Source organism: Mesorhizobium sp. CNPSo 4688 (assembly GCF_057784295.1).
This window is the reverse complement of sequence record NZ_JBWLUY010000009.1, coordinates 230,687-287,190: the sequence shown is the minus strand read 5'-3', so window position 1 is coordinate 287,190 and position 56,504 is coordinate 230,687. Positions and strand designations below refer to the sequence as shown.

Sequence of the window (56,504 nt, the reverse complement as noted above, 5' to 3'; positions counted from 1 at the left end):
CGCCGATCCGCAGGGTCGGTTGATCGTCTCCGTCGAGGATAAAGCCCGACTGCACCGATACCGGTTCGGATTGCGCACCGCCGACTATCTCATCTGCCGCGATTGCGGCGTCTATGTCGCGGCCGTGACCACCGATGGCGGCGACCCCAAAGCGATCGTCATCGTCAATGCGCTGGACGACCGGCTGCGGTTCAGCCGCGAGCCGGTCCCAATGGATTACGATGCCGAGAACAAAGAGGGCCGCATGGCCCGGCGGCAGGCGCGTTGGATGCCGGTCGAGATCAAGGTCAGCGGATGACCGGTTCGCCGTGGAAGCGGCGGCGCGAGGGCGGCGACACGCCGAAGCCGACCTCCATCATCAGCCGTGGGGTGCGCGACGGCACGGTGCCCATGTGGAAGCCGAATGGGTCCTCGACAAAGCCGAGACCTGCCTCGCCGGTCAGCATGACCGGGCTGTCGTCGCCATAGACCTTGAGCACCTCTTCCGCCGGATGGCCGACCAGCAGCGTCAGCTGGTGCTTGAGGCTGCGCCTGTTGTGGCTGCCTTTGACATAGACGTGTGGGCCGGTGCCGGCGTCACAAGGCTTCAGATAAAAGAAGAATTTCAGCATCCGCCAGTCGTCGAGATCGAAATGGTATTTGCCGAGGGAGGCAAGGTTCTTGTCGGCATCGGAGGCTTCGCCGGTCGGAAAGCTCCACCAGACGCGCGTGGTGATCAGCTTTGCCTGCCCGCCGAGATAGTGCTGGGCGATGTCGAGCAGAAGCGGATCGTTCTGGATAGCGAGCGCCGCCTTGCAGCCGAGGATGCGCTCGAAATAGTGGCCGCTGAGCAAGGAGCGGCCGAAACGCTGCTCCGCCTCGGCATGATCCCCTGGCATGAATTCGAGCCGGCGATCGAAATTGCCGAAGCACGGCGTGCTTTGTGCGAAGCTGGCGATCTCCTCATGGATCGCCTGCGGCAGGACCAGGCCTGAGAACAACCCATCGCTGCGCAGCGTTTCGACGATCGACTTGAGCTCGACGCCCCTGAACATCGTTGCTCCGGCATTTTGCGCCGGGCGCGCGGCTCTGGCGCCCAGCCAGTGCAGCTTGCGCGCCGGCATGGTGCGGGCAAGCATGAACATTGGCAGCCAGGCCGGGTTCTCGCGCATATCCTTGAGATAGGTCGGGATGCGCACGGCGATGCGGCGGAGCAGGCTGCCGTTGCGGGCAATGGCTTCCAGGCTGGCGGCGCCGGATTTGTCAGGGGTCGAAAGGTTCATCGAGGTCCTCAGTATATGAATGGCAGCCGACGACGCGTCGCCTGCTACCGCTCCGGCACTACCCAAACCCAATTGTCCCACATCAATGGAATGCTAACCCCGCGTCTACTTTTGTGCAATGCACAATAACGACGTGCTAAAGTAGAAAGTTCAATCCCTCGCTCCGACCAAGGGCGAGAGCGGGAGTCACTTCTTCGGCGCCACCCAGATTTCGGCGTCCAGCCGCCTGGTGGCGAGACCGCGCGCAAGAGCCTCGGCGCTGTGCGCGTTCTTCGACAGGGAAGCGGCCTGCCGCTTGCTGATGACCAGCCCTTCGGCCAGCGCCCGGTTTCCCTGGAGCACCCGTGCCAGGAACGGCGTGCGGCTGCCGCGGGCGCGGGAAAAGCGCGCCGGCATGGTCTGCCGCGCCGTGTGGGCGACAACGTCGTCGATCCAGCCTTCCGAAAGCCGCGCGCCGGGCTCCAGAAACAGCAGCCAGTCGCCTTTCGCCTGCCGGATCCCGGCGGCAATGCCGCCGGCGACGAAGTGACAGCCGGCGTGATCGGCGACACGATGCGTCTGGTCGGTCGAGCCGGTGTCGCAGACGATGACATCGCGCACCACGCCCTCGACCGCGCCGCCGATCAGCGAGGCGAGCGTGCGGGCAAGGCCCTCTTCGTCATCACGGGTTTCGATGAGAACGCTGAACATATTTAGCCGAATAGCGGAAAGCCTGGCGCAGCGCCAGTTTTGCATTGCACAGCAAAAAAGTTCTTGCTTTGTTCTCATCGGCAAAATAGGATTATTTTCATGAACAGACCGAATCGACAGCCGACCGACAGTCCCTGGGAGAGGGCGAAAGTGGAACATATCGTGCGTGCGGACATTGCAGCCTTCGGGGCAGGAAGAGCCGAGATGGCCAATGCGATGATCGAACAGAGCGGCATGCGCGTCCGTCCGGACCGCAACCGCGGCCGTTCGGCCGGCATCAATCCGTCCGGCCGCTTCGAGCCCGTCAGCCGGCATGTGTTCGACGATGGCTGGAATTCGCTGGAGGAGCTGCCGCCGTTCAAGACCGAGGTGCAGGTCGAGAAGCCGCGCACGATCATCACCCGCAACGAATCGCCCGACATCTCCTTCGACCGTTCGATCAACCCCTATCGCGGCTGCGAGCACGGCTGCGTCTATTGCTTTGCGCGGCCGACCCATTCCTTCATGGGCCTGTCGCCGGGGCTGGATTTCGAATCGAAGCTGTTTGCCAAGCCGGATGCGGCGCGGCTGCTCGACAAGGAACTGTCTAAGGACGGCTACCAGCCGCGCACCATCGCCATCGGCACCAATACCGATCCCTACCAGCCGATCGAAAAGCAGTACCGGATCATGCGCGAGATCCTCGAAGTGCTGGAGGCGCGCGGTCATCCGGTCGGCATCGTCACCAAATCCCATCTGGTGACGCGCGACATCGACATATTGTCACGCATGGCCGAACGCGGGCTGGCCAAGGTGGCACTGTCGGTGACGACGATGGACCGCATGCTGGCGCGCACCATGGAGCCGCGCGCGTCGACGCCGACCAAGCGGCTGGAGGCGATAAGGCAGCTTTCGGATGCAGGCATTCCGGCCTCGGTCATGGTGGCGCCGATCATCCCCGGCCTGACCGACCAGGAGATGGAGCGTATCCTCGATTCGGCCCGTGCCGCCGGCGCCCGTGAAGCCGGCTATGTCATCCTGCGCCTGCCGCTCGAGGTGGCGCCGATCTTCAAGGACTGGTTGCTGCGCCACTATCCGGATCGCTACCGGCACGTGATGTCGCTGATCCGTTCGATGCGCGACGGCAAGGATTACGATTCAGAGTGGGGCAAGCGTATGAAAGGCGCCGGACCCTATGCCTGGCAGATCGGCCGACGCTTCGAGATTACTGCCAAGCGGCTCGGCCTCAATGCCGAGCGGCGGACGCTCAGGACCGACCAGTTCGTCGCCGCCACCAATGCGACCGAGCAGCTGATGCTGCTCTGAAGACCATCCCTGCCCCGCCATCGTTGGCTGGGCAGGCGAAGAAATCCCGTCCGGCCTGTCCCCCGGCCTGCAGACGGTGCCCTCCCGGTCCTGCCCCACTCGACCCTGGAGGGACTTGCGGAGAATCGGAGCCGATGCGAACCTCGCCGCAACATGGCTCGCGCGCGTTCCGATTCTCCGCTTCTTTTCGAAATCGTCGAGAAGCCCGACTTCTCCTTCGAGACGAAGGCGATGGCTGAAGGTCTGTGGCCGGTGGCAGGCATGGACGAGGCCGGCCGTGGGCCGCTGGCCGGACCGGTGGTGGCGGCAGCCGTGATCCTCGATCCCGCCAACATTCCCGACGGCCTCGACGATTCCAAACGGCTCAATCATTTGCAGCGCGAGGCGCTGTTCCTGAAAATCCTCGGCTCCGCGCTCGGCGTGTCGATGGCCTCGGTGAGCGCCGAAGGCATCGACGGCAGCAACATCCTCAAGGCGAGCCTCGAGGCGATGCGCCGCGCCCTTGCCGGCCTGCCGATCCAGGCCAAGCTTGCACTGGCCGACGGCCGAGACGTGCCGCCGGGTCTCCTCTGCGAGGGCCGCGCGCTCATCAAGGGCGATCAGCGCTCGCAGTCGATCGCCGCCGCCTCGATCGTCGCCAAAGTGATGCGCGACCGCATGATGTGCGGCTGCGGCAGCCACCACGAGCGTTACGGGTTCGAAGTCCATATGGGCTACGCCACGGTCCGCCACCGCACCGCAATCGAAGCGCATGGGCCGGTGGCAAGGCTGCACCGCGCGTCGTTCGCGCCGTTCAGGCTGGGTGGTGTCGAGGTGGCTGAGGAAGAGAGTTTTGCCGGGTTGGAGTGAGGGTAATCTCCCCCCTCGAGGGGGAGATGGCCGGCAGGCCAGAGGGGGTCGCCGCGCGTGAAGCGCTGGCCACTTTTTCGCGGCAGAAACGGCGTCGCGCCCGGTCGAACCGACCCCCTCTGTCGCCTTCGGCGACATCTCCCCTCGAGGGGGGAGATTATCTGCCCCAACAAAAAAGCCGCCAGGTCGCCCGGGCGGCTTCATGTCAGCGAGCTAACCCGCTCAGTTCAGCTTGGCCTTCACGTCCTGAAGCGCGGACTTGAACAGGTCGGCGCCGGCCTTGGCATCGACCTTGGCCGCAAGCAGGGCGCGGGCTGCCTCGACGGCGATGTCGACGGCGCTGGCGCGCACCTCGGCGACTGCCTCGCGCTCGGCCTGGCCGATCTTCTGCTCGGCAAGCGCGGTGCGGCGGGTAACGTAATCCTCGGTCTTCTTGTGCGCTTCGGCGGCAAGCATGTCTGCCTCGCGCTTGGCGGCGGCGACGATTGCCGTGGCCTCCTGCTCGGCTTCCTTGCGCTTCTTCTGGTACTGGCCAAGCAACTGCTGGGCCTCCTCGCGCAACTTGCGGGCTTCATCAAGCTCATTGCTGATCTTGGCGGCACGGGCGTCGAGCGCCTTGGCCATCAGCCCCGGCACCTTGATGTAGACGGCGATGCCGAGGAAAATGATAAGGGCGACGGTGGCCCAGAGCGTCGCGAGCGATGTGGCGTCCATGATGTGCTCCTCAGCGGGCCACGGATTTGACGGCCGCCGCGATCTCGGCCTTGCCGGTCTTGCCGCCGACAAGCGCTTCGACGATGGCCGAAGCGGTGTCCTCGGCGATCGTGCCGACTTCCTTCATGGCCTTGGCCTTGATGGAAGCAATGCTGGCCTCGGCCTCGCCGAGCTTCTTGTCGAGCGCGGCCTCGACCTTCTTGCGGGCAGCTTCGGCTTCGGCCTTGGCAGTGTCGTTGGCCTGCTGGCCAATTGCATTGGCCTTGGCCTTGGCTTCCGCCAGTTCCTGCTCGTAAGCAGCAACGGCAGCGTCAGCCTCGCCCTTCAGCCTGGCGGCCTGGTCGAGGTCCTGCGTGATGCGATCACTGCGCACGTCGATAATGCCGCCAAGGCGCGGCATCACCACCTTCTTCAGGAACAGGTAGAACAGCCCGAACGTGATCGCCAGCCACAGAAGCTGCGACGGGAACGTCGCCGGATCAAATGGCGGGAACGTGCCGTGCGCCTCGGCAGGCACGCCGGTGCCGGAATGCGTGTCGCCTTCCGTGCCGGTGTGGGCGCCTTCGGTGGCGGGTGCGGACTCTTGCGCAAAGGCAGATGTCACGAACATGGACTATCCCCTGATATCAGGCATGGCCGCTGGATAACGGCCGGCCTGTCCAATCTTCTCGAGTGCTCAGCCGAACAGGGCGAGGAGCGCGATGAGAAGCGAGAAAATGCCCAGAGCTTCGGTGACGGCGAAGCCGAAAATCAGGCGGCCGAACTGGCCATCGGCGGCCGACGGATTGCGCAGGGCGCCCGCCAGGTAGCTGCCGAAGATGTTTCCGAGGCCAATGCCCGCGCCGCCCATGCCGAGGCAAGCGATACCAGCGCCGATGTACTTTGCTGCTTCTGCGTCCATTTTAAAACTCCTTTGGATCTGTAATTCGTTGCAATTCCATCCGGCGACCGATGCCGGAAACTCTTGGTCAGTGCCCAGGATGCAGGGCGTCGTTCAGATACATGCAGGTCAGCACGGCAAACACGTAGGCCTGCAGGAAGGCGACCAGCAATTCCAGGGCGGTCAGCGCGACTGCCATGGCCAGCGGCAGCACCGAACCGGCGACGCCGACAGCGCCCAGCGCGCTCAGGCTGACGACGAAGCCCGAAAACACCTTCAGCGTGATGTGGCCGGCCAGCATGTTGGCGAACAGACGAACCGAGAGGCTGACCGGGCGCGAGACGAAGGAAATCACTTCGATCAGCACCACCAGCGGCAGCAGGAAGACTGGAACGCCATGCGGCACGAACAGCTTGAGAAAGCCCAGGCCGTGTTTCGTGAAGCCGTAGACAACGACGGTTCCGATCACCAGGGCGGCGAGGCCGAAGGTGACGATGATGTGGCTGGTAACGGTGAAGAAGTAGGGGAAAAGGCCAAGCAGGTTGGCAACAAGGACGAACATGAACAGCGAGAACACGAAGGGGAAGAACTTCATGCCTTGCGTTCCGGCGGCGTCGCGCAGCATGTTGGAAACGAACTCGTAGCCCATTTCCGAGACCGACTGCAGGCGCCCGGGAATAAGGCTGCGGCTCGAGGTCGAAAGGTAAAGGAACGCCGATGCGACGAGCACGGTCGCGACCATGAACAGAGCCGAATTGGTGAAGGACAGGTCATAGCCGCCGATGTTGATCGGAATCAGCTTGACGATATGGAACTGGTGGATCGGATCGACCTTGTCAGCAGCCATTTACATCCCCGTCAAAGCCGCGAACGGCCTCAGTGTCCTTATGCGCCATTGGCGGCGCCAGTTCATTCTTTCGGATCGCGCGACTTCTCGCTTTTTCCGAATTCCGCCACAACACCTGCCGAACGCAGGACATTGAGCACCCCGGCGCCAAAGCCGAGCAACAAGCCGACGACCAGACCCCATGGCGAAGTTCCCGCCACACGATCCAGAAACCAGCCGAGGCCCACACCCACCACTATCCCGGCGATGAACTCGCTGGACAGCTTGAGCGCCTGGCCATATCCGGCCGTCGCTTTCGCGCCGTCATTCCCCTCTAGCCGATCCGGCCGTCTTGTCGCAAGCGATGCTCCAAGCTCGCGCCGGCGGCGCTCAAGGTCTTCATCGCGGATGTCAGGTTCGTGCTTGCCGCCGCGGCCGGTTTCTCCGGTTCCGTGTGGCCCATTCTTGTCGGCCATCGAACCCCCCTGCCCGGTCAGACCGTTACCGTCCGTCCGCTTCTAAAGTCGCCGGCAACATAGTTAGAGGGTCCGCGCCCGTCAAGCCACGGGCGGGACTTCAAAGTCATGTATTTTTTCTAATGAAATCAATCCCTTGCCGAGGTGCGACATCGTGCCCGGCACTATGGGGTCGGCACATGCCCCGAATCCGTCCGGCGACCGGCGTCCGATTTCGGCACCCGGGGGCTTTTGCGGCTCGTAACAGACGGCAGCCCGAAGGGCTCAGCTCCAGCCGCCGCCATAGGTGCGGTAGAAGATATGCAGGCCGATCTTGGTCATCTTCTGCATGGTGCGGGCCCAACCCGGATGGACATAGTTGGCGTAGTAATGGGTCGATGAGCCGACTTCCGGAATGAAGATCTTGCCGGCGGTGACCGCCATGGCGACATCCTGCGCCACCTTGTAGTTGGCGGGGCTCTCGATGCGCTTCTTGCGGCCGTCGCAGGCGAAGGAGAACTGGCAGCGGTTCAGCCAGTTGTCGTTCTGGTAGACGACGCCGCAGATCGAGTTCGGATAGGCCGGATTGCGGACGCGGTTGAGGATGACCTGGGCGACGGCGGCCTGGCCGCGTACGGATTCGCCGCGCGCCTCGAAATAGATGCCATTGGCAAGGCAGGCCTGCTCCTTCTTGGAGAAGACGCTGGCCGGTAGCGGATTCTGTATCCACGAGTGATCGCCCTTGGCCATCGGCGGAATGAAGCGCCCATCGTTCGGGTCCTCGTCCTGCAGCAGCGCCTCGAAGGGCGAGGCCTTGGCGTAGTCGGGTTCGGCCTGGGCATAGGCGGTGGCCAGTACATCCGGCTTGTCGTTGTTGACAAGGGCCGCAAGCATCGCCGGCACGCCGGGATCAGGCTTCTTGTCTTCACGGGTGTGGAACGCCTGGGCGATCTGGATTTCCTTGCCCTTGATGCCGGGCTTGGCGAAGGCAAGCTTCAGGCCGCTGTCCATGCTCGGCCGCAGCAGCGAAGAGGTGCGCTCGAAGATCGAACCGGCATTGAAGTTCTTCGGCGGCGCCACCGGCGAGACCTGGATGATGCGGCCCTTCTTCTCGGCACGCATGATGCGGTCTTCGTCGGGCGTGACGCCAGCGACATTGCCCTTGCCGCGAAACGAGACCTTGCCGACGCCAGGCAGGCGCACGCCCGAGCCCGAAAGCGATCCGGTGGTGACGGAATCGATGAAAGGCATTTCGGCGGCATGGACCGATCCAGCGACGGACCGCTCGACATAAGAGTTCCACCGGGTGCCTGACGCCTCAAGGCCAGAAATCAGGCTGCCCATGTCCTGGTAGGCAACGACGGTCGGAAAGCCGATCCAGATGCCGAGCCCGATGACCAATGGCGATACGAAGGAACGTTTTTTCTCACCGGCGGCGGCAGCCAGCCGCTTCAAGACACGTCGATGCACGGGGAACTCTCCAGAAACGCCACTGAGCCACTGGAGAGTCAAAGTGAAGCATTAACCTTGATGCGGGGTTAACGTTAACGATGGTGTTTTTTCAAACCGGCCCGAAACGGGACGCCGGTTCGGTGTGATAAAAATCGTCAGTTCGGCCGCAGCAGGATCGGCCAGGCGATGAGCGCGCAGAGCGCGCCCACCAGCCAGACGCCAGGCCACGACCAGACGAGCAGCAATGCCGGAATGGCTGTCGGCACCACGAAGAAGGCGATGAAGACAAAGCTGTTGGCAAGGCCGAGCGCGGTTCCGGCGCGGCTGGCGCCGGCCAGCGTGGCGAGCTCGGTGTAGGCGACGCCATGCCAGGCCGAGACCGAGATGCCGGCAACGACCAGCAGCAGCGCGATCGCCGGCATCAGCGCGGCGTGCGCGCCCGGCGTGGCTCCTGCCGCCAGGACCAGCAGGCCGAGAGCCGCAAAGCCAAGGGCGCTCGTCATGCTGCAGAGGCGCAGGAACCAGCGGCGGTTGCCATGGCGGTCGGTGAAGCGGCCGCTCCAGACGCGCATGATCATGGCGCCGGTCTGCACCGCGGCAAGGCTGGCGCTGATCGTCAGCGTGCCCATGCCGGCGAAATCGTGCAGGAAGACCGAGGTGAAGGTGAGCACCGCCACCTGCGGAAAGCAAAGCAGGCCGATGGCGGTGGCGATGCGCCAGACCTCGACATTGCGCAGCGGCGCCGGACCGGCCGGCTTTGCCATAGCCATGCTGCCCGCATTGTCGGCTTCCGCCGGCTGATGCAGCCAGCGCCAGGCAAACAGCGCCGAGACGGCGTTCACGGCCGCCAGCAGGCCGAAGACCGCAGCAAAACCATGGGCTGAGGCCAGCGACGGCAGGACCAGCGCGCCGAGCCCGCCGCCGAGCGGCACCGCCGTCTGCCTGATGCTCATCGCAAAACCACGCTCGCCCTCGTGGAACCAGGCCATGATGGCGCGGCCGCTGGAACCGTTGACGCTGCCGCCGAGCAGGCCGGTGACGAGAAGGCATACGGCGAGCATGGCAACACCGGGCACATAGATCGCCGACGGCACGATGAAGACCGCCATCAGCGCGAGCCAGGCCGCCGTCGCGCCGAGGCCGGTCAACAGCACGCCGCGATCGCCCCAGCGGTCGGTGAGCAGGCCCCAGGGCAGTTCGCTCAAGGCGACACCCAGGCCGAGGAGGCCGAGGACGAGGCCGAGATTGCCGTTGGAGAGCTGATAGCCCGAACGCAGAAACACCGCTGCCGCCGGTATGCCGGCGAAAGTGGCGGAGAAACTGGCATTGGCGGCAACGCCGATGCCAAGCACCTTCCAGCGATGATTGGCGCGAAATCGTTCGGCCTTCGAAATGGCGGTGACGGCGGCGGCTCGACCAACCCGGCGTGGCTCACAATTTGCGTCGGCAATCGACATGGCGGAACTCCTGTAATGGCCCTTCCGGACCTTGACGCCTTGTCTCTACCGCCATAATTTCATCCCGAATATCGGGAAGTTTTTGACTATTATTCCCGGAAACCAGGATTGTTTCCATGCGGCGCGTAACCTTCGATCTCGATGTCCTCAGAAGCTTCGTCACCGGCATGGAACTCGGCAGCTTCGCCAAGGCCGCCGACCGGCTGGGTCGCTCGACCTCGGCAGTCAGCGCGCAATTGAAGAAGCTGGAGGAGCAGGCGGCGACGCCGATCTTCCGCAAATCGGGCCGCGGCCTGGCGTTGACCGAAGCTGGCGAGACCATGCTCGGCTACGCCAGACGGCTGCTCGAATTGAATGACGAGGCGGCTTCCGCCATTCACGACGTCGAACTGGAAGGCTGGGTCAGGCTTGGCCTACAGGAGGATTTTGGCGAGGCGGTGTTGCCGGAGGTGCTTGGGCGCTTCGCCCGCGCGCACCCCAAGGTCAAGATCGAGGCCAGGATCGGACGCAGTTATGAGCTTGCCGAGCGAATCACATCAGGCAATCTCGACATTGCGCTGGCCTGGGACAGTGGCCAGGCACTGCCCTACAGCCGACATGTCGGCGATGCGCAGCTGCGCTGGATCGGCCCGGCAAAGCTGATCGAGACCAGCCTGCGCGAGGGCGAGGCGCTGCCGCTGGTGGCGTTGGAAGCGCCATGCCTGCTGCGTACGGTGACGACGGAAACGCTGGACCGCGCCGGTCTGCCGTGGCGGATGGTGTTCTCCAGTCCCAGCCTTGGCGGCATATGGGCGGCGGTCGCCGCCGGGCTCGGCCTGACGATCCGCACAGATATCGGCCTGCCGGCCAATGTCAGGGCGATGGCGCCGCAGATGCTCGGTTTGCCCGCACTGCCGACCATGGCGCTGGTGCTGCACCAGAAAGACGCCGAACTGGATCCGGTTGCGGCGCGGCTGGCGGACATATTGTTGCAGGCGGCGATAGAGGCACTGCCGGAGGGTGCGCGGGGGAATGAAGGGCTAAGGGCAGTTGCTTAGGGCACCGGAATACCAGCGTAGCGTTCCGTCACACCCCCCTCTGTCCTGCCGGACATCTCCCCCTCAAGGGGGGAGATTAGCTGTCACGTGGGCTTTCGCCAATCATCGAGGGTTGAAAGAGAAGCGCCTTCAGTGGAACTGCTAATCTCCCCCTCGAGGGGGAGATGCCCGGCAGGGCAGAGAGGGGTGCTGTCCCGCCGACGTTGCGAAGAATTCCCTGAGCAAAGGCACACTGCCCGTAGGCCTGAGGCTCACTTGCGCTTGTTCGCCCTGCCGGCAAATGGGTTGTCCGAAGTCCGCAGCGCTATACGGATCGGCACGCCCGGCATGTCGAAGGCTTCGCGCAGGCTGTTGGAGAGGTAGCGGACGTAGGATTGCGGCATCGCATCGGGCCGCGAGCACTGGACGACAAAACCCGGCGGCCGCGTCTTGGCCTGGGTGACATATTTGACCTTGAGCCGGCGGCCGGCGACGGCGGGCGGCGGATGATGCGCAAGAATGCTTTCCAGCCAGCGGTTGAGCTTGCCGGTGGAAACGCGGCTGTTCCACACCTTGTGCGTCTTGATGACGGCATCCATCAGCTTGTCGAGGCCGCGGCCGGTCTCGGCCGAAACCGTCACCGCCTGGATGCCGCGCACCTGCGGCAAGAGCCGCCCGGTCTTTTCGCGCAGTTCGGCCAGCAGCTCCTGCGGATTGTCGATCAGGTCCCATTTGTTGAAGGCGATGACCGGCGCCCTGCCCTCCCTGATGATCAGGTCGGCGATCTGGAGGTCCTGCTTCTCGAAGGGAATGGTGGCGTCGAGCACGATGATGACGATCTCGGCAAAGCGGATGGCGCGCAGGCCGTCCTGCACCGACATCACTTCCAGCTTCTCGTGGATCCTGGCCTTGCGGCGCATGCCGGCGGTGTCGAACAGCTTCAACCGGCGGCCATGCCAGTCCCAGTCGACGGAGATGGAATCGCGGGTGATACCGGCTTCCGGGCCGGTCAACAGCCGCTCCTCGCCAATCAGCGCGTTGATCAGCGTCGACTTGCCGGCATTGGGGCGGCCAACCACGGCGATGCGCATCGGCTTGGTGTCGTCATAGGTTGCTTCAGCGTCCGGATCGGTGATGTCCTCGCCGATCAGCACCTCGCTGGCGGCGACCTCTTCCTCGGCGTCGTTCTCTTCCTCGTCGAATGCGCGCTTCTCACCAAGGGCTTCGATGACAGCGTCGCGCAGGTCGGGCATGCCCTGGCCGTGCTCGGCCGAGACCGGGATCGGCTCGCCGAGACCGAGCTCCCAGGCCTCCAGCATGCCGCCCTGGGCGCCCTTGGCCTCGGCCTTGTTGGCGACCAGCACCACCGGCTTGCCGGACTTGCGGACAATCTCGGCAAAGGTGCGGTCGTCGGGCAAAAGGCCGGACTTGGCGTCGATGGTGAAGAAGATCAGGTCGGCTTCGCGGATGGCGATCTCGGTCTGCGCGCGCATGCGGCCGGGCAGTGTCGAGGCGGCCGCGTCCTCGAAACCGGCGGTGTCGATGACATCGAAATGCAGGTCATAGAGTTTGGCCGCGTGGACACGACGGTCGCGGGTGACGCCCGGCGTGTCGTCGACAAGTGCCAGCTTCCTTCCCACCAGCCGGTTGAAAAGCGTCGATTTGCCAACATTGGGCCGGCCGATAATGGCGACTTTGAAGCTCATCCGGCCCTCGTCATCCATGTCATCGCCCAAACCGCAGCGCACCCTTGGGTCAGGCCCGAGGGCAGGCTTTGGGCGACGCGTATCATGACGCGCCCGAGCCGCGGATCAGTTCCGACATCAGCGTCGCCCGCTGGCGCGCATTGCGCGGGGCGCCGTCATCGGCGGCGATCTGGTCGAACAGTTTCAGCGCATCCTGGGTCTTGCCTTCCTTCCAGGCGGCAAGGCCGAGCGCTTCGCGCGCCGTGTGGCGCAGCGTGTTGTTGTCGGCGGTCAGCGCCTCGACGCGGCTGGAGACGTCGGCGAAAGAGCCGTGGTCGACCAGAAGCAATGCAGCCCGCAGGCGCGCCATGTCGCGAATGCCCTGGGGAATGGCGGTGTCGGCGGCAACGCCATCGAAATCCGCGACGGCGGCGGCAAAGTCGCCCTTGTCGGCCTTGACGGTTGCCGCGCGCATGCGGGCGAGCAGCGGGTAGGCGCCGTAGCCATCCTTTTCCAGCTGCTGAAGCGCGGTCAGCGCATCGTCGCTCTTGCCGTCATTGGCAAGCTTCAGCGCCTGCGAGAAGGCGTCACCCGAGCGGTTGGCGCGGCTCTCGTCCCAATAGCGGTAGCCGACGAAGGCGGCGGTGCCGAGCACCACCAGGATGGCAAGGCCAAGGATCGCCGGGCCGAAACGGTCCCACAGCGCCTGCGCCTGCTCGCGACGGATCTCGTCGTTGACTTCGCGGATAAAACTGTCGTCGGACATCAATCAAAACCATTGCTGCCCCGGACGGGGCGCTTCTTGAGCCCGCGTTTTAGCGAAATTTTGTCGGCATGGAAGGGGCTGGGCAGGAAAATCGGCTAATCGCCGGGCAGGCGGCTGGAGCCTGTTCCATCCCGACGGGGTCGGGATGGGGCTCCATTTCCTTTTTTGAGCATGATCTTTTCCGAAAACCGGTCTCCACTTTTCGGGATCATGCTCCGGGCACCGACCGTACCCACGCCACATTTTGCCGATAGCCGGCTTTGACTGCCCCCGATCAAACGCAGATTGCCGATGCCTCTCCTGTCCCGCGTTGTTGCGTTTTCCACAGCCATGCTTGCCACGGCGGGCGCTGTTTTCGCCGACCCGCCGGCGCCGCCTGCCCCTGCCAAGCCGAAGCAAATCGTCATCATCTCGTTCGACAGCGCCCGCGAGATCTCGCAATGGCAGCGCAGCCGGGCGCTGGCCAAGCGTACCGGCGCGCATTTCACCTACTTTCTGTCCTGCGTCTTCCTTTTGTCGCAGCAGACGCGGGCAGAGTACACGCCGCCGGGCAAGTCTGCCGGCAAATCCAACATCGGCTTCGCCGCCTCGAAACAGGAGGTCGCCGACCGGCTCGACCAGATCGGGCTCGCCGCGTCGGAAGGCCACGACATTGCCAGCCATGGCTGCGGCCATTTCGACGGCAAGGACTGGAGCAAGGCTGACTGGCTGAAGGAATTCGCCTCGTTCGAGCGCATTCTGGAGAACGCCTATTCGATCAACGGCATTACGCCTGAGCCCGCAGGCTGGCGCAATCTTGCCCATGCCGTTACCGGTTTCCGCGCGCCGTATCTTTCGACCAGCAAAGGCCTTTACCAGGCCCTGCCTGCAGCCGGCTATCACTATGATGCCAGCGGCGTTTCAAAAGGCCCGGTCGAGCCGCCGACCAGCGGCGGCCTCACCCGCTTTTCATTGCCGCAGATCCCGGAAGGCCCGAGCGGGAGGCCGGTGATCGCCATGGACTACAATCTCTATGTCCGGCATTCCGGCGGCTTCGAGCGACCGAGCCAGGGGGCCGAGTTCAGCGAGCGGACCTACCAGGCGTTCCGCGCCGCCTTCGACAAGCAATATCAGGGCAAGCGCATTCCGCTGGTGCTCAGCTTCCACTTCACCCTGATGAACAACGGCGCCTACTGGACCGCGTTGGAACGCTTTGCCGACGAGGCCTGCGTCAAATCCGATGTCGAGTGCATCAGTTTTCGCGATTATGTTTCGCGGCAAGGCGGCGCCGAGAGACAGGCATTAGTGGGCGGCTGAGCCGCCACCCGTTTGCATCACAAATTCAGCCTTTCTCAGGCAGGATCTTCGGCGCCCTGCCGCTCCAGGTAGCGCCGATCAATATCCGGCAGCGGCTCGCCTTGCAGTGTCGCTTCGAAGGCGCGCAGGCGTTTGTGAACCGACTGAAGTTCAACGATGGTCGACCAGGAGGTGAGCAGGAACTGCAGAGACCCGGTAACCTTGCCGAAGGCGTTCGAGATCTGGTTCAGCGCGCCAAAGGTGATCTTGTGCGCAACCAGTGACGGCCCCAGGATCAGCAGTGAGAAAATGTTGTCGGCCTGCAGGTAGGTGTAACGGACAACGTTGAAATAGATGTAGTGGAAATAGAGCCTGAAATAGTTGTGACGAACATTCGCGAACAGCTCGGCAGTGGTGGCTGGCTGGGCTCTGTCCGCATGGTCCTCGCCGTAGACCAGTTCCTTGCGGTAAGCAGCTTCAACGCGCTGGTTACGGAATTGTAGTCCCGGAAGCTTCAGACCGGCGACCATGACCGAGATCGTTCCGAACAGACACCAGGCCAGTGCCGCGACCACCAATGGCTGAGGGATCGCACCGACAATCGGCAACTCACTGATGTGGGACTGCAATTGGATCATCACCGGCAGGAATGCAATCAAGGTCATAATTGACTGGACGAAGGTAGCGCCGAGATCCTCCATGATCTGCGAGAAGCGCATTGTATCTTCCTGGATACGTTGCGAGGCGCCCTCGATATGGCGAAGTCTGCCCCAGTTCTCGACGAAATAGTTGTTCATCGCCGTGCGCCAGCGGAAGATCCAGTGGCTGACGATGAAGGCATTGACCACCTGCACATTCATGCCAACCAGCGCGAGCCATGAAAAGTCGGCCAATCCGATGTAGAATTCGCCACTGGTTGACTTTCCCGTCCCGGACATCAGCCCCTGCACATAATCAAAGAAGGGGCCGTACCAGGCGTTGACGGCGACGCTGACCTGCACATTGAAATAGATGAAGAACAGGACGACCGCCGTCATCAGGATGGACCAGCGCTGCCAGGGATGCGGTGAATACCAGCTCCAGAACGCGTAGAACACGAGCACGCAGAACGCGAAATAGAGATAGAACCAAAGGAATGGCTTCGACACGAGGATGGCGATGCCGATGATGGGCGGCGCGTCGGCGGCGGCCGGTGGCATGCCGAACAAGGCCCCCAACTGCTCACCTCCAAAGAACCAGAACAGGATTGCGGCAAGGCTCCAGATGGCGGCCGAAGAGAAGAACAGCTTCGGCTGCGGGAAGAAGGATACGAACACTGTGGCGATTTCCTCGGTCGATGCGCAAATCAGCGGGGTTCAGCGGGCATAAAGTCACACATTAGGTGGAAAGCAAATGCCCGTGCCCGATGCCCGGCATCGAGCAAGACCACAATCATGGCGATTTTGGCGCGGCCGACCAGGTGATCCCAGCAGATACCAGCAATACGGCAGCAGCCACGATCGAGGCGAGGAAGAAGTTGCCAGACGCCTGCGCCAGCAGGCCGGCGACGATCGGGCCGACGATCTGGCCGATGCCGAAGGACGCAGTCATCAGCGCGAAGATGCGGCGCGGCGCCTGTGGCACGAGCAGCCTTGCCGTCTGCAGGCCGAGCGCGGTGATGGCGATGAAGGTGCCGCCGAGCAGGACGCCTGCCAGCAGCGGCCCGACGGTGCCACCCATGGCGACGCTGGCGGTGACCCCGACCACCTCGACCAGGCAGCCCAGCGCATAGGCTGCGTAGAGCCCGATCCGCGCCGCAATCTTCTGCCAGAGCCAAACCGAGGGAAAGCCGGCAAGGCCGGTGACCATCCAGACGGTTGCCTCGAAAACGCGGCCGCCGCCACCCTGGCGGACGATGGCGACAAGGAACGTCGCCGTCACCACATAGCCGAAGCCGAACAGGCCGTACGCGACGATGACCTTCACCAGTGACGTATCCTTGGGCAGCGCCGGTTCGCGGCCGGCCACGCCGTTGGTAGGTGCGGTGGAACCGGCGAGCCAGGCGACCAGCGCCAGGCCGGCAGCCGAAATCGCGCCCGACCACAGCCAGCCCGCCGGCCAGCCGGCATGGTCGGTGACCAGAAGAGCCATCAGCGCCGAGGATGCGGCGATGCCGAGGCCGACGCCGCCGAAATGCAGCGCCTGCAGGTCGCTTCTGTTGGCGGCAGCCAGATGACCAAAGACGATGCTGGCCATGAACACCATGACGAAGGCGCTGGCGAGACCGGCGAGGAAACGGATGACGATGAAGGCGGTCATCGTGTCGGCCAGCCCCATCAGGGCGGCCAGCGCAGCACTGGCGGCAAGGCCACCAAACATCAGCAGGCGTTCGCGCCCATGCGCCCAGCCGCCAGCTGCGGCGAGCGCGCCGACGAGGTAGCCGAGATAGTTGGCCGAGGCGATCCAGCCGGCATCGGCCGGCGACAGATGCAGTTCTTCCATCATGCCGGGCAGGATCGGCGTGTAGACGAAGCGGCCGATGCCCATGGCAACGGCCATGGCAATCATGCCGGCGAGAGCGAGACGAAGAGGTGACGGTGCGGCATTCATTGCAGCGCACAATAAGGGTGCCCGGTGGGGAGACAATGCGCTTGAATTGGTCCAGGGCAGCAGCTTTGGCGAAACGCCCGGTTGCACAGATTGGCGCGAAAACTTCTGCGTCAGCGCCGCCCCTCATCCGCCTGCCGGCACCTTCTCCCCGTAGAACGGGGAGAAGGGGGCTAATCGGCCGCCTCAGCGCCCTTTCCTGCAGCGCCGGTGGTTGGCGAAAACTTCAGCGCAATAAGGGGTGGTGCCGGCGTCGACAGCATCGCCTCTATCTTTCTTGCCGCGGTCGCGATTTTCAGTGGCAGCCGACAGCACCGGTCTCGTAGGCGGTGCGCCGCGCCGTCAACCGGAACGGAATGTCGCCGAGTTCGCGCTCCGACATGGTGTCGAGCACCGGATGAGACAGCGGATCGGTCGCGCAATTGACGGCATCGCCATTCTGGCGCGGGGCTCGCCGCGCGCCCACGGCCGCAAAGATCTTGAGCAATGATAGGAGCGTCACCATCCTCGCCTCCTCGGTCTGACTGTCCCCCCCTAAAATCTGCCTTGTCGGGTTGTCTTTCAATTGAGATTTCAGCCGAGCCGGTTTAGAAAAACTGAAATGGCTATGCTGAACCGCGTCCATCTCAACGGCTTGCGCGCCGTCGAAACCGTTGCCCGCCTCGGCTCGCTCGCGGCGGCCGCCGGCGAACTCAACGTCTCGGTCAGCGCCGTCAGCCAGCAGATCAACCGCACCGAGAAGCAACTCGGACAGGCGCTGTTCGAACGAACCGCAAGCGGGCTGGTGCTGACCGAGTTCGGCAGGATGTTTTCCGCCAGGCTGGGCGCCGGTTTTCGCGAACTTGCGCAGGCGGTGGCGCTTGCCGACGAGGCACACCAGTGCACGCTGGTGGTTTCGGTGGCGCCCGCCTTCGCCTCGAAATGGCTGCTGCCGCGGCTGTCGCGGCATTTCGACCGGCATCCCAACGTGCTCCTGCGCATCGACGCCTCGGTCCGGCTGGCCGATCTCGAGCGCTCAGACATCGATATCGCCATCCGGCTTGGCGACGGCAAATGGCCGGGCGGACGGGCAGAGCTGCTTCTGACGCAGGAAGTGTTTCCGGTCTGCGCGCCGGCGATCGCAGAAAAATTGAAGTCGATCGGCGACCTTGCGCAGACCTGCGCCATCACCGACGAGCGGGCGATGATCACCTGGGAGAGCTGGTTTGCCGCCGCCGGAGTCGAGCCGGTGACCTTCCGCAAGGGGGCGCGCTTCACCGACCCTATGCTGTGCCTGGAATCGGCGATCGCCGGCCATGGCGTCATGCTCGGCTGGCAGTTGCTCGCCGCCGACGCGCTGGCCGACGGCCGCCTTGTCACGCCTTTCGGCGTGCGGGCACAGAGCGGACTCGGCTACTGGCTGGTGACCTCGGCGACCAAAACCGAAAGCCGCAAGGTGCGCGATTTCAAGATCTGGATCCGCGAGGAGATCGCGGCAACCGTGGCGCAGTTCCGGTCGCTCGATAGCGCTGCGTAAACGCTGGCGTCGCGACGATGCTGGAAAGCACAGCCGCGCCGCTCTATGTTGAAACCTTCACCCCCAAAAGACCAAGGCAGGCAGGATCATGACCACACATTCGCGCGGCGTCTCCGCAACGATCGACCCGGTGAAGCTCGACAGGTTGGCCGAAGTCGCCATCAAGGTCGGGCTGCAGTTGCAGCCAGGGCAGGACCTAGTGCTGACCTCGTCGATCGCAGCCCTGCCGCTGACCAGGCGCATCGTCGAACACGCCTACAAGGCCGGCGCCGGGCTGGTAACGCCGATCTTCAACGATGACGAAATCACGCTGGCGCGCTTCCGCTACGGCGCGGACGCGGGCTTCGACCGCGCCGCCGGCTGGATGTATGAGGGCATGGCGAGAGCCTTTTCCAACAATGCGGCGCGGCTTGCGGTGCGCGGCGAAGACCCGTCGCTGCTGTCGGCGCAAGATCCTTCGAAGGTGGCACGGGCCAACAAGGCGAACTCGATGGCCTACCAGCCGGCGCTGGAAAAGATCACCGGCTTCGACATCAACTGGAACATCGTCGCCTATCCGGATCTCGCCTGGGCAAAACAGGTCTTTCCTGGCGATGCCGACGATATCGCTGTGGTCAAGCTCGCCGATGCGATCTTTGCGGCATCGCGGGTCGATGTGGAAGATCCGATCGCAAACTGGACGGCGCACAATGCAGCGCTGCGCGGCCGCACCGAGTGGCTGAACGAGCACAATTTCCATGCCCTGCATTTCACCGGCCCAGGCACCGACCTCACCGTAGGGCTGGCTGACGGCCATGAATGGATGGGCGGCGCCTCGACGGCCAAGAACGGCGTCACCTGCAACCCCAACATCCCGACCGAGGAGGTCTTCACCACGCCGCATGCACGGCGGGTTTCCGGCCATGTCTCCTCGACCAAGCCGCTGTCCTACCAGGGCACGCTGATCGACGAGATTTCGGTGCGCTTCGAGGACGGCAGGATCGTCGAGGCCAAGGCCTCGAAGGGCGAAGACGTTTTGAAGAAGGTGCTCGACACGGACGAAGGCTCGCGCCGGCTCGGCGAAGTGGCGCTGGTGCCGCACTCCTCGCCGATCTCGGCCAGCGGGCTGTTGTTCTTCAACACGCTGTTCGACGAGAACGCCGCCTGCCACATCGCGCTCGGGCAGTGCTATTCGAAATGCTTCGTCAATGGCGCTTCGCTCAGCCAGGACGAGATCGCCCAGCGTGGCGGCAATAAAAGCTTCATCCACATCGACTGGATGATCGGCTCGAACCAGATCGATATTGACGGCGTCCACAAGGATGGCCGCAAGGTGCCGGTGATGCGCAAGGGTGAATGGGCGTAGCAGGCCGACGATTGGCGAAAGCCGCGGTGACGTCCAATCTCCCCCCTTGCGGGGGAGATGCCCGGCAGGGCAGAGGGGGGTGCTGTCCCTCCGGCCTGACAGCTAGGGCCACATGCTTACCGAGAAAAGTATGCGTTAGAAATCGAGCCAAGCCGCGTTCCTTCACATCCCCCTCTGGCCTGCCGGCCATCTCCCCCGCAAGGGGGGAGATTAGCGGCTTCATCGTCTCGCCTACTTCACCGCCGCCTCATAAACATCAGCCTTGAACCCAACCAAAATCCGATCCCCAACCTCCAGCACCGGCCGCTTGATAATCGTCGGATTGGCCAGCATCAGCTTCTTGGCTTTCTTCTCGTCGAGGCCCTGCTTGTCCTTGTCCGGCAGTTCGCGGAAGGTGGTGCTGCCCTTGTTGAGCAGCTTTTCCCAGCCGACCTTGCCGACCCAGCCGTCCAGCTTTTCAGCCTCTATCCCTTCGGCCCGGTAGTCGTGGAACCGGTAGGGCACCTCATGGCCCTCCAGCCAGGTGCGCGCCTTCCTGATCGTGTCGCAGGTGGTGATGCCGTACATGGTGATCGTCAAAGGCGTGCTTCCCTTGGGCTGACAGTCGAATCCGCCAGACAGCCTAAAACCGCCCTTTCCGCTTTGCCAGCACCCCGGCCGACATCGGTGCATTTTTAGGGCTTGCCAATACTAAGGAAATTTCCTAAGTATTTTTGCGCAGCTTTTAACGGCAACTCAGGAACCGACCATGCCAAGCCTCCACACCGCAAATCCCAGCCCTCCGCCGATCGACGGCATCTTTCGCGCGCTGGCCGACCCGACGCGGCGGCGTGTGGTTGAACGGCTCAACCGCAGCCCGGCCTCGGTCAGCGAACTGGCGCAGCCTTTCGAGATGGCGCTGCCTTCCTTCATCGAGCACCTCAAAGTGCTGGAAAGCTGCGGGCTGGTGCGTTCGGAAAAGATCGGCCGCACCAGGACCTACCAGCTGGCGCCCGAGCCGCTGCAGCTTGCCGAAAACTGGCTGGCCGAACAGCGCGCGCTGTGGGAGCGCCGCCTCGATCAGTTCGACGCCTATGTGATGAGCCTCAAGGAGCAGGAAAAGTGAGCTATCCCTTCAAGGCCGACCCCAGGCTGGACCTGATGCTGGAGCGCAAGCTCGATGCGCCGCGCGAACTCTTGTGGCGCGCCATGACGGTGCCGGAGCATGTCAAGCAATGGTTCACCCCAAAGCCCTGGCTGATCACCGATTGCGAGATCGACCTCAGACCGGGCGGGCTATTCCGGACACGCATGCAGTCGCCCGACGGCACAGAGGTCAACGACCGCCATTGCTGCTATCTCGAGATCGTGGAGAACGAGCGGCTGGTGTGGACGGATGCGCTGCTGCCGGGCTATCGGCCGTCGGGCGAGCCCTTCATCACCGCGGTGATTTCCTTGCATCCGGACGGCAAGGGCACGCGCTACACGGCCACCGCCATCCACCGCGATGCGGCGACCCGCAACAACCATGAAGAGATGGGTTTCTTCGACGGCTGGGGCACGGTGGCCGATCAGCTGGCGCAATATGTGAAGACGATTTGAGTTTTTCGCATGGCGGCCAGGACGTTGTCCCGGCCGCCTGATTTTGGGTCATCCGCGAAGTGAGCCGGATGCCGGCGGTATTCCGGCCTCAGTAATAGAAGCGCTCTTCGGTGATCTTGCCGTTCTTGACCGTGTACACGCCGACCTCGTCCATGGTGACACGTTCGCCGGTGGCCTTGGGCGTGATGTCAAACTTGAAGCGCACCGCGAACTGGTCGCCGTTGACATAGGGCCCCTCGACCGAGCCGCCATGCACTTCATTGTTTGCTTGCCACCATTCGCCCTTTTGCCTGAGCGCCTCCTTGCCGCGGGCGATGGCCATTGGCCCCTCCATGGCTTCGAGGCTGACGATATCATCGGCATTGTACTTCTCGGCAGCACCGACATGATCACCCTGCTGGAGCAACTCGGTGAAGTCCTTGGCAATATCCGCGATGGTCATTTGTGTTCCTCCTGTTCAGACGCATTGCAAGTAGGGAAGCGCTCGCTGGCCCGCCACCTCTGCCCGCACGACAGCTGACAAGCCGTGTCAGGACGATGGATATAGCGCAACTATGTGACGACGAGTTGGGCGGCGCCGACGGCGACGTCGGTTGCAGACACAAGCCAATTCCGCAATGCTAGGTGTATGTGCAACCTCTACAACATCACGACGACGCAAGAGGCTGTCCGCCAATGGACGCGCACATTACGCGATATCAGCGGCAACCTTGAGCCTTCGGTCGACATCTATCCCAATCAGCCCGGTCCGGTCGTTCGCAACACACCCGACGGAGAGCGTGAGCTGGCGAAAATGCTTTGGGGCTTGCCAACACCGCCAGAGCGCATGAAGGGTAAAGCCGACTACGGCACTACCAACGTGCGCAATCCGCAATACTCGCACTGGCAGCAGTTTGTCGGCGTAGAGCATAGATGCGTCGTCCCGGTGACCTGCTTTGCCGAACCCAGCCCTGCACCGAACGACAAGGACCCAGACACAGGCATCCAGCGCAATTATTGGTTTGCCCGTGACGAAAGCCGGCCGCTGTTCTTCTTCGCTGGTTTCTGGACCCGCTGGCAGGGCGTGCGAAAGGTCAAGGACGGTCCCGGCGACTTCGAGTTGTTCGCCTTCATGACAACCAAGCCTAACGCCCTCATCGCGCTAATTCATGAGAAGGCGATGCCCGTGATCCTAACCACGCCGGAAGAGACCGAGGCTTGGCTGACAGCGCCATGGTCAGAAGCACGGCATTTGCAGCGGACAGCGACCGACGACGCGTTGGTGATCGTCGAGAAGCCAGTTACACAGATCAAGTTCACGCAGTTGGCGCCGGCGCAGGGGTCTCTGTTCTAGGCCGGGATCGGCTCTCCTCAATCGTCGTCTCGCCAGATCACCCGGCGAACCATGCGGATTTCGACAAGACGCCTGACACGAATTTTCAAACGCTCGGCTGCGCTAGGCAGGATGATGCTGGCGTCAAGCTCGCGACCTTTGCAGCGCTCACACCGCATGTGCCGTTCCACATCCCAGAAAGGTATATCACCGACCAGCTTTGCGAGGTCGCCAGGGAGATAGTGTCGAGTGATGTTGCAGTGCCGGCATCGGATACGAATTAGCTGCCCGACCTCGTGCGCCAGGCACAGGGTTTGCACATTTCGGCGCGGTCGGGTGCTCAGTTCGGGCATAAGACAAGGTAGGAATATGTTCCTTGTCGAGTCAATTCACACTTAATTCCATCTTCCTTTTTCACCGCCGGCGGTTGGACGCAAAGGCAGACCAACCCCCGCTGGATCTTGAGGCGGATCAGCCTGGCAACATAGGGCAGTTGGCGCCACGGCGCAGACTGATATGCGCCACATCGCCGACGCTGAATTGAAAACCTTCGGCCTGGCGCGGCGCGTCGATCACCACCGGCAGCCCCTGGCCGAGTTCGGCATGCAGGCGCAGCGTGCGGCCGTGGAAGACGATGCTGTTGACGCGCGCCGGAGCGGTGCCGGCGGCGGCGTCGGTGGTGGCCAGCAGATCCTCGGGACGGACGCCGATGGTGCGTTCGGCGCCCTCGGCGGGCGTATCGCCGGTTTCGGATGTTGCCTCCAGCGAAAGCCCACCGGCAGCAAAGCGCAGACGATCACCGTCGCGGCCGAGGAAGCGCGACTGAAGCAAGTTCATCGTGCCGATGAAGCTTGCCACGAATTTCGTCGCCGGCCGGTCGTAGAGCGTCGCCGGCGGCGCGATCTGCTCGATGCGGCCCTTGTTCATGACGACGATGCGGTCGGAGATCGACAAGGCTTCGGTCTGGTCGTGGGTGACCATGACGAAGGTGGTGCCGAGGCGCGACTGCAGCCGCTTCAGCTCGACCTGCATCTGTTCGCGCAGATGCGCGTCGAGCGCGGACAGCGGCTCGTCGAGCAACAGCACGCGCGGCTCGCAGACAATGGCGCGGGCGAGCGCGACGCGCTGGCGCTGGCCGCCCGACAGTTCGGAGACGCGGGCGCCGAGCTTGTCGGCAAGGCCGACCATGTCGAGCGCTTCGCGGACGCGCTTGGCCTGTTCGGCTCCGGACAGTTTGCGCAGCGACAGGCCGAAGCCGACATTTTCCGCCACGTTCATATGCGGGAACAGCGCGTAGTCCTGGAACACGGTGTTGACGGGACGGTCGAAGGGCCGGAGCGCGGTGATGTCGCGGCCGTCGAGCAGAACCTTGCCGCTCGACGGACTCTCGAAGCCGGCGATGACACGCAGGCTTGTGGTCTTGCCGCAACCCGACGGTCCGAGCAGCGTGATGAACTCGCCGCTGATTATGTCGAGATCGACGGCATCGAGCCCGACAATGCCGCCGGGAAACACCTTCGAGACCTTGTCCAGACGGACCAGCGCATCAGGCGCCATCGCGAACCTCGGACGGCTTGGTGGTGTTGACCCAGAGGATCTGGCAGCGCTCGGTGCCGGGATTGCGGAAGGCGTGCAGAAGCGTGCTCTTGAAGGCAAAACTGTCGCCGCTCTTCAGCACATATTTTGTCGAATCCACCACCAGCTCGACCTCGCCCGACAGGACGTAGCCGAACTCGTGGCCGATATGCGCATAGGCTTCCGCTGTGCCACCATCGGCCTCTACTGTCACCAGGAGCCCGGTCAGCGTCGCGCCCGGCGGTGACAGCAGCGCCTTGGCGATGCCTTCCGACTTGACCGGGATCTGCCGCCTCTTGTCGGCGCGCACGCAATAGAGATCGTTGCCGGCATCCTTGCCGTCCGTGATCAACGCCGAGGGCTCGATGTCGAGTGCGGCAGCGAGCGGCCAGATCACCTTGACGCGCAGCGAGGACAGGCCGCGCTCGATCTGGCTCAGCGCCCCGATCGACACGCCGGCCTTGGCCGCAAGCTCGGCCAGCGACAGATTGCGCTCCAGCCGCAGCGCCCGCACACGGCGGCCGACGCGGATGTCGGCATCGTCTTTGGGCTTTTCTGTTGCGTCGTCGAGCATGTCCATGCGTGGGTCCTTGTCTTGTTTCCTTCCCCCCTTGTGGGGGAAGGTGGATCGGCGCGAAGCGCCGAGACGGATGAGGGGTGTTCCAGCGGAGTGAGACGTTGGCGTTCCCTGGAACACCCCTCATCCGTCGCCTTCGGCGACACCTTCTCCCACAAGGGGAGAAGGGGGAGCTTTACCCGCCCGCCTTCACTTTCTCGAACATTTTCGCCACATCGTCATTCTGCTTCATCGGGCCGGTGAAGATGGTGCTCTTCAGCATCACTTCGGGATCCGCCGGCAATTGCAGCTTGTCCAGTTCGTCCTTCGCCACGCCGGCGAAGGCGGTGCTGAGCGAGCTGCCATAGCCGTAGGACTGGATCAGGTACTTACCCGAGTCGGCGTCGAGCCGGCTGTTGATGAAGTCATAGGCGAGGTCGACGTTCTTGGCGTCCTTGAGCATGACGAAGCCGCAGGCCCAGGTCAGCATGCCTTCCTTCGGCTTCATGAACTCGACCGGCACACCTTGCTTCTTAAGCGAGGTGGCCGACGCGTTCCAGGTCATGGCGGCGACCAGCTGGCCGCTGGCCAGTGCCTGTTCGACCGAGGTCATGTCGGTGGTGTAGCTGGACAGCAACGGACGCTGCTCGCGCAGTTTTTCCGCCACCTTGTCCATCTGCTCAGGCGTCATGTCGAACGGATTGACGCCGGCGAGCAGTGCGGCAACGATCGGCGTGTCATGCACGGCATCGATGGTCGCCATGCGGCCGGCATACTGCTTGTCCCACAGAAGGTTCCAGCTTGCTTCCGGGTTCTTCACCAGATCGGTGCGGTAGAGGATCGAGGTGTTGCCCCAGTCCCACGGCACCATCCAGACCTTGCCGTCGCCGGCCTGGATGTCGGGCAGGTTCTTGAACACCGGGAAGATCGAATCCCAGTTCTTGATGCGCTTGGTGTCGATCGGCTGCAGCAGGCCCTCCTTGTTCCAGCGCGCCACCTTGTCGTAACAGGGATGCGCTATGTCGGGGCGGAAGCCGGCCTTGACCTTGGTGAAGGCATCGTCGTCGTCGCCGAAGATCGAGGCTTCGACGCCATCGGGATGGGCTGTCAGGAAGCTCTTGTTGAAGTCGGGCAGTTCATAGCCCGACCAGGTGAAATATTGTAGCTTGTCGGCGGCGAAGGCGACGGTCGACGACAGGACGATTGCAAGGGCTGCAAGCCCGGTGCGGGCTGTCTTTCCGGTGATCGATTTCAGGTCGAATGCCATTTCGGTTCTCCTCTCTTGTTATGGTTTCAGGCTGGATTGGCAGGCGCTGGCCGCCGGCCTGCATTGAGGCCACGGTGGCGCAGCAATTCGGCTGTGCCGGCGATGATGAAAGACACGGTGAGGATCGCAGTCCCCAGCGCCATCACGGTCGGCAGCGAGCGGGGAAATCGCAGCTGGCTCCATATGTAGAGCGGCAGCGTCGGCTCGGTGCCGGCGAGGAAGAAGACGACGATGAATTCGTCGAAGGAAATCAGAAACGCCAGCATGAAGGCCGAAATGATCGCTGGCAGGCTGAGCGGCAGCATCACCCGCCGGAACGTGGTCCAGTCGGACGCGCCGAGATCGAGCGCGGCCTCGGGAATGGTTTTCGGGATGGCGGCGAAGCGGCTGCGCATGATCACCACCGTCGTCGGAAGCGCCACCAGTATGTGGCCGAGAACGATGGCGATGCGCGACGGGCCGAGGCCGATGAGGTTGACGAGGATAAGCAGCGATATGCCGACGATGACGCCGGGGATCAGGATCGGCAGCCTAGAGATGGCGCTGATGGTGGCGGCCAGTGGCGAGCGGCCATAGAGGTCCATGTAGGAGACGGTTATGCCGCAGAGCGTGGCGCCGGCGGCGGCCACGATGCCGATGACGAGGCTGTTCAAAAGCGCGCCGGACAGCGCCGGATTGCCATAGAGCGTGGCATACCATTCGAGCGTAAAACCCTGCAGCGGAAACGCTGCCTGGATGGAATTGTTGAAGGAGAACAGCGGGATCAAAAGGACCGGCAGGTAGAGGAACACCAAGTAGGCGATGACGTAAACGCCAAGCCAGCGACCGCCTTCCGTGCGCGCCGCGCTCATGTGCGGCTGCCGAATTTGCGGTCGGCAGAGCGCGCGACCAGCACCACGCACAGGATGACCAGCATCACGCAGACCGAGAGTGCGGCGCCGAACGGCCAATCATTGGCCTTGCCGAATTGCGACTGGATCAGCGTGCCGATCATGGTGCTGGCCGGGCCGCCGACCATAGCCGGCGTGACATAGTCGCCGACCGTCGGCACAAAGACGACCAGGGCTGCCGCCAGCACGCCCGGCATCGAATTGGGCAAGACAACGCGGCGGAAGGTAGTGAAGGGTCTGGCGCCAAGATCGGACGCGGCTTCGAGCAGCGATTTCGGAATGGTGTCTAGCGCCACATAGATCGGCAGGATGGCAAACGGCGCGTAGGCGTGTGCCAAGGTAACCACGACCGCAGCCGGCGTGTTGAGGAAGGCCAGCGTCGGTTCCGACCAGATGCCGCTTTCGATCAGCGCCGAGTTCAACACGCCGTTGTAGGCCAGCACGATCTTCCAGGCGAAGACGCGCAGGAGATAGCTGGTCCAGAACGGCAGCGTCACCAGGAACAGCAGCAGTCCACGGCGGCGGCCGGCATGGAACGCGAGATAGTAGGCGACGGGATAGGCGGTGACGACGGTTGCCAGCGTCACCAGGCCGGCAATCACCAGCGAGCGCAGCGTCACCGTCCAGTACAGCGGATCGGAGACCACGGTAATGAAATTGTCCGCCGTGAAACCGGCGCCGAGCAGCGAGCCGTCATTGCCGCGGAAGGCGAGGAACAGCACCAGGCCGAGGGCGAACAGGATCAGGAAGAAGGTGACCAGTCCGCCCGGCAGCAAAATGGCGAAGCGGAAGCCTGAAGGGGATCGGGGCTGTGCCGGTGCTTCTGTTGCAACGATGGTCGACATCAAACTGTTCAACCGAATTATGAAATCGACTTAATTTTTTTCATATTCGTGAAACTGTCAAGCTGAATCCGCGGAACTAAACGGCTGGCGCACAATCAGCGCTCGAAGGCGTCCAGCATCCGGTACCAGGCGATGGTCGCGGCGACGCCGACCTGGCGGAAGGCATGGAACGGGATCGGCCGGATCGGCGACAGCGGGAACGGCAATTGCGCTACGTCAGCGTTTGCAAGGTAGCCCGCCATGCGCTTTCCCAGCGCGCTCATCAGGCCGACGCCCCTGCCCTGGCAGCCGACCACGGCGAGCAAGCCTTTTTCAGGCTCGTGGATGTGCGGCAGATGATCCGGCGTCATCGCCACGCGGCCGAACCAGCGCTTCTCGATGGGAACATCGGAGAGCGCCGGATAGAGCCGCACCAGCGCGCGCTGCAGATGCGCCCAGTCGGCCTCGCTCTTTGGCAGGGCCATGCGGCCGCGCCCGCCAAGCACCAGCCGACCGTCGGCGCTCCTGCGATAGTAGACGAGGATGCGCCTGGAGTCGGACACCGCTTGCCCTTCCGGCAAGATCGCCGCTGCAAGGTTGGACGACAGTGGCGCGGTCGCGATCTGGAAGGAATGCAGCGGCACGATGGTCTCGGCGAGACCTGGAAGCAGTCCATCGGTATAGGCGTTGGTCGCCAGCACAACCGCCTTGGCTCTTACTTCGGTGCCGTTTTCTGTCGAAACACGCCACAAGCCGGCATCCCTGGTCAGCTTCACCACCTTCTGCCGTTCGGCAATGCTGGCGCCGGCTGCGGCAACAATGCGCGCCAGTTCCAGCGTATAAGCGAGCGGATCGATGATGCCGGCGCGGCGGTCGAGCCAGCCGCCGAGATAGCCTTGCGCGCCGGTCATCGCAGCGATCTCGCTTCCACTCAGAAGCCGGACATCGGCGCCACGTGCCCGCCATTGCCGATCCCGGTTCGCTGCCGCTGTCAAAGCGGTTTCGGTGTGCGCAGCCTGGATCCAGCCATGGCGCGTGAACGGCACCGCCAGTTTTTCGTCACGGATGAGATCGAACACCGCATCGGCCGTCGAGGCGGCGAAATCGACCAATGCCTGGCCACGCCCGGGGCCGAAATGCTGGAGCAGCCATTCGGGATCGTATTTCAGGCCGGGAATGACCTGGCCGCCATTAAGACCCGAGGCGCCCTGCCCGACCTCGCCGGCCTCCAGCACCTGCACGCCGAGACCAAGCCGGGCGGCATGCAAGGCCGTCGACAGGCCCATGAAGCCGCCGCCGACGATGACGACATCCACCAGCGTGCCATCCGGGACGAGCGACTGAAAGGTGGATGCGGTCTGCGGCTTTTGCCAGATCGGAACGGAAAACAGTGTGGGCAAGGCTTCACCTAGAGAATGGCGCAAAATGAAAATGCTAGTGGCAATTTCATTTTTTTGAAAGAGATGCCTTCATGTCAGCACCGACAATTGGCTGCGCCACGGGATAGACCTTTGGCAGGAATCCGGTGAAAGTGCCGCGCCCTTCAGGCCAGTTCCCATTCGCAATCAGTCAAAGGACCGTAAGCCATGACGAACCCAACGCAGCTTCCCGCCGACGGGCTCTTCATCGGCCGCGCCAAAGCGAACGATGCCCCGCATCCGCTGGTGGTCACGGTTCGCGACGGCACCGTCTTTGACATCACCTCTCGCGCAGCGCCCACTGTGCGCGACATTTGCGAGATGGCCGACCCGGCTGGCTATGCGAGCTCAGCCAAGGGCAAGTCGATCGGCTCGCTCGAGGCGATCGCCGCCAACAGCTTTCAGGCCACCCGCGATCCGGCAAAGCCCTATCTCCTCTCGCCCGTCGACCTGCAGGCGGTGAAGGCGTCGGGCGTGACCTTCGTCGTCAGTCTGCTCGAGCGCGTCATCGAGGAGCAGGCACGCGGTTCGGCGGAAAAGGCCGACGCCATCCGCGCCGACATTGCCGGGCTGATCGGCCACGATCTGTCGAAGCTGAAGCCCGGCTCGCCGGAAGCGATGGAGATCAAGGCCAAGCTGATCCAGCGCGGCGCCTGGTCGCAATATCTGGAAGTCGGTATCGGGCCCGACGCCGAGATCTTCACCAAGTGCCAGCCGATGGCGTCGGTCGGCTTCGGCGCCGATGTCGGGCTGCATCCCGTGTCGACCTGGAACAATCCGGAGCCGGAGATTGCCATGATCGCCGCCAGCAGCGGCAAGATCGTCGGCGCCACCATCGGCAACGACGTCAATCTCAGGGATGTCGAGGGACGTTCGGCACTGCTGCTCGGCAAGGCCAAGGACAACAATGCCTCGGCTTCGCTCGGCCCATTCATCCGGCTGTTCGACGCAACATTTTCGATCGACGACGTGAAGCAGGCCATTGTGCGGCTGAAGGTCGAGGGCGAGGATGGATTTTCGCTGGAGGGCGCGAGCTCGATGGCCGAGATCAGCCGTTCGCCGGAAGAACTCGTTGCCGCCGCCATGGGGCCGCACCACCAATATCCGGACGGGTTGGCGCTTTATCTCGGCACCATGTTCGTGCCGTCGAAGGACCGCGGCGAAAAGGGCAAGGGCTTCACCCACAAGGTCGGCGACATCGTCACCATCTCCTCGGAGAAATTCGGCGCGCTGGTCAATCGCGTGCTTCTGTCGCCCGATTGTCCGCACTGGACCTACGGCGCCAGCCATCTCATGCGCGACCTCGCCAAGGCCGGCCTTATCTGATTTTTCGGGCGCTGCGCTTTTCCCGGGAAAACCGCCTCACACTTTTCCTGGATTTGCTCGAACTGATGCGATCTGATGGGATCGCTGATGGCGTGTTGCATCGCGCCACCATCCATTGGGCGGATGGAGGCTTGCCATCGGCCGGAAAAGAAGATGCTCTGAGCATCCGGGCGGCGCTGGCAGGAGGAAATGATCGGGCATGGCCCGGATCATCGCCGGACGTGGAGGTCGTTTTTCAACATGGGAGGAAAGCAAATGCTAACGAGGCTACGATTACTCGTGCTCGGCTTGATTGTGGCGCTGGCCATTCCGGCGGCGGCACAGGCCAAGACGTTCTACTGGATTTCGCATGGCGGCCCGGCCGACCCGGTCTGGACCTACTTCCTCGCCGGCGCCAAGCAATGGGCGAAAGACACCGGCAACACCGTCAACACCTCGTTCCACAATGGTGACGTCGCCTCGCAGCAGGAAGCGGTTCGCGCGGCCCTCTCCGCCAAGGCCGACGGCATCGTCACCACCAGCCCCGATCCGGGCAGCCTCGTCGAGATCGTCAAGGAGGCCCGCGCGGCAAACATCCCGATCATCAATTTCAACACGCCCGATCCCAAGGCCAATTTCAACGCCTACGTCGGCGGCGACAACGTCACCTTCGGCAAGCACTGGGCGCAGTATCTGGTCGACAAGGGGCTGGTGAAGAAGGGCGACTTCGTCTGGATGCCGGTCGAAATCCCCGGCGCCACCTATGGCGTCCAGGAAGAGGAAGGCATCAAGAGCGTCTTCGGGCCACTCGGCATCACCTATGAGATCACCGAGGCGACGCTCGACCAGGCCGAAGTGATCAACCGCATGGTCGATTACCTCACCGCCAACAAGGCCAAGGTCAAGGCGATCATCGGCCTCGGCGACCTCGTCACCGGCTCGATCAAGCGGGTCTTCGACCAGGTCGGCATCAAGCCGGGTGAAATCCCGGTCGTCGGCTGGGGCAACTCGCTCGACACCACCCAGGAAGTGCTGACCGGCTACGTCAATGCCGGCCAATGGCAGGACCCGCAGGCGACCAGCTATGTCGCACTGTCGCTCGCCAACATGGCAGCGTCGGGCATTCCTCCGGGCTTCAACGTCATCACCGGCGCGCTCTACGAAAAGGACACCGCGCAGGTCTACGACGACATCCTGTCCGGCAAATAACCTGGATATCCAACAGTCGCGGCCGCAGCCGCGGTCGCGACTGTCTTTTTCGCCGAAGCTTTCGCACCACGTGCGGAGGTTCAGCCCTTCCCTTCCTGTCGCGGGTTATCAGTGGAAAACCGTTCGCTCACCCAACGCCTGATCGCGAGGCCGGAATTCGGGCCTTTCGTGCTGCTCATCGTCGAAATCGCGGTGTTCTGGAGCATCAACCACGATTTCCTGTCGCCGCAAAACATCTCCAACACGCTGGCCTTCACCGTCGAGCTCGGGCTGATCGCGCTGGCGATGACGCTGCTGATGACATCGGGCGAATTCGACCTGTCGGTCGGCTCGCTGTTCGGCTTCTCGCCGGTGCTGATGTGGACGCTGTTCAACAGCGGCCTGACCTCGCTGGAAGTCGGCTTCCTCGCCGCGCTGATGGTCGCCGCTCTCATCGGTCTGGTCAATGGCTGGTTCGTCACCCAGCTCAAGATCCCGTCCTTCCTGGTCACGCTCGGCATGCTCTTGGTGGTGCGCGGCACAGCGCTTTTTGTCACCGACGGCTTTCCGCAGCGCACCTGGAGCGCGGAAGGCAGCCGGCTCGCGGAAGCGCTGGTCGGCGATTTCTTCATCGGGCCGTTCCGCATCTACATGTCGCTGTTCTGGTTCATCGCGGCGGCCGCAATACTCGGCTACGTGCTGACGCAGAGCCGCACCGGCAACTGGATCCAGGCAGCCGGCGGCAACCCGAATGCCGCCCGCGCCCGCGGCGTCAACGTCAACGGCGTCAAGATCGGTCTGTTCATCCTGTCGTCGCTGATGGCATCGCTGGCCGGTGTCATCTCCTCGCTGCGCACATCGGCCGCCAACCCCAACAGCGGCACCGGCTACGAGCTCGAAGTCATCGCCATGGTGGTGATCGGCGGCACGGCGCTGACCGGCGGACGCGGCACCATCATCGGCACAGTGCTCGGCATCCTGATCCTGCGCGTCATGCGCAACGGCATCGTGCTGATCGGCGTGCCGGGCCTTGCCTACAACATCTTCATCGGCGCCATTATTCTCGGCATGATGGCGCTCCATTCATGGCTGGAACGCCGGCATCAGGCAGGGACGTGAACCATGGCTGAACCGCTCATCCGCATGACCAACATCAAAAAGTCCTACGGGCGCGTGCAGGCGCTCGAGGACGCCAATTTCCACGTCAACGAAAGGGAGATCGTCGGCCTGCTCGGCGACAATGGTGCCGGCAAGTCGACGCTGATCAAGGTGTTGTCGGGCGCCGTGCCACTGACCAGTGGCGACATCTTCATCCGCGGCAAGAAGGTCAATCTGCGCAGCACCAGCGACGCCATCGCGCACGGCATCGAGACGATCTACCAGGACTCCGCACTGGTCACGCAGCTGTCGATCGCGCGCAACCTGTTCCTCGGGCGCGAACCGATCAAGCCGCCGCGCTTTCTGAACCGCATGGACCAGGAGGCGATGAACGTGGTCGCCCGCGACCTGCTCAAGCAAGTCGGCATTTCGAAAAATATCCCGCCGACGACGCCGATCGGCTCGCTCTCCGGCGGCGAGCGGCAGGCCGTCGCCATCGCCCGCGCCATGCATTTCGACAGCGACCTCATCATCCTTGACGAGCCGACCAACAATCTCGGCGTCGCCGAGACGCAAGGCGTGCTGAGCTTCGTGCGCAACGCGCGCGATTCCGGCCATTCCTGCATCTTCATCGCCCACAACATCCACCACGTCTTCCAAGTGGTCGACCGCATCGTCGTCATGCGCCGGGGCCAGGTGGTCGCCGATGACATCGACCCGAAGAAGACCAACGTCGCCGAGGTCGAACGCATCATTACCGGCATGTCGGACAAGGAAATCCGCGACGCCATCGCCGAAGGCAGGCCATCGCACGGCTGAACCGTCTTCCTGCCGTCTGGCGCAGGATCGCATCAGCTCTAACTCTTTGTGGAGCATGATCTTTGGACAAAACGGTTCCCGTTTGTCCGACAAAACCGGTTCCCACTTTTCGGGATCATGCTCTATGACTGTGACCATGAAAGCCACCGTTGCTGACATAGCCAGAAGCTGCGGCCTGTCGACCGCGACTGTCGACCGTGTGCTCAACAACCGGGCCGGCGCGAGCGCCGCCAACCGGCAGCGCGTGATGGAAGCGGCCAAGCAGCTCGGCTATTTGCCGGTGGTCGACCAGGTGACGCTGCCATCGCGGCCGGCGCATCTCGAATTCTTCCTGCCGATCGGCGCCAACGGCTTCATGGTCGATCTGGCCGGGCATATCGAGGACTATGCGGCGCGCCTGCCGCTGGTCGCCTCCTGCCGCATCCACAACCTTGCCGGCATCTCGCCGGCCGCACTCCAGGCGGCGGTCGAAAATCTGTCGCTGAAGGCCAACGGCGTCGGCGTCATCGCCGTCGATCATCCCAGGACGCGCAACATATTGCGTGACGTGGTCGAGGCCGGCATCCGGCTCGTCACGCTGGTCTCAGACGTTCCGGCGGCCCCGCGCTCGGCCTATGTCGGCATCGACAACCGGGTGGCGGGGCGTACCGCGGCGCTGCTGATGGGGCGGTTCCTCAACGGCCATAAGGGCCATCTGGCGATGGTGGTCGGCTCGCGCTCCTATCGCGGGCATGAGGAGCGCGAAATGGGCTTCCGCTCGGTGCTGTCGGAAGAGTTCCCCAACCTCACAGTCTCAAGCGCCGTCGAGATCAATGACGAGCCGGAGGGCAGCTATGCTGCCACGATGCAGGCGCTGCATAACGAGCCGGACCTGCTCGGCATCTACTGCGTCGGCGCCGGACGCTCAGGCGTGGCCAGAGCGCTGCTCGAAACCAGGCCGAAGAAAAAGCCGGTGTTCATCTGCCACGACCTGACGAAGGAAACGCGCGGTTATCTCGTCGACGATCTCGCCGATGTCGTCATCGACCAGAATGCGCGGCTGATCGCCGAGCAATCGGTGATCCGCCTGCTCGGCTCGATCGCGTCCGCGGCACCCTATCTGACGAAGAAGTTCATCGAGCCGCGGCTGATCTTCAAGGAGAACGTGCCGGTGCAGTGAATTTGCGCCGTGGCGGCTTTTCCTATTTGTACGACAAGTCGGGGTAGCTGCCGCAAATCTGCACAGCAGCTATGCATCTTTTATGGTTGCCGAATCATTAAGCAACTCGTAGGTATTGGTGGTCGGCCATCTACTCCTCCCAGATGCGATGCCGGCCTTGAGTGCGGTGCACCTCCTCCCGCGCCGTATTCGAAATCAAGCCCGCTGCCACCTCCTCCCGGCAGCGGGCTTTTTCTTTTGCAAATGAATTTGAAGCTGAGGTGCGAGGTCTCGCCAACAGCCGGGGCTGCTCACCCGGATGGCCAGTGGCGATGCGAACCGCTGCTCCCCATACGGGCGCAGCGAGCGAAACGCTGGCTGTCAGCGTGCCCTGAAAGAGCTGATCAGGCCTTCCGCCATGCGCACGAACTGTGTGCTGGGGCCTTGGCAGCCCATGGTCTGCACGCTGACGCGCGCGCCCTCGAACAGCAGCGACAGCGTATCGGCGAGAAGCTCGGCCTGCCCGATGCCGGCATCGCGGCATAGCGTAATAAGGCGATCGCGCTGGGCGCTCTTGAGCTCCTTGATCACGCTTCTCGCCGGATGGTTCGGCTCGGTCAGTTCGACGGCGGCGTTGGCCATGTCGCAGCCGCGACCGTCGGCGGCGAGCATGTCGGCGACCTTGCGGACCCAGGCATGCAATTGCGCCAGCTTGTCGCCGGGGTGCTCCGCCTCGAACTCATCCCATATCGCGGCGCCCTTGGCCGCCGAAGCGCGCAGGCACTGGATGATGAGTTCGTCCTTGGACTCGAAATGACGGTAGAGCGTCATCTTGTTGGTGCCGGCGGCTTCCGTAATGGCGTCGACGCCGACGCCCTTGATGCCATGTTTGTGAAACATGTCCTGCGCCGTCTCCAGGATTCGATCCCGGGGACGCACGCGATCCGTAATGCCGTCTGCCATCGCCGTCTCCTTGTCTCCCTAAATTTTCGGTCCACCTCTTGACTAGGGTGTTACCGGTCTGTAACTATCCGAATGTTACTTACTGGTAACACCTATGTAGCCTTCCGTCAATAACAAGGCCGTGAACTGGTCCTGCCAGATCACAAAGGGTGAAAATTGCGGTTCATGCGGCTCCGGCCGGTGAAGAGATGAAAACCGGTTCGCGATCATCCGATGCGAATCGCTGGAATGGAGACGCTCCGATGTCGCAGCGCAAGGATTTGACCATCGATGAAGCCATCCGGGATCCGATGATCCGGCTGGTGATGAAGGCGGACCGCGTCAACCCCCGCGCCTTCGAAGCGATGCTGAGGACCGTGGCCGATGAGCAGGGCCTCAGCGGCGCGGCGCCGTCTTCGTATTTTTTGCAGGACCCGGGTTCGGCGCGCAGTCGGCGGCTGTCCCGGTCTGCCCATTCATTTAAAGAGGCATGCGTGTCGTGGTAAACTTTTTCATCCATCGTCCGATCTTCGCCTCGGCCATCGCCATCATCATGGTGCTCGCCGGGACGATTTGTTATTTCCTTTTGCCGGTCTCGCAGTTTCCCGACATCACGCCGCCCCAGGTGGTGGTCAGTGCGCATTATCCGGGCGCGAGCGCACAGGTCGTCGCCGATACGGTGACGACGCCGCTGGAGCAGCAGATCAACGGTGTCGAAGGCATGACCTACATGTCGTCGTCGAGCTCCAATGACGGCTCCTCGACCATCACCATCACCTTCGATGTCGGTTATCCCCTGAGCACCGCGGCCGTCGACGTGCAGAACCGCGTCTCGCAAGCCGCCTCGTCGCTGCCGGCGATCGTCAACCAGGGTGGTGTGACGATCAAGAAGCAGAATCCGAACTTCGTCCTCATCGTCAACCTGACCTCGCCCGACAGTTCGGTCGATCCGGTGGCGCTGAGCAACCTTGCCTATCTGCAGGTTGTCGATCCGCTCAAGCGTCTGCCCGGCGTCGGCGATGTGCAGATCTTCGGCGAGCGGCGCTATTCGATGCGCGTCTGGCTCGATCCCGACAAACTCGCCAATCTCGGCATCACCGCGGTCGACGTCCAGAATGCCATTTCGGAACAGAACGTCCAGGTCGCGGCCGGCAAGATCGGCCAGTCGCCGGCGCCCGCCGGCACCGCCTTCGAAATGCAGGTCAACGCCGTCGGCCGCCTGAGCGACCCGAAGGAGTTCGGCGACATCGTCGTGCGCGCCAATACGGACACCGGTTCGCTGGTGCGGCTGCGCGACGTCGCCCGCATCGAACTCGGCGCTCTGCAATATTCGTCGTCGGCCTTCTTCGGCAAAGACCCGACCGTGGTGCTCGCCGTCTACCAGATGCCCGGTTCCAACGCGCTCGATCTGCAACAGCGCGTCAAGGACAAGATGCAGGAGCTGTCGGCCCGTTTCCCCAAGGGCGTCTCCTACGCCATGCATTACGACACGACGCGCTTCGTGTCGGCCTCGATGCATGACGTGCTGATCACGCTCGGCGAAGCGCTGGTGCTCGTCGTGGCCGTGGTGTTCATCTTCCTGCAAAGCTGGCGCACGACGATCATCCCGACCATCGCCATTCCGGTGTCGCTGGTGGCGACGATGGTCGTCATGGAGATGCTCGGCTTCTCGCTCAACATGCTCTCTCTGCTCGGCATGGTGCTGGCCATCGGCCTCGTCGTCGACGACGCCATCGTGGTGGTCGAAAACGTCGAACGACAACTGGAGGCAGGCCTCAAACCGCTGGCGGCGACCAAGGCCGCCATGGCCGAGGTCACCGGACCGATCATCGCCACCACCGCGGTGCTGATGGCCGTCTTCGTGCCGGTCGCCTTCATTCCCGGCGTCTCCGGCAAGCTCTACAACCAGTTCGCACTGACGGTGGCGATTTCGGTCGGCATCTCCGCCTTCAACTCGCTGACGCTCAGCCCTGCGCTGAGTGCCGCCTTCCTGCGCCATCGGGGCGAGACGCAATTCGCACCTTTCCGCTGGTTCAATGCCGGCTTCGACAAGCTCTCGCATCTCTACGCCCACGGCGTGCGCATCCTCATCCGGCTGCGCTGGATCATGCTCGGCCTGTTCGCGGCCGGACTGGTCGCGACCTACTTCGTCTGGCAAAAGCTGCCTTCGACCTTCCTTCCGGTCGAGGACCAGGGCTACTTCTTCGTCGTCATCCAGCTGCCTGACGGCGCTTCGCTGGAGCGCACCGATGCGGTGGCGCAGAAGGCGCGCGACATATTGCAAGCGACGCCCGGCGTCGACATCGTCGGCTCGATCAGCGGCCTGAACTTCCTGACCAGTGCGGCGCAGTCGAACTCGGCGGTCGAGTTCGCCATCCTGAAGCCGTGGGAGGAGCGCGGCCCCGACCAGAGCGCGTCCAAGCTCGTCGCCGACGTGCGCGGCAAGCTGATGCAGATTCCGGAAGCCTTCGCGCTGTCCTTCGATCCGCCTTCGATCCCGGGTATCGGCACCACGGGCGGCTTCGAATTCGTCGTCGAAGACCTTACCGGACGCGGCAGCGCGGCTCTCAACGATGCGACGCAAGCCGTGATCGCCGAGGCGCGCAAGCAGCCGGAAATCAATCCGCAGCAGCTGTTCTCGCCGTTCTCGACCTCGACGCCGCAGTTCAACTACGACCTCGACCGAAGCAAGGCCAAACTGCTCGGCCTCAACCTGCCCGACGTCTTCAATACGCTGCAGATCTATCTCGGCTCGCTCTACGTCAACGACTTCAACCTGTTCGGCCGCACCTTCCGGGTGACCATCCAGGCTGACAAGGATGCACGTGCGGGTGCCGCCGACATTTCGCGGCTCTATGTGCGCAATGCGTCCGGCGGCATGGTGCCGCTCTCGACGCTGGGCAAGCTGGTGCCGTTCGTCGGCCCTGAAACCGTGCCGCACTACAACAACAACGCCTCGGCCACGATCAATGGCGGTGCTGCTCCCGGCTTCTCGTCGGGCCAGGCGGTCGCCGCGATGGAACGGGCCGCTGCCACCGCACTGCCCAGGGATTTCGGTTTCGAATGGACCGGCATCACCTTCCAGGAGCTCAAGGCCGGATCGATCGCGTCGGTCGTCTTCGGCCTCGCCATCGTCTTCGTCTTCCTGATCCTGGCGATGCAGTATGAGAGCTGGGCGATGCCGTTCATGGTGCTCTTGGCGGTGCCACTGGCCCTCTTCGGCGCCTTCGCAGCCCTCTTCCTGCGCGGCATGCAGATCGACGTCTACTCGCAGATCGGCTTCGTCATGCTGATTGGCCTGGCGGCCAAGAACGCGATCCTGATCGTCGAGTTCGCAAGGCGGCGGCGCGAGGAAGGCCTGAGCATCGTCGACGCGGCGATGGAAGCCGCGCGGCTCCGGCTGCGGCCGATCCTGATGACGGCCTTCGCCTTCATCCTCGGCGTGCTGCCGCTGATGTTTGCGACGGGTGCTGGTGCAGCAAGCCGGCAGTCGATCGGCACCACCGTCTTCGGCGGCATGGTTGCCGCGACCATCCTGTCGCTGGTGTTCGTGCCGGTCTTCTACGCAGTCATCGAACGGCTGCGCGAAGGCCGCGAGCGTAGCGACGCCCATGACCAGGATCATAGTGGCCAGGACAACAATGAACCGACTGCCGACCCAGCGCTCGTGCGACTGGCCGAAGCAGCCGAATAGAATTGGAGACCAAAATGCGTAAATGGAAAATAGCTTTGGGAACGGCCATCGCCCTGGGGGCGATCTCGGTGGCAAGCGTTCACTTCCTCGATATGGGCAATCTCAGCCTCAATGCCGGCACAGCGGCAGCGACGCCGGCGCCAGCGGCATTCGTCATGCCGGTGCCGGTGGCGAGCGTCGTCAAGAAGACGATCCCGATCTATCTCGACTACGCCGCCCGCATCGAGGCGATCCGCAGCATCACGCTGCAAGCCCGGGTGCCCGGTTATCTCGACGAACAGACGGCTGAGGACGGCGCCGATGTGCGCAAGGGCGACCTGCTCTACAAGATCTCGCCTGACGACTTCCAGGCGGCTCTCGACCAGGCCAAGGCCGCGGTACAACGCGACCAGGCGACGCTCGACTATGCGCGCTCCAATCTCGGCCGCGGCTCTGAGCTCGCCAAGAGTGGTTACCTGGCCAAGGACGGGTTCGACCAACGCACCAGCACCCTGCGCCAGGCCGAAGCGTCGCTTGCCGTCAACCAGGCGGCGGTACGGACAGCCGAGCTCAATTTGAGCTATGCCGAAATCCACGCCCCGTTTGCCGGCCGCGTCGGCCGCAACCAGGCTTCGGTCGGCACGCTGGTCAGCGTTGCCGGCACGGTGCTGAACACGCTGGTGCAGCTCGACCCGATCTATGTCACCTTCAATCCGAGCGAGACGGACTTGGCCGAAATCGAGCAGGCCCGCGCGGCCGGCCCGATCGAGGTCGAGGTGCTGCTGCCCGGCGAGACCGAGGCCAGCCAGAAGGGCGAACTCACCTTCATCGACAACACGGTCGACCACTCGACCGGCACGATCACGGCGCGCGCCACCATCGGCAATGCGAAGTTCTCGCTGCTGCCGGGCCAGTATGTTCGCGTGCGGCTGCACATCAAGCAGCTGCCCGACGCGCTGATGGTGCCGCAGGTGGCGCTGGGTTCGAGCCAGCTCGGGAAATATGTCTATGTCGTCGGCAAGGGCAACACGGTCGACCAGCGCATCGTCACGCTTGGCGCGAACAGCGGCGATCTGGTGGCTGTCCTCAGCGGCGTTGCCGAAGGCGACCAGGTGATAACGGGCAATCTGCAGAAGATCGGACCAGGAATGCCGATCTCGCCATTGCCTCAGGAAAAACCGGCCAGCTGATAACCCCCATCAGCCCCGGTTCTGTGGCGCCCTCGGCACCCACGCCGAGGGCGCCGTTTTTTATGGGGCGCCGTGCACTTTTCCTGGAATTGCTCCGAGCAGCGCGACGAGCCCGGCAATGTCGGCGCGTTCGGCTTTCGCCGGCAGCATGAAGGCGCAATAGGGTTGCCCGAGCCGGACGGAAACCGGGGAGAGCGCGATCAGGCGGCCGGCTTCGAGATCGGCATCAGCCATTGTCCTCTGGCCAAGCGCTATCCCCAGCCCCAGCCTCGCCGCCGATATCGCCAGGCTGGAGAGGCCGACGCGGCGGCCATGCGAGGGATCGGGCGCGCGATTGCCGCCCGCGGCCGCGAACCAGTCGGCCCAGCTTGGATGCGAGGCATAGTTCGGACCCCAATTGGTGTGGATGAACTGGCTCTCATGCATATCCGCCAGGATGGAGCCGCCGCTGCCATGGCGTTTCAGGAAATCGGGCGACGCGACCGGCAGGACCTCGTCATGCACGAGCCGCACCATCCGCAACGCCGGATAGTGATAATCGCCATAGGAAATGCGCAGGTCGATGCTCTGGCGCACCACATCGACCGGATCGTCCTCGACGCGGATATCGATCGCCATCTGCGGGAAGCCGTCGAGCAGTTCCGCCAGCCGGGGCGCGAGCCACAATTCGGCCAGCGAGAACGGCACGCTGACGACGAGACGTGGCCGCACGCCGCCCTCCAGCATGCGCCGGCCGACCGCCGCGATGTCGCCCAGGGCGCGCGCCGTCTGGGGATAGATGGCATGGCCGGCATCGGTCAGCGTGATGCGGTTGCCGTTGCGCACGAAAAGCTGCTTGCCGAACCAGCTTTCAAGATTACGGATCTGCTGGCTGACCGCAGCCGAGGAGACGCCAAGTTCGGTGGCGGCAAGCGTGAAGGAGCCGGCGCGTGCGGCGACCTCGAAGGCCCGCACGGCGTTCAAAGGCGGGAGCTTCTCCATATCGCTTCCTCAATATTTTCTTGTGCAACCCTAATAATTTTCCGCGTTGAGAGAAAGATTTTTTTTGTCGTCTTCTGCTTTCGAAATCGGAGCATTTGACCATGAAAGACATTCTCGATCTCGACCGCTATCCGCTCGACCGCGAAGGCGGCCCCGAATGGCAGCGTCTGGTGGACACCTCCGTCGCGGCGCTGGAAGCCGACGGCATGTTCAATCTCGAAGGGTTTTTGCGCCCTGGCGTCGCCGAGAAGGCGGTTCAAGAAATCCAGCCGGTGATGGCGGCGCGCTCGCATGTGCACAAGCGCATGCACAACATTTACTTCAAGCCGGACCTTCCCGAACTCGCTCCGGATCATCCGGCACTGCGCAAGGTCGAGACCATCAGCCACACGGTCTGCGCCGACCAGATTCCCGGCAGCATCGTGCTTGCCATCTATGAATACGAACCGCTGCTGCGCTTCCTGGCGGCGGCGATGGGCAAGACGAAGCTGCATGTCATGCAGGACCCGCTGGCGCGCACCAATGTCATGGCCTACCGCGCCGGCGAAGCGTTGAACTGGCATTTCGACCGCTCGGAATTCACCACCACGCTTTTGCTGCAGGCGCCTGAACGCGGCGGCGATTTCGAGTATCGCAACGATCTGCGGTCGGACGACAATCCCAACTATGACGGCGTCGCAAAACTGCTCGAAGGGCGCGATCCCGAGGCCAAGATCCTGCACCTGAAACCGGGCACGCTGAACGTCTTCCGCGGCAAGAACACCGCGCATCGCGTCACCACCGTCCAGGGCGCGCGCGAGCGGATGATCGCGGTGTTTTCCTATTATGAGAAGCCGGGTGTGATGTTCAGCCCGGAGGAGCGCGTCGGCTTCTACGGCCGCGCAGCATGAGGTTTGGAAACTCTACTCTGGCGGCCATCTGATGGCGTTTTCTGCGCTTCCGGTGCTCACGGACCCGAACGTCCGCTGCGCTCCGGTTCTCGAAACCACCACCATATGACTCGCCAGAGCGAATTTCGAAACGGCCTCTGGGCGTCTGCCAATCCAGCAACAAGAATCCGGAAAAGGCCTCTTGTAGGATTGTCGACAATCTGCTTGTCTTGTTCCCGGCTCTCACTGGAGTGGCGACATGGCCAAGCTGGATTTCAGTCCGATCGCGGATACGACACGTCGGGCCGAGATCGTCGCGCTGCTCAGGCGCGCGATCCTGACCGGCCAGTTGGAACCCGGCCAAAAGCTCAACGAATTGAGGATCGCCGAACAGATGCGGGTCAGCCGCGCGCCGCTGCGCGAGGCGATGCGCGAGCTGGTGCAGGAAGGCATTCTCACCAGCATTCCCTACGCCGGCACCTTCGTCATCGATGTCACCGCCAAGGACATCGACGACGCCTATTCGCTGAACAAGGTGCTCGATGAATTCGCCATCGAACGCACCTGGAAGCAGCGCGACCAGCGCTTCTTCGACGAGCTCGACCGCCGCCACGAGACGGTGAAGCAGGCGACGCGCGCGCTCGACACCACGCGCCAGATCGAAACCGCGCTGCAATTGCACGGGCTGATTTATGAATGGGCCGACAATTCGGTGCTGCTGGAAACCTGGCAGCGGCTGACCAGCCGGCTGCAAATGTACTTTGCCCTGCACCAGCGGGCGCGCAACGAGCCGGTGCCGGCCGAAGATGTCCACGAGACCTATGTGCGGCTGCTGAAAGGCACGGACATGCGTGCCGCCCAGCGCCATGCGCGCGAGCATATCGACCTCGATTTCGAAGAATTGCTTGCCTATGCGCGCGGCCTCGAACAGCGGACGTCGAAGGGCTGACCCTACTCCTCAACACCAAGCGACAACGGACGTACATAAGTGCAGATCAAAACCATCAAGGCCTATCGTGTCGTGCAGCCCTTTGTGGACGGCCCCTACCGCATGTCCAAGGGACGGGTCGCCGACTGCTTCGACGCGGTGATCGTGGCCATCACCTCCGACAGCGGCGTGACCGGCTGGGGCGAGATGGCGCCGCTCGGCAATTTCTATTCGGCCGCCTTTCCGGCCGGCACGCGCGCCGGCGTGGTCGAGATCGCGCCGCACCTGATCGGCCAGGATCCACGCGGCCTCGCCGGCATCGGCCGGCTGATGGACACGGTGTTCAAGGGCCATCCCTACATCAAATCGGCGCTCGACATGGGGTGCTGGGACCTTGCAGCGCGCGCCGCCGACGTGCCGCTGGTGACCATGCTCGGCGGCCGCGAGAGCGAGATGGCGGAGACCTACCGCGTCGTCACCCATGGCACGCTCGATCGGATGGCGGCACTGGCCAAGAGGATCATTGCCGAGGGCTGTCGCCGCCTCCAGGTCAAAGTAGGCGGCGATGTGCATGACGACATCGACCGGGTGACGGCCGTCGCTTCGGCCGTGCCGAAAGGCACGGTGATTTTCTGCGACGCCAATGCCGGCTGGACCCCCTACCAGGCGCGGCAGTTCGCCGATGCCACGCGCGGCATCGACTACACGTTCGAGCAGCCCTGCACGACGATCGAGGAGAACATGTCGGTGCGCCGGATGCTCGACAAGCCGATGGTGCTGGATGAATCCGTAGTCTCGCTCGAGGCGATGCTGGAAATTCACCGCCTGGGTGCAGCCGACGGGCTGACGCTGAAGATCTCGCGGCTGGGCGGCGTGACCAGGACCCGCCAGATCCGCGACGTCGCCGTCGATCTCGGCTTCATGATCACCGTCGAGGACACGGGCGGCGCCGAGATCGACACGGCGGCGATGGCGCATCTGTCGCTGTCGACACCGCAAGAGCGCCGGCTGCATGCCATCGCCTTCCATGAATGGGTCACGGTGCGCACGGCCAGAAACGCTCCGCCGGTCACCGGCAGCCATATGGGCATTCCCGACGGTCCCGGCCTCGGCATCGATGTCGTGCCCGACCTGCTCGGCAAGCCGTTCTTCGAGATCGGCTGAGATGAAGATCACGCGCATCAAGGCCACGCCGATCAACTACCGGCTCGAAGCCCCTTATGTCTGGGTGTTCGGCGAACTCGACGGTTTCTCGCCGACCATCGTCGAGGTTGAGACCGAGGATGGATTGGTCGGCCTCGGCGAGGCGCCGACGCCGGCCGCCGCGGCCGTCATCAACGATGTGCTGGCGCCACGACTTGTCGGCCGCGACGCCTTCGATATTGCCGGCGCCGAGGAAGTGTGCCTGCCCTTCTGGAGCGGCGTGCAGTCGATCAACGACCGTACCCGCATCATGGCCTTCGGCGCCATCGAGGTGGCGCTGTGGGACCTGCGCGGCAAGGCCTGGAAGCAGCCGCTGTACCAATTGCTCGGCGGCGCCGTGCGCAAGGACATCCCGTTCACCGACTATTTTTCGCTGCGCGGCGATGGCGCCAAGGTGAAGGGCGAAAAGACGCCGGAGGAAGTCGCCGACTATTGCGTCGAACTCAACGAGCGCTTCGGCACCACCTTCTTCGAAGGCAAGTTCTCGACGCATGATCCGAAAATCTCGCTGAAGATGGTCGAGCTGATCCGCAAAAAGCTCGGCGACGAGGCGATGATCCGCATCGATTCCAACCAGGCCTATTCGCTGGCGACCGCCAGGCGCCTGGTGCGGCCGCTGGAAGAGCTTGGCGTGCGCAACTGGGAGGATCCGGTGGCGAGCATCGAAGAGATGCGCGAATTGCGCCGTCACTGCTCCATCCCGTTCTCGACCCACAACATCGACATTGCCCGCGCCATGGAGCTGAAGGTTCCGGACGCTTTCGTCGGCAATCCGACGGCGCATGGCGGTATCAACCGTATGCAACGCTTCGTCGGCGCCTGCGAACACGCCGGCATCGACTACTGGTGCTATAGCGGCGATACCGGTGTCGGCAGCGCAGTCTACCTGCACCTGTGCGCGGCACTCGGCTGGATCCGCGAGCCAAACCAGTCGCTGTTTCGCATGCAGGCCATGGACATCATCGAGGAAGGGCCGTTTTCGCCCAGGAACAATGTCGTGCCGGTGCCGGGGGGCCACGGCCTCGGCGTCACGCTGTCGCAGGACAGGCTTGCCGCCTGCCATCGCGACTTCATCGAAAACGGGCCGTGCAACAAATACCACGATCCGGAAAAGCCCGGCACCTACCGCCGGCTGCCGCTCAACTAGGCCGTTTTCGGTCCGCAATTGCGTCAAAACAACGAGGAGTGATCACACAAGCCGACAAGAGACGGATACAACAAGAGAAGCCTGCAGCTGTGACAATGATCACAAGCGCGCGGGACGAACGGGTGAAAAGCAGATGCCTCGCGAAAACCGGTCCCTCCTGAATATGGATCGGATGGACCGCGGAAAATCGCATGCTACAGTCCCGGTCGAAAGACTTCGTTGACGGCCGGGATAAGGAGAAACTCCACGGAATTTCGTCACCCACAAACACACCAGCCAACGACAAGAACACAGGGGAAAGGGTAGAACCCATGATCAAGAATTACCGCCTTCTCGACCTCATCCGGCGCCAGCGCACGCCGCTCGAAAACCACCTGATCGACGGGCTCGTCGACGGCCGCGTCAGCCGCCGCGAATTCATTCGCCACGGCAGCCTGCTCGGCCTGTCGCTGCCGCTGCTCGGCGGCATCACCACGGCGGCCGGCCTCAGTGGCATGCCTTCGCTCGCTCGCGCGCAAGGCGCGCCGGGCGCCACCATCCGTGTCGCCAGCAGCGTACCGGCCGCGGCCATCGACCCGGTGACCATTGCCGACGCCGGCGGCCTGCTGGTGATGCAGCAGGTGGCCGAATTCCTCTGCGTCGACGGCCCCGATCTGGTGCTGCAGCCCGCACTGGCCGAAAGCTGGAAGCCGAACGCCGACGGCACGGTGTGGACGTTCACGCTGCGCAAGGGCGTGAAATTCCACTCGGGCGGCGAGATGAAGGCCGACGACGTGGTGGCCAGCATCGACCGCCTCGCCGATCCGGCCAATTCCTCCAATGCGCTGTCGGTGTTCAACGGCATCCTGCAGAAGGGCGCCTCGAAGAAGGTCGATGACTATACGGTCGAGTTCCATCTCGACGCGCCGAACGGCAACTTCCCCTATATGCTGTCGTCGGACAACTACAACGCCGTCATCGTGCCGGCGAGCTACAAGGGCGACTACGAGAAAAGCTTCGACGGCACCGGGCCGTTCAAGATCGAAAAATACACGCCTAAGGTCGGCGCCTCCTTCGTCCGCAACGAAGATTACTGGGGTCCGAAGGCACTGCCGGAGCGCACCGAGTTCACCTTCTTCACCGACGTGCAGCCGATGATCCTGGCGCTGCAGGGCGGACAGGTCGACATCATCAACCAGATGCCGGTGCTGTCGGGCGTGGCGCTGCTCAACGATCCGAGCGTCGACATCATCAGCCTGAAGTCGTCCGCGCATCAGCAGCTGCATATGCGCTGCGATGACGGCCCGTTGAAGGACGCGCGCGTTCGCCGCGCCATCGCGCTGTGCCTCGACCGCGACAAGCTGGTCGCCGGCCTGATGAAGGGACGCTCGGCGCTCGGCAATGACAGCCCGTTCGCTGCAGTCTACCCGTCGACCGACACGAGCGTGCCGCAGCGCAAGCAGGACATAGCGCAGGCCAAGCAGCTGATGGAAGCTGCCGGCGTCGGCTCAGGTTTCAAGGTGACGCTGACCACCGAACGCTACCTCGAAATCCCCGAATATGCGCAGCTGATCCAGAACTGGGTCAAGGAGATCGGCGTCGAACTCGAACTCAACATCCTCGACCAGGGCGGCTATTACGGCGACGCGGTGTTCGGCAAATCGAACTGGCTGGATTCGGTGATGGGCATCACCGATTACGGCCACCGCGGCGTGCCGAACGTCTACCTGGCGGCACCGCTGAAGAGCGAAGGCACCTGGAACGCGGCGCACTTCAAGAACAAGGACTACGATGCGCTGGCGACCAGCTACATCGCGGCCCTAGACCTCGAAGCGCAGAAGGCCGACGCCGGCAAGATCCAGAAGCTGCTGCTCGAGGAAACGCCTGTTATTTTCGGCTATTTCTACGACTATCTGACGGCAACGGCGAAGGGCGTGACCGGGGTGCAGCCGACCGCCATGTCGCAGCTGTTCCTCGAGAAAGCATCGAAGGCCTGAGCTGATTCATTGTTGGAGCATGATCTTTTCCGAAAACCGGTTCCCACTTTTCGGGATCATGCTCAGAAGAGAAAGCCAATCCTCTAACAGCCAGCTCCCACGCGGGGGCTGGCTCAGCACGGAGTCACAGCCATTCTCTCCTTCCTCGTCCGGCGTGTCTCGCTCTCGCTCGTCACGCTGTTCCTGCTCTCGATCATGGTGTTTCTGGGCGGCCAGGTGCTGCCCGGAAATGTCGGCCGCGCCATATTAGGTCCGTTCGCCGACCAGCGCGCCGTCGATGCGCTCAACCACACGCTCGGCGTCGACCGTCCGCTGCTCACCCAATATGGCAGCTGGATCTGGAATTTCATCCAGGGCGACATGGGCACGTCCTATATCTTCCGCTCGCCGGTGGCACCGTTCGTGCTCGATGCGCTCGTCAATTCGATGAAGCTCGCCGCCGTCGCCTTCGTGCTGGTGGTGCCGATCGGCATCCTCGGCGGCGTGATTGCCGCGCTCAACCTCAACCGCCCGCTCGACCGCATCATCAGCCTTGGCGGCCTGTCGGTGACGGTGCTGCCGGAATTCGTCACAGGCATCATCCTGATCCTGATCTTCGGTGTGTGGCTGCGCTGGCTGCCGATCTCGGCGGCGTGGCCAAAGGACGCCGGCTTCTTCACCCAGCTCTACTACCTGATCCTGCCGTCGCTGCCGCTGTTCCTGGTGTTGTTCGGCTACATCGCGCGCATGGCACGTTCCGGCATGATCGAGGCGCTGGATTCCGATTACACGCGAACGGCGGTGCTCAAGGGCCTGCCGTGGCGAACCGTGATCTGGCGCCATGTGTTGCGCAATGCGCTGCTGCCGACCATCACGGTGATCGCGACGCAAACCGGCTATCTCATCGGCGGCCTCGTCGTCATCGAGACGCTGTTCCGCTACCAGGGCATCGGCTCGCTGATCTTCACCGCCGCGCGCGGCAAGGATTTCCCGATCCTCGAAGCCGGCATCCTGACCATCGGCATCGTCTATGCGGTGGCGACCCTTGCCGCCGACTTTCTCTATTCCGTGCTCAATCCACGCATTCGTCTGGGGCCAGATCAATGAGCGCCACCGAAACCATCCCGGCGCCCGACACTGCCGCCCGGCGCGGCCCCTGGGCAGAAATGTTCTTCTCGCTGCTGCGGTCGCCGACTTTTCTGGTCGGCCTCGCTATCGTCCTGTTCTGGGTCGCCTGCGCCCTGTTCGGCGAGCATTTCGCGCCCTACGACCCGCTTGCCGATGACATCATCAACGCGCTGGCGCCGCCTTCGGGCGAGCACTGGTTCGGCACCGACCAGATCGGCCGTGACGTCTTCTCGCGCGTCATCGTCGGCTCGCGCGATATCCTGACGGTCGCGCCGCTGGCAACGTTGCTGGCGACCGTGGCAGGCACCGCGCTCGGCCTTTTCACCGGCTATTTCCGGGGCATTGTCGACGACATCGTCAGCCGCATTCTCGAAGCCTTCATGGCGATCCCGGTGGTGATCGTGGCCCTGCTCGCTATCGTTGCGCTCGGCACCTCCAAGGCAACGGTGATTGTCGTCATCGGCCTCAGCTTCGCGCCGATCATCGCACGCACCGTGCGTTCGGCGGTGCTTGCCGAGCGCGAACTCGACTATGTCGCCGCCGCCCAACTGAGGCACGAAAGCGCTGTTTATACGATGTTCGTCGAGATCCTGCCCAACGTCATTCCGCCGATCCTGGTCGAGACCACGGTGCGGCTTGGCTATGCGATCTTCGCCGTCGCCACGCTGTCCTTCATGGGCTTCGGCATCCAGCCGCCCTCGCCCGACTGGGGCCTGTCGATCTCCTCGAATTACGGCATGATCGGCGGCGGCTTCTGGTGGACGGTGCTGTTCGACGCGCTCGCCATCGCCTCGCTGGTGATCGGGGTCAATCTGGCGGCAGACGGCGTTCAGGGGGCGCTCAATGACTGAGACAAACGCGCTCGAACTCCACGACCTCTCCGTCGCCTACCGCGTCAACGGCCGCGACCGCGCGGTGCTGCGCAATCTCAGCCTCACCATTGGCCACGGCGAGGCCTACGGGCTGGTCGGCGAATCCGGCTGCGGCAAGTCCACCGTGGCGCTCACCGTCGTGCGTTATCTCCCGCGCAACGGCTCGATTACCGGTGGCGCGATTTCGCTCGACGGCCAGGATGTGATGAAGCTCGACGCCGAGGCGCTCAGGCGGGCGCGCGCCGACAGCGTGTCGATGGTCTATCAGGACCCCGGCAAGGCGCTGAACCCGTCGCTGCGCATCGGCCGCCAGCTGACCGAGATTTTCGAGCTCGGCGGCGTCTCGGTACAAGCGGCGGAAGAACGCGCCATCGCCATGCTGAACCGGGTGCGCATTTCCGATCCGAAGAGCGTCATGCAGCGCTATCCGCACCAGCTTTCAGGCGGCATGCAGCAGCGCGTGGCGATTGCCATGGCGCTCGCCAACGATCCAACCATGCTGATCCTCGACGAGCCGACGACCGGCCTCGATGCGACGGTGGAAGCCGAGGTGCTCGACCTGATCGCGCAGCTTCGCCAGGAACTGTCGGCCTCGATCCTGTTCATCAGCCACAACCTCGCCGTCGTCTCCAACATGTGCGACCGCGTCGGCGTTCTCTATGCCGGCATGCTGGTCGAGGAAGGGCCGACGGATCGCGTGTTCAGCGATCCGCGCCATCCCTATACGGTGGCGCTGCTGCGCTGCCTGCCGCGCGGCGGCCAGCGCAAGGACCATGGCCGGCTCGACACCATACCGGGTTTCCTGCCCGGCATCGGCGCCACCATCAAGGGCTGCGCCTTCGCCGACCGCTGCGCCCTCGCTACCGACCGATGCCGCACAGAATTGCCGCCGCTCTACGAGCTTGACGATGGCCATGGGGGTGTCCGGCTGTCGCGCTGCCACTATCACGAGCAGGCGCAGGCGCTGCCGCGGGCTACGCCAAGCGATGTCGCCGCCCCTGCCCGCAGGCAAGCCCCGGCGGTGCTGCGCGTCGACGGATTGAACAAGACCTATGCCAGCCACGGCCATGCGCTGCGGGCAGTAAAGGATGTCTCGGTCAGCCTGCGGCCCGGCGAGACGCTGGGCCTGGTCGGCGAATCCGGCAGCGGCAAGACGACCTTCGCCAGGCTGCTGCTCGGCCTCGTGCCGCCGGACGAAGGCGGCACGATCGAGCTCGAAGGCAAGACGCTGGCGCCACGGCTGCAGAACCGTAGCGACGACCAGATCAAGGCGATGCAGATCGTCTTCCAGAATCCGGATTCGGCCCTCAATCGTTCGCATTCGATCCGCCATCTGATCAGCCGCGCGCTGAAGCGGCTGGCTGGCCTGAAGGGTGCTGCATTACACGCGCGGCTGGAAGAACTCGTGCGTTCGGTGCGGCTTACCGACCGGCATCTCGCCGTCAAGCCGCGCCAGCTCTCGGGTGGGCTGAAGCAGCGCGTCGCCATTGCGCGCGCCTTTGCTGGCGAGCCGCGCATCGTCGTCTGCGACGAGCCGACCTCGGCGCTCGACGTCTCTGTGCAGGCGGCGATCCTCAACCTGCTCGCCGACCTGCAGTCGAAGGAAGATGTCAGCTACATCTTCATCTCGCACGACCTTGGTGTGGTGCGTTACCTCTCCGACAAGATCGCCGTTCTCTATCTCGGCCGCATCATGGAGCTCGGGCCGTCCGAGAACGTCTTTGCCGGCCCGCATCACCCCTATACGGAAGCGCTGCTGTCGGCGGTGCCCAAGCTCGACCAGACCGAGACGGCGCGCATCCGGCTCGATGGCGAGATTCCCAGCGCCACCAACCCGCCTTCGGGCTGCGTGTTCCACACGCGCTGCCCGCGCAAGATCGGCGCCATCTGCGAGGAGCAGGAACCGCCGCTGGCCGAAGCCCAGCCCGGCCACACGATCCGCTGCCATATTCCCTATGCGGAGCTGGCGAGGCTGCAGACGCCGAAGCAGCCGGTACCTGCCTGAAAGTTTGATCAGCCCCGATACGTGTCGGCCATGCTGAAGATGCGGTCGCCTTCGGCAAAGCCCTCGGCTGGCGTCCAGTCGCTGGCCAGTGCGCGCAATCCGTCGAGCGCGACATTGAGCGTGTCCGACGAGATCGGGTTGGCGGGATAGGCGAGATAGATCGGCCGCTGGAACACCGGCGCATCCTCGATGCGACGCATCTCGCCGCGCTCGATGTGGCCGCTGACGGCGCTGAGCGGCAGATAGGCTGCCGCCTGCTGCGACAGCACATGCTGGAGGCCGATGAACACCAGTCCGGCCGATATGGCCGGCTTGACCATGCCGGCAAAGGCGCGGTCGTGCTCGATGCGGAACTCCAGGCCCCAGTCCATGAAAATGTAATTCTCGGTCCATGGCCCGGTCTGCGCGGCATGCTGGACCAGCACGACCTGATCGACGGCCAGCGTCTCGTAGACGACCCCGGGATGCGGCCGCGGCAGATAGAGGATGCAGATGTCGAGCAGGCCTTCCGCCAGCTGGTCGATCGCCTGGTCCGGGAAACTGCCTTCCAGCCTCAGCGCCACATTCGGCCGCCTTTCGCGCATCCAGGCAATCCAGGACGAGGTGATGCGATCCCACAGATAGGCGGGCGCGGTGAGCCGCAGCAGTGTTTCATAGCCATCGGGAACGGCGATGTCCTGCCGCGACTGCTCCCAGGTGCGGGTGATGGTGGAGGCGTGCGGCAGGAACTGCCGGCCGGCCGGTGTGAGCGTGACGCCATCGCGGTCACGGACGAAAAGCCGGCGCCCTAATTGCTCCTCTAGCCCCCTGATCCGCGCGCTGACCGTGGACTGGGCGAGGTTCAGGCGGCTGGCGGCGACGGTGAAGCTGCCATGCGTGGCAACCTCGAGAAAGCTGCGCAGATTCTCAGTGTCCATGGATCGGCTCCGCCATCGAAAATTTCGATGGCCGCCATCAAAAAATATCGCTTTCCGGCTGGGGTCAACAGTGAACTATTTGGCGGAGCCCCAGAGAAAACAGGAATGCCGCCCATGCCGAAGCATTTCCAGACCATCGATGCCGCCCGCAAGACCTTAAGCGCCATCGAAAATTCCGCTGTCGACGAATTGCTGGCCGGCCGCATCGGCCGGCGCGACTTCTTGCGCCACGGCAGTATGCTTGGCCTGTCGCTGCCATTCCTCGGCAGCATCGTGGCGGCCGCCGGTTTTGGCACCCAGCCGGCGCGCGCCGAAGGCAAGCCGGGCGGCACCGTGCGCGCCGGCATCGCCACGCCGGGCGGCGCCATCGACCCCGTCACCTATTACGACAGCGGCAGCTACCAGCTGGTGTTCCAGACCGCCGAGTTTCTCTGCGTCACCCAGCCGGACCTGACCCTGAAGCCGGTGCTGGCCGAAAGCTGGGCGCCGAACAAGGACGGCAGCGTGTGGACCTTCAAGCTGCGCAAGGGCGTGAAATTCCACAATGGCGAGGAGTTCAAAGCCGACGACGTCGTCGCCACCTTCGACCGGCTTGCCGATCCCGCCGGCGCCTCCAACGCGCTGTCGGTGTTCAAGGGCCTGCTGTCGAAAGGCGGTACGCAGAAGGTCGACGACCACACCGTCGCGTTCCATCTCGACGCGCCCAACGGCAGCTTTCCCTATTCGGTGTCGATCGACAATTACAACGCCGTCATCCTGCCGGCGAGCTACAAGGGCGATTACGAAAAGACTTTCGAAGGCACCGGCCCGTTCCGGCTGGAGAGCTACACGCCGAAGGTCGGCGCTACCTTCATCCGCAACCCCGACTATTGGGGCGAGAAGGCGCTGCCCGACCGGCTCGAATTCAAGTTCTACGGCGACGTGCAGCCGCGCATCCTGGCGCTGCAGGCGGGCGAGGTCGACCTGCTCGACGCCGTGCCGCTCGATGTCAGCCAGGTGGTGCTGAACAGTCCTGATATCACGGTGCTGCGCGTCGCCTCGACGGCGCACCGCCAGTTGCATATGCGCTGCGACATGGCGCCGTTCACCGACAAGCGCGTGCGCCAGGCGCTGGCGCTTTGCATCGACCGTTCCAAGCTGGTCGACGGGCTCTGCCGCGGCATGGCGGCGACCGGCAATGACAGCCCGTTCGCGCCGGCCTTTCCGGCCACCGACAAATCGATCCCGCAGCGTGTGCAGGATATCGCCAAGGCCAAGCAGTTGCTCGAAGCCGCGGGGCTTGGCGGCGGCTTCGACATCACGCTGACGACGCTGCGCTATTCCGACATTCCGGGCTATGCACAATTGTTCCAGAATTTCGCCAAGGAGATCGGCGCCCGCGTCGCGCTCAACATCGAGGACCAGGACAAATATTACGGCAAGGCGGTGTTCGGCCAGTCGGACTGGCTGGACAGCCCGCTCGGCATCACCGACTACGCCCATCGCAGCGTGCCGAATGTCTTCCTGAAGAGCCCGCTGGTCAGCGACGGGCCTTGGAATGCGGCGCACTTCAAGAATCCCGCCTATGACAGCATGGTCACTTCCTACCTGAAGGCGCTCGACATCGGCGCTCAGCGCAGTGCGGCCTCCGACATCCAGAAACTGCTGCTCGACGAGACGCCGGTCATCTTCAGCTATTTCCCCGACCTGTTGGTGCCGGTGCGCAAGAATGTCAGTGGCCTGCCGCCGATTGCCGCCGGCCTGCTGCTCGATCGCGTATCTCTGGGGTAGAGGATCCGGAACCGAAGGCTGCGTGGCGAAAAGCGAAAGCCGTTGCCGCGTAGACCCTTCGGTCCGGAAGCCCCGATCCAACCTAGGTTCAGGCCATGCGCCAACGTCCTGATACAAAAGACAAGAAACGGGAGACCACCATTCGCAAGCCCCATCTGCGCGGTCGCGGACCGCATTTCCCGGTGCTCGATCAGATCGTCCAGTACGAGTTCGAGCCCGGCTATGTCGCCTTCACCATGCCGTCGCTGAAAAGGATAAGGGTGCAGGTGGGTTCGATGACCGTCGCCGACACCAGCAGGGCGCTGGTGTTCTACGAATCCGACCATCTGCCGGTCTATTATTTTCCGATCGAGGATGTGCGCGAGGAGTTCCTGCTGCCCTCAAAGACCACGACCGAGGACCCCTATAAGGGCACTGCCACCTTCTACTCGCTCAACACCGGCATCACTTTGGTCGAGGATGGAGCCTGGCGCTATCTCGATCCGGCCAAGGGCTGCCCGCCGATCGCGGGCTACATGTCGTTCGTGTGGAGCAAGATGGGCCACTGGTTCGAGGAGGATGAGGAGATCTTCGTCCATGCCCGCGATCCGTTCCGCCGGGTCGACTGCCTGCCCTCGTCGCGGCGGGTGCAGGTTATCCTCGACGGCGAGCAGGTGGCGGATTCGCGCCGCGGCGTGTTCCTGTTCGAGACCGGCCACCCGGTGCGCCACTATTTGCCGATCTCCGACACCAGGCTCGATATGTTCGCGCCCAGCCGCTACATCTCGCGCTGCCCCTACAAGGGCATCTCCAACTATTACCACGTGACGACCGCCACCAAGCGGCACGAGAACATGGTCTGGTATTATCCCGAACCGGTGCACGAGGCCGAGCGCATCAAGGGTCTGGTTTGCTTCCACCACGAGCTGGTCGACAAGATTTTGGTCGATGGGGTGGAGATTCCCAAGGAGGCCACGGCGGCTTCGGACGGGTATTTCTGATCGGTCCTCCGTCGACGGCTAGCGCCAATCATCGAGATTGGCTGGAGCGAAGCTCCGTCGCGTAGACCCTGGGATCCCTTCCGTGACACCAGCCAAAGAATGCAGCGGTGCGTATCTATCTTGCGCCGTCGCGTTCGTCGGCTGATGTCGCGGCATGGATCCTCGGGTCAAGCCCGAGGATGACGATCGCAGGGGTTGAAATATTTTTCAAATGGAAATAGAAATGTTCAAAATGATGATTTGACGCTGCGGCGCGTCATGACTGGAGGAAGCGATATGGCCCATCCGCAATTTGCAGCGGAACTTCTGCAGCGCGCTGAAGCCCAAGGGCCAATCACCATCGGTCTCGCCGGCGCCGGGCAGATGGGCACCGACATCGTCGTCCAGGTGGCATTGATGCCGGGCATGCGGATCGGTGCCATTTCGGAGGTGCGGCCGCAAGCGGCCATCGATGCAGCCCTGCTTGCCGGCCATGACCGCTCCGACATCGTGCAGGCCGCCAATGCGTCTGCCATCGACCGCGCCATCGAGGCCGGAAAGATCGCTGTCACCGAAGATTTGCATGCGCTGGCCGCGGCCGGCCGCGTCGACGTCATCATCGACGCCACCGGCAATCCCAACATCGGCACGCTGTTTGCGCTCGAAGTGATGAAGAACGGCAAGCACATCGTCATGCTCAATGTCGAGGCCGACATCACGATCGGCCGCTTCCTCAAGGAAGAAGCGCGCAAGGCCGGCGTCGTCTACACCGGTGCTGCCGGCGACGAGCCCGCCTGCACGCTGGAGATCATCGGCTTTGCCCGCAGCCTCGGCTTCAACATCATCGCCGCCGGCAAGGGCAAAAACAACCCGCTGAAGTTCGACGCCATGCCGGCCGACTACGCCAAGGAAGCG

General features: G+C 63.5%; 54 protein-coding genes (2 of these 54 running past the window's edge). 29 read left to right on the top strand and 25 right to left on the bottom strand.

The window, feature by feature from the left end:
* Positions 1-298, top strand: the 3' portion of a protein-coding gene (locus AC04SH_RS19285) for a GFA family protein (protein ID WP_488576239.1). The gene continues 131 nt to the left of window position 1, outside the view; only the last 298 of its 429 coding nucleotides appear in the window; its start codon lies beyond the left edge, outside the window; it ends in the stop codon at positions 296-298.
* Here AC04SH_RS19285 and AC04SH_RS19280 read toward each other — a convergent pair.
* Positions 288-1,262 carry a hypothetical protein gene (locus AC04SH_RS19280; protein WP_488576238.1) on the bottom strand — a complete coding sequence of 325 codons (975 nt, stop codon included), beginning with the start codon at positions 1,260-1,262 and terminating at the stop codon, positions 288-290. The genes AC04SH_RS19285 and AC04SH_RS19280 overlap by 11 nt on opposite strands.
* Positions 1,263-1,448: 186 nt before the next feature.
* On the bottom strand, positions 1,449-1,952 hold the full coding sequence (locus tag AC04SH_RS19275; protein WP_488576237.1) for a glycosyltransferase: 504 nt from the start codon (positions 1,950-1,952) through the stop codon (positions 1,449-1,451).
* Between the two features lie 150 nt (positions 1,953-2,102).
* Between AC04SH_RS19275 and AC04SH_RS19270 the strand changes: the two genes are divergently transcribed.
* Both AC04SH_RS19270 and rnhB read left to right on the top strand, forming a co-directional pair.
* A complete protein-coding gene (locus tag AC04SH_RS19270; RefSeq protein ID WP_488576305.1) occupies positions 2,103-3,257 on the top strand; it encodes a PA0069 family radical SAM protein in 1,155 nt (384 codons plus the stop codon).
* Positions 3,258-3,410: 153 nt separating this feature from the next.
* The gene (gene rnhB, locus AC04SH_RS19265; RefSeq protein ID WP_488576236.1) at positions 3,411-4,106 is read left to right on the top strand and encodes a ribonuclease HII; all 696 of its coding nucleotides are present in this window, start codon (positions 3,411-3,413) and stop codon (positions 4,104-4,106) included.
* Between the two features lie 222 nt (positions 4,107-4,328).
* Here rnhB and AC04SH_RS19260 read toward each other — a convergent pair whose 3' ends face one another.
* From AC04SH_RS19260 to AC04SH_RS19230, 7 genes are all read right to left on the bottom strand, one after another.
* Positions 4,329-4,820 carry a F0F1 ATP synthase subunit B gene (locus AC04SH_RS19260; protein ID WP_488576235.1) on the bottom strand — a complete coding sequence of 164 codons (492 nt, stop codon included), beginning with the start codon at positions 4,818-4,820 and terminating at the stop codon, positions 4,329-4,331.
* A 10-nt stretch (positions 4,821-4,830) separates the two neighbouring features.
* Positions 4,831-5,430 carry a F0F1 ATP synthase subunit B gene (locus tag AC04SH_RS19255; RefSeq protein WP_488576234.1) on the bottom strand — a complete coding sequence of 200 codons (600 nt, stop codon included), beginning with the start codon at positions 5,428-5,430 and terminating at the stop codon, positions 4,831-4,833.
* Between the two features lie 66 nt (positions 5,431-5,496).
* On the bottom strand, positions 5,497-5,721 hold the full coding sequence (locus tag AC04SH_RS19250) for a F0F1 ATP synthase subunit C (RefSeq protein WP_006206606.1): 225 nt from the start codon (positions 5,719-5,721) through the stop codon (positions 5,497-5,499).
* A gap of 67 nt (positions 5,722-5,788) precedes the next feature.
* A complete protein-coding gene (locus tag AC04SH_RS19245) occupies positions 5,789-6,547 on the bottom strand; it encodes a F0F1 ATP synthase subunit A (protein WP_352557343.1) in 759 nt (252 codons plus the stop codon).
* 62 nt (positions 6,548-6,609) lie between these two features.
* On the bottom strand, positions 6,610-7,002 hold the full coding sequence (locus tag AC04SH_RS19240; protein WP_477342285.1) for an AtpZ/AtpI family protein: 393 nt from the start codon (positions 7,000-7,002) through the stop codon (positions 6,610-6,612).
* A 264-nt stretch (positions 7,003-7,266) separates the two neighbouring features.
* Positions 7,267-8,451, bottom strand: a complete 1,185-nt coding sequence (locus AC04SH_RS19235; protein ID WP_488576233.1) for a cell wall hydrolase — start codon at positions 8,449-8,451, stop codon at positions 7,267-7,269.
* Positions 8,452-8,588: 137 nt separating this feature from the next.
* Positions 8,589-9,890: an MFS transporter gene (locus AC04SH_RS19230; RefSeq protein ID WP_488576232.1), complete on the bottom strand. Its 1,302-nt coding sequence runs from the start codon at positions 9,888-9,890 to the stop codon at positions 8,589-8,591.
* A gap of 116 nt (positions 9,891-10,006) precedes the next feature.
* Between AC04SH_RS19230 and AC04SH_RS19225 the strand changes: the two genes are divergently transcribed.
* Positions 10,007-10,927 (top strand): LysR substrate-binding domain-containing protein, encoded by a 921-nt coding sequence (locus AC04SH_RS19225; protein WP_488576231.1) that lies wholly within the window; start codon positions 10,007-10,009, stop codon positions 10,925-10,927.
* A 251-nt stretch (positions 10,928-11,178) separates the two neighbouring features.
* On the opposite strand, the gene der is transcribed toward AC04SH_RS19225, so the two are convergent.
* Complete coding sequence (der, locus tag AC04SH_RS19220) at positions 11,179-12,612, bottom strand: ribosome biogenesis GTPase Der (RefSeq protein ID WP_488576230.1); 1,434 nt, start codon at positions 12,610-12,612, stop codon at positions 11,179-11,181.
* A gap of 82 nt (positions 12,613-12,694) precedes the next feature.
* Positions 12,695-13,357: a tetratricopeptide repeat protein gene (locus AC04SH_RS19215; RefSeq protein ID WP_192256206.1), complete on the bottom strand. Its 663-nt coding sequence runs from the start codon at positions 13,355-13,357 to the stop codon at positions 12,695-12,697.
* 291 nt (positions 13,358-13,648) lie between these two features.
* Between AC04SH_RS19215 and AC04SH_RS19210 the strand changes: the two genes are divergently transcribed.
* On the top strand, positions 13,649-14,653 hold the full coding sequence (locus tag AC04SH_RS19210; protein WP_488576229.1) for a polysaccharide deacetylase family protein: 1,005 nt from the start codon (positions 13,649-13,651) through the stop codon (positions 14,651-14,653).
* Positions 14,654-14,688: 35 nt separating this feature from the next.
* On the opposite strand, the gene sbmA is transcribed toward AC04SH_RS19210, so the two are convergent.
* From sbmA to AC04SH_RS19195, 3 genes are all read right to left on the bottom strand, one after another.
* On the bottom strand, positions 14,689-15,948 hold the full coding sequence (gene sbmA / locus AC04SH_RS19205) for a peptide antibiotic transporter SbmA (protein ID WP_488576228.1): 1,260 nt from the start codon (positions 15,946-15,948) through the stop codon (positions 14,689-14,691).
* A gap of 115 nt (positions 15,949-16,063) precedes the next feature.
* Complete coding sequence (locus AC04SH_RS19200; protein ID WP_488576304.1) at positions 16,064-17,179, bottom strand: YbfB/YjiJ family MFS transporter; 1,116 nt, start codon at positions 17,177-17,179, stop codon at positions 16,064-16,066.
* A gap of 334 nt (positions 17,180-17,513) precedes the next feature.
* On the bottom strand, positions 17,514-17,723 hold the full coding sequence (locus tag AC04SH_RS19195) for a hypothetical protein (protein ID WP_488576227.1): 210 nt from the start codon (positions 17,721-17,723) through the stop codon (positions 17,514-17,516).
* Between the two features lie 96 nt (positions 17,724-17,819).
* Here AC04SH_RS19195 and AC04SH_RS19190 point away from each other — a divergent pair, with 96 nt between their 5' ends.
* Together AC04SH_RS19190 and AC04SH_RS19185 are read left to right on the top strand one after the other, a co-directional pair.
* The gene (locus AC04SH_RS19190) at positions 17,820-18,734 is read left to right on the top strand and encodes a LysR substrate-binding domain-containing protein (RefSeq protein ID WP_488576226.1); all 915 of its coding nucleotides are present in this window, start codon (positions 17,820-17,822) and stop codon (positions 18,732-18,734) included.
* An 88-nt stretch (positions 18,735-18,822) separates the two neighbouring features.
* Positions 18,823-20,079, top strand: coding sequence for an aminopeptidase (locus AC04SH_RS19185; RefSeq protein WP_488576225.1), 1,257 nt, complete (start codon positions 18,823-18,825; stop codon positions 20,077-20,079).
* Between the two features lie 231 nt (positions 20,080-20,310).
* Here the strand turns inward: AC04SH_RS19185 and AC04SH_RS19180 are convergent, their stop codons facing one another.
* Entirely contained in the window at positions 20,311-20,658 is a 348-nt protein-coding gene (locus AC04SH_RS19180; RefSeq protein WP_488576224.1) for an ArsC family reductase, read from the bottom strand.
* A gap of 169 nt (positions 20,659-20,827) precedes the next feature.
* Here AC04SH_RS19180 and AC04SH_RS19175 point away from each other — a divergent pair, with 169 nt between their 5' ends.
* Together AC04SH_RS19175 and AC04SH_RS19170 are read left to right on the top strand one after the other, a co-directional pair.
* Complete coding sequence (locus tag AC04SH_RS19175) at positions 20,828-21,184, top strand: ArsR/SmtB family transcription factor (RefSeq protein ID WP_488576223.1); 357 nt, start codon at positions 20,828-20,830, stop codon at positions 21,182-21,184.
* Positions 21,181-21,660 (top strand): SRPBCC family protein, encoded by a 480-nt coding sequence (locus AC04SH_RS19170; protein ID WP_488576222.1) that lies wholly within the window; start codon positions 21,181-21,183, stop codon positions 21,658-21,660. Before AC04SH_RS19175 ends, AC04SH_RS19170 begins: the two co-directional genes overlap by 4 nt.
* Before the next feature lie 88 nt (positions 21,661-21,748).
* On the opposite strand, the gene AC04SH_RS19165 is transcribed toward AC04SH_RS19170, so the two are convergent.
* The gene (locus AC04SH_RS19165; RefSeq protein ID WP_488576221.1) at positions 21,749-22,102 is read right to left on the bottom strand and encodes a SnoaL-like domain-containing protein; all 354 of its coding nucleotides are present in this window, start codon (positions 22,100-22,102) and stop codon (positions 21,749-21,751) included.
* A gap of 186 nt (positions 22,103-22,288) precedes the next feature.
* On the opposite strand from AC04SH_RS19165, the gene AC04SH_RS19160 reads away from it, so the two are divergent.
* A complete protein-coding gene (locus AC04SH_RS19160; protein WP_488576220.1) occupies positions 22,289-22,993 on the top strand; it encodes an SOS response-associated peptidase in 705 nt (234 codons plus the stop codon).
* Between the two features lie 450 nt (positions 22,994-23,443).
* Here the strand turns inward: AC04SH_RS19160 and AC04SH_RS19155 are convergent, their stop codons facing one another.
* The 6 genes from AC04SH_RS19155 to AC04SH_RS19130 all read right to left on the bottom strand — a co-directional run bounded on the left by AC04SH_RS19155 (position 23,444) and on the right by AC04SH_RS19130 (position 29,484).
* Positions 23,444-24,529, bottom strand: coding sequence for an ABC transporter ATP-binding protein (locus tag AC04SH_RS19155; protein ID WP_488576219.1), 1,086 nt, complete (start codon positions 24,527-24,529; stop codon positions 23,444-23,446).
* On the bottom strand, positions 24,519-25,127 hold the full coding sequence (locus tag AC04SH_RS19150; protein WP_488576218.1) for a helix-turn-helix domain-containing protein: 609 nt from the start codon (positions 25,125-25,127) through the stop codon (positions 24,519-24,521). Before AC04SH_RS19150 ends, AC04SH_RS19155 begins: the two co-directional genes overlap by 11 nt.
* Positions 25,128-25,299: 172 nt before the next feature.
* Complete coding sequence (locus AC04SH_RS19145; protein WP_488576217.1) at positions 25,300-26,370, bottom strand: ABC transporter substrate-binding protein; 1,071 nt, start codon at positions 26,368-26,370, stop codon at positions 25,300-25,302.
* Between the two features lie 26 nt (positions 26,371-26,396).
* Positions 26,397-27,221, bottom strand: a complete 825-nt coding sequence (locus AC04SH_RS19140; RefSeq protein ID WP_488576216.1) for an ABC transporter permease — start codon at positions 27,219-27,221, stop codon at positions 26,397-26,399.
* Positions 27,218-28,105: an ABC transporter permease gene (locus AC04SH_RS19135; protein WP_488576215.1), complete on the bottom strand. Its 888-nt coding sequence runs from the start codon at positions 28,103-28,105 to the stop codon at positions 27,218-27,220. The genes AC04SH_RS19140 and AC04SH_RS19135 overlap by 4 nt, the downstream gene beginning before the upstream one ends.
* A gap of 95 nt (positions 28,106-28,200) precedes the next feature.
* A complete protein-coding gene (locus tag AC04SH_RS19130; RefSeq protein ID WP_488576214.1) occupies positions 28,201-29,484 on the bottom strand; it encodes an NAD(P)/FAD-dependent oxidoreductase in 1,284 nt (427 codons plus the stop codon).
* Positions 29,485-29,670: 186 nt separating this feature from the next.
* Here AC04SH_RS19130 and AC04SH_RS19125 point away from each other — a divergent pair, with 186 nt between their 5' ends.
* From AC04SH_RS19125 to AC04SH_RS19105, 5 genes are all read left to right on the top strand, one after another.
* Positions 29,671-30,828 (top strand): fumarylacetoacetate hydrolase family protein, encoded by a 1,158-nt coding sequence (locus tag AC04SH_RS19125; protein WP_488576213.1) that lies wholly within the window; start codon positions 29,671-29,673, stop codon positions 30,826-30,828.
* Between the two features lie 255 nt (positions 30,829-31,083).
* Positions 31,084-32,016, top strand: coding sequence for a substrate-binding domain-containing protein (locus tag AC04SH_RS19120; RefSeq protein ID WP_488576212.1), 933 nt, complete (start codon positions 31,084-31,086; stop codon positions 32,014-32,016).
* 111 nt (positions 32,017-32,127) lie between these two features.
* Complete coding sequence (locus tag AC04SH_RS19115; RefSeq protein WP_488576211.1) at positions 32,128-33,114, top strand: ABC transporter permease; 987 nt, start codon at positions 32,128-32,130, stop codon at positions 33,112-33,114.
* A 3-nt stretch (positions 33,115-33,117) separates the two neighbouring features.
* Positions 33,118-33,912 carry an ATP-binding cassette domain-containing protein gene (locus AC04SH_RS19110; protein ID WP_488576210.1) on the top strand — a complete coding sequence of 265 codons (795 nt, stop codon included), beginning with the start codon at positions 33,118-33,120 and terminating at the stop codon, positions 33,910-33,912.
* 136 nt (positions 33,913-34,048) lie between these two features.
* The gene (locus tag AC04SH_RS19105) at positions 34,049-35,071 is read left to right on the top strand and encodes a LacI family DNA-binding transcriptional regulator (protein ID WP_142869518.1); all 1,023 of its coding nucleotides are present in this window, start codon (positions 34,049-34,051) and stop codon (positions 35,069-35,071) included.
* Between the two features lie 360 nt (positions 35,072-35,431).
* Here the strand turns inward: AC04SH_RS19105 and AC04SH_RS19100 are convergent, their stop codons facing one another.
* Positions 35,432-36,013, bottom strand: a complete 582-nt coding sequence (locus AC04SH_RS19100) for a TetR/AcrR family transcriptional regulator (protein ID WP_112565683.1) — start codon at positions 36,011-36,013, stop codon at positions 35,432-35,434.
* Between the two features lie 242 nt (positions 36,014-36,255).
* On the opposite strand from AC04SH_RS19100, the gene AC04SH_RS19095 reads away from it, so the two are divergent.
* From AC04SH_RS19095 to AC04SH_RS19085, 3 genes are read left to right on the top strand one after another with little or no spacing between them, the layout of a single operon-like run.
* Positions 36,256-36,498 (top strand): hypothetical protein, encoded by a 243-nt coding sequence (locus tag AC04SH_RS19095; RefSeq protein WP_192256158.1) that lies wholly within the window; start codon positions 36,256-36,258, stop codon positions 36,496-36,498.
* On the top strand, positions 36,492-39,686 hold the full coding sequence (locus tag AC04SH_RS19090) for an efflux RND transporter permease subunit (RefSeq protein ID WP_488576209.1): 3,195 nt from the start codon (positions 36,492-36,494) through the stop codon (positions 39,684-39,686). The genes AC04SH_RS19095 and AC04SH_RS19090 overlap by 7 nt, the downstream gene beginning before the upstream one ends.
* Positions 39,687-39,700: 14 nt before the next feature.
* Complete coding sequence (locus AC04SH_RS19085; protein ID WP_488576208.1) at positions 39,701-40,855, top strand: efflux RND transporter periplasmic adaptor subunit; 1,155 nt, start codon at positions 39,701-39,703, stop codon at positions 40,853-40,855.
* 60 nt (positions 40,856-40,915) lie between these two features.
* Here AC04SH_RS19085 and AC04SH_RS19080 read toward each other — a convergent pair whose 3' ends face one another.
* Positions 40,916-41,836, bottom strand: coding sequence for a LysR substrate-binding domain-containing protein (locus AC04SH_RS19080; RefSeq protein ID WP_488576207.1), 921 nt, complete (start codon positions 41,834-41,836; stop codon positions 40,916-40,918).
* A gap of 101 nt (positions 41,837-41,937) precedes the next feature.
* On the opposite strand from AC04SH_RS19080, the gene AC04SH_RS19075 reads away from it, so the two are divergent.
* The 8 genes from AC04SH_RS19075 (at position 41,938) to AC04SH_RS19040 (ending at position 51,943) form a co-directional block, all read left to right on the top strand.
* The gene (locus tag AC04SH_RS19075; protein WP_488576206.1) at positions 41,938-42,726 is read left to right on the top strand and encodes a HalD/BesD family halogenase; all 789 of its coding nucleotides are present in this window, start codon (positions 41,938-41,940) and stop codon (positions 42,724-42,726) included.
* 238 nt (positions 42,727-42,964) lie between these two features.
* Positions 42,965-43,654: a GntR family transcriptional regulator gene (locus tag AC04SH_RS19070; protein ID WP_488576205.1), complete on the top strand. Its 690-nt coding sequence runs from the start codon at positions 42,965-42,967 to the stop codon at positions 43,652-43,654.
* 39 nt (positions 43,655-43,693) lie between these two features.
* Positions 43,694-44,797 carry a mandelate racemase/muconate lactonizing enzyme family protein gene (locus AC04SH_RS19065; protein ID WP_488576204.1) on the top strand — a complete coding sequence of 368 codons (1,104 nt, stop codon included), beginning with the start codon at positions 43,694-43,696 and terminating at the stop codon, positions 44,795-44,797.
* Position 44,798: 1 nt separating this feature from the next.
* Positions 44,799-45,983, top strand: coding sequence for a mandelate racemase/muconate lactonizing enzyme family protein (locus AC04SH_RS19060; protein WP_488576203.1), 1,185 nt, complete (start codon positions 44,799-44,801; stop codon positions 45,981-45,983).
* Between the two features lie 311 nt (positions 45,984-46,294).
* Positions 46,295-47,959: an ABC transporter substrate-binding protein gene (locus AC04SH_RS19055; protein WP_488576202.1), complete on the top strand. Its 1,665-nt coding sequence runs from the start codon at positions 46,295-46,297 to the stop codon at positions 47,957-47,959.
* Between the two features lie 132 nt (positions 47,960-48,091).
* Positions 48,092-49,045, top strand: a complete 954-nt coding sequence (locus AC04SH_RS19050; protein WP_488576303.1) for an ABC transporter permease — start codon at positions 48,092-48,094, stop codon at positions 49,043-49,045.
* On the top strand, positions 49,042-49,917 hold the full coding sequence (locus AC04SH_RS19045; protein ID WP_488576201.1) for an ABC transporter permease: 876 nt from the start codon (positions 49,042-49,044) through the stop codon (positions 49,915-49,917). The genes AC04SH_RS19050 and AC04SH_RS19045 overlap by 4 nt, the downstream gene beginning before the upstream one ends.
* A complete protein-coding gene (locus AC04SH_RS19040; RefSeq protein ID WP_488576200.1) occupies positions 49,910-51,943 on the top strand; it encodes a dipeptide ABC transporter ATP-binding protein in 2,034 nt (677 codons plus the stop codon). The genes AC04SH_RS19045 and AC04SH_RS19040 overlap by 8 nt, the downstream gene beginning before the upstream one ends.
* A gap of 8 nt (positions 51,944-51,951) precedes the next feature.
* Here the strand turns inward: AC04SH_RS19040 and AC04SH_RS19035 are convergent, their stop codons facing one another.
* Entirely contained in the window at positions 51,952-52,860 is a 909-nt protein-coding gene (locus tag AC04SH_RS19035) for a LysR family transcriptional regulator (protein WP_488576199.1), read from the bottom strand.
* Positions 52,861-52,974: 114 nt separating this feature from the next.
* Between AC04SH_RS19035 and AC04SH_RS19030 the strand changes: the two genes are divergently transcribed.
* The 3 genes from AC04SH_RS19030 to AC04SH_RS19020 all read left to right on the top strand — a co-directional run.
* Positions 52,975-54,630: an ABC transporter substrate-binding protein gene (locus AC04SH_RS19030; protein WP_488576198.1), complete on the top strand. Its 1,656-nt coding sequence runs from the start codon at positions 52,975-52,977 to the stop codon at positions 54,628-54,630.
* Positions 54,631-54,725: 95 nt separating this feature from the next.
* The gene (locus AC04SH_RS19025) at positions 54,726-55,610 is read left to right on the top strand and encodes a DUF427 domain-containing protein (RefSeq protein ID WP_477237175.1); all 885 of its coding nucleotides are present in this window, start codon (positions 54,726-54,728) and stop codon (positions 55,608-55,610) included.
* 276 nt (positions 55,611-55,886) lie between these two features.
* Positions 55,887-56,504, top strand: the start of a protein-coding gene (locus AC04SH_RS19020; protein WP_488576197.1) for an NAD(P)H-dependent oxidoreductase. Its footprint extends 705 nt past the window's final position; only the first 618 of its 1,323 coding nucleotides appear in the window; the start codon lies at positions 55,887-55,889; its stop codon lies beyond the right edge, outside the window.

Coding starts and splice junctions, on each gene's coding strand:
- AC04SH_RS19230 (WP_488576232.1), bottom strand. CDS start 9,890: ATGTCGATTGCCGACGCAAATTGTGAGCCACGCCGGGTTGGTCGAGCC.
- AC04SH_RS19030 (WP_488576198.1), top strand. CDS start 52,975: ATGCCGAAGCATTTCCAGACCATCGATGCCGCCCGCAAGACCTTAAGC.
- AC04SH_RS19200 (WP_488576304.1), bottom strand. CDS start 17,179: ATGATTGCCATGGCCGTTGCCATGGGCATCGGCCGCTTCGTCTACACG.
- rnhB (WP_488576236.1), top strand. CDS start 3,411: ATGGCTCGCGCGCGTTCCGATTCTCCGCTTCTTTTCGAAATCGTCGAG.
- AC04SH_RS19075 (WP_488576206.1), top strand. CDS start 41,938: ATGAAAGACATTCTCGATCTCGACCGCTATCCGCTCGACCGCGAAGGC.
- AC04SH_RS19045 (WP_488576201.1), top strand. CDS start 49,042: ATGAGCGCCACCGAAACCATCCCGGCGCCCGACACTGCCGCCCGGCGC.
- AC04SH_RS19085 (WP_488576208.1), top strand. CDS start 39,701: ATGCGTAAATGGAAAATAGCTTTGGGAACGGCCATCGCCCTGGGGGCG.
- AC04SH_RS19280 (WP_488576238.1), bottom strand. CDS start 1,262: ATGAACCTTTCGACCCCTGACAAATCCGGCGCCGCCAGCCTGGAAGCC.
- AC04SH_RS19135 (WP_488576215.1), bottom strand. CDS start 28,105: ATGTCGACCATCGTTGCAACAGAAGCACCGGCACAGCCCCGATCCCCT.
- AC04SH_RS19120 (WP_488576212.1), top strand. CDS start 31,084: ATGCTAACGAGGCTACGATTACTCGTGCTCGGCTTGATTGTGGCGCTG.
- AC04SH_RS19160 (WP_488576220.1), top strand. CDS start 22,289: ATGTGCAACCTCTACAACATCACGACGACGCAAGAGGCTGTCCGCCAA.
- AC04SH_RS19190 (WP_488576226.1), top strand. CDS start 17,820: ATGGCTATGCTGAACCGCGTCCATCTCAACGGCTTGCGCGCCGTCGAA.
- AC04SH_RS19250 (WP_006206606.1), bottom strand. CDS start 5,721: ATGGACGCAGAAGCAGCAAAGTACATCGGCGCTGGTATCGCTTGCCTC.
- AC04SH_RS19215 (WP_192256206.1), bottom strand. CDS start 13,357: ATGTCCGACGACAGTTTTATCCGCGAAGTCAACGACGAGATCCGTCGC.
- AC04SH_RS19240 (WP_477342285.1), bottom strand. CDS start 7,002: ATGGCCGACAAGAATGGGCCACACGGAACCGGAGAAACCGGCCGCGGC.
- AC04SH_RS19095 (WP_192256158.1), top strand. CDS start 36,256: ATGTCGCAGCGCAAGGATTTGACCATCGATGAAGCCATCCGGGATCCG.
- AC04SH_RS19060 (WP_488576203.1), top strand. CDS start 44,799: ATGAAGATCACGCGCATCAAGGCCACGCCGATCAACTACCGGCTCGAA.
- AC04SH_RS19125 (WP_488576213.1), top strand. CDS start 29,671: ATGACGAACCCAACGCAGCTTCCCGCCGACGGGCTCTTCATCGGCCGC.
- AC04SH_RS19195 (WP_488576227.1), bottom strand. CDS start 17,723: ATGGTGACGCTCCTATCATTGCTCAAGATCTTTGCGGCCGTGGGCGCG.
- AC04SH_RS19255 (WP_488576234.1), bottom strand. CDS start 5,430: ATGTTCGTGACATCTGCCTTTGCGCAAGAGTCCGCACCCGCCACCGAA.
- AC04SH_RS19035 (WP_488576199.1), bottom strand. CDS start 52,860: ATGGACACTGAGAATCTGCGCAGCTTTCTCGAGGTTGCCACGCATGGC.
- AC04SH_RS19140 (WP_488576216.1), bottom strand. CDS start 27,221: ATGAGCGCGGCGCGCACGGAAGGCGGTCGCTGGCTTGGCGTTTACGTC.
- AC04SH_RS19245 (WP_352557343.1), bottom strand. CDS start 6,547: ATGGCTGCTGACAAGGTCGATCCGATCCACCAGTTCCATATCGTCAAG.
- AC04SH_RS19185 (WP_488576225.1), top strand. CDS start 18,823: ATGACCACACATTCGCGCGGCGTCTCCGCAACGATCGACCCGGTGAAG.
- AC04SH_RS19165 (WP_488576221.1), bottom strand. CDS start 22,102: ATGACCATCGCGGATATTGCCAAGGACTTCACCGAGTTGCTCCAGCAG.
- AC04SH_RS19040 (WP_488576200.1), top strand. CDS start 49,910: ATGACTGAGACAAACGCGCTCGAACTCCACGACCTCTCCGTCGCCTAC.
- AC04SH_RS19150 (WP_488576218.1), bottom strand. CDS start 25,127: ATGGACATGCTCGACGACGCAACAGAAAAGCCCAAAGACGATGCCGAC.
- AC04SH_RS19155 (WP_488576219.1), bottom strand. CDS start 24,529: ATGGCGCCTGATGCGCTGGTCCGTCTGGACAAGGTCTCGAAGGTGTTT.
- AC04SH_RS19225 (WP_488576231.1), top strand. CDS start 10,007: ATGCGGCGCGTAACCTTCGATCTCGATGTCCTCAGAAGCTTCGTCACC.
- AC04SH_RS19110 (WP_488576210.1), top strand. CDS start 33,118: ATGGCTGAACCGCTCATCCGCATGACCAACATCAAAAAGTCCTACGGG.
- der (WP_488576230.1), bottom strand. CDS start 12,612: ATGAGCTTCAAAGTCGCCATTATCGGCCGGCCCAATGTTGGCAAATCG.
- AC04SH_RS19175 (WP_488576223.1), top strand. CDS start 20,828: ATGCCAAGCCTCCACACCGCAAATCCCAGCCCTCCGCCGATCGACGGC.
- AC04SH_RS19210 (WP_488576229.1), top strand. CDS start 13,649: ATGCCTCTCCTGTCCCGCGTTGTTGCGTTTTCCACAGCCATGCTTGCC.
- AC04SH_RS19275 (WP_488576237.1), bottom strand. CDS start 1,952: ATGTTCAGCGTTCTCATCGAAACCCGTGATGACGAAGAGGGCCTTGCC.
- AC04SH_RS19100 (WP_112565683.1), bottom strand. CDS start 36,013: ATGGCAGACGGCATTACGGATCGCGTGCGTCCCCGGGATCGAATCCTG.
- AC04SH_RS19070 (WP_488576205.1), top strand. CDS start 42,965: ATGGCCAAGCTGGATTTCAGTCCGATCGCGGATACGACACGTCGGGCC.
- AC04SH_RS19025 (WP_477237175.1), top strand. CDS start 54,726: ATGCGCCAACGTCCTGATACAAAAGACAAGAAACGGGAGACCACCATT.
- AC04SH_RS19055 (WP_488576202.1), top strand. CDS start 46,295: ATGATCAAGAATTACCGCCTTCTCGACCTCATCCGGCGCCAGCGCACG.
- AC04SH_RS19080 (WP_488576207.1), bottom strand. CDS start 41,836: ATGGAGAAGCTCCCGCCTTTGAACGCCGTGCGGGCCTTCGAGGTCGCC.
- AC04SH_RS19145 (WP_488576217.1), bottom strand. CDS start 26,370: ATGGCATTCGACCTGAAATCGATCACCGGAAAGACAGCCCGCACCGGG.
- AC04SH_RS19105 (WP_142869518.1), top strand. CDS start 34,049: ATGAAAGCCACCGTTGCTGACATAGCCAGAAGCTGCGGCCTGTCGACC.
- AC04SH_RS19260 (WP_488576235.1), bottom strand. CDS start 4,820: ATGGACGCCACATCGCTCGCGACGCTCTGGGCCACCGTCGCCCTTATC.